50 protein-coding genes and 1 pseudogene (1 of these 51 cut by a window edge) are annotated in these 57,671 nt (G+C 51.5%); 20 read left to right on the top strand and 31 right to left on the bottom strand.

Going from position 1 to position 57,671, the window contains the following annotated elements; translation table 11 throughout:
- From A6A26_RS15210 to A6A26_RS15190, 5 genes are all read left to right on the top strand, one after another.
- A protein-coding gene (locus tag A6A26_RS15210) for an OmpG porin family protein (RefSeq protein ID WP_063879502.1) crosses the window boundary here: on the top strand, window positions 1-562 show its final stretch. It extends 725 nt beyond the left edge of the window; the window shows 562 of its 1,287 coding nt (coding positions 726-1,287); its start codon lies off the left edge, out of view; its stop codon occupies window positions 560-562.
- A 14-nt stretch (window positions 563-576) separates the two neighbouring features.
- Window positions 577-2,070, top strand: coding sequence for a glycoside hydrolase family 32 protein (locus A6A26_RS15205; protein ID WP_063879501.1), 1,494 nt, complete (start codon window positions 577-579; stop codon window positions 2,068-2,070).
- Window positions 2,071-2,082: 12 nt separating this feature from the next.
- Window positions 2,083-3,096, top strand: a complete 1,014-nt coding sequence (locus A6A26_RS15200; RefSeq protein WP_063879500.1) for an OmpG porin family protein — start codon at window positions 2,083-2,085, stop codon at window positions 3,094-3,096.
- Between the two features lie 123 nt (window positions 3,097-3,219).
- Window positions 3,220-3,825 carry a class I SAM-dependent DNA methyltransferase gene (locus A6A26_RS15195; RefSeq protein WP_063879499.1) on the top strand — a complete coding sequence of 202 codons (606 nt, stop codon included), beginning with the start codon at window positions 3,220-3,222 and terminating at the stop codon, window positions 3,823-3,825.
- Window positions 3,826-4,040: 215 nt separating this feature from the next.
- On the top strand, window positions 4,041-4,739 hold the full coding sequence (locus tag A6A26_RS15190) for an RluA family pseudouridine synthase (protein WP_063879498.1): 699 nt from the start codon (window positions 4,041-4,043) through the stop codon (window positions 4,737-4,739).
- Between the two features lie 79 nt (window positions 4,740-4,818).
- Here the strand turns inward: A6A26_RS15190 and A6A26_RS15185 are convergent, their stop codons facing one another.
- A complete protein-coding gene (locus tag A6A26_RS15185) occupies window positions 4,819-5,754 on the bottom strand; it encodes an alpha/beta fold hydrolase (protein WP_063879497.1) in 936 nt (311 codons plus the stop codon).
- A 97-nt stretch (window positions 5,755-5,851) separates the two neighbouring features.
- Here A6A26_RS15185 and A6A26_RS15180 point away from each other — a divergent pair, with 97 nt between their 5' ends.
- Window positions 5,852-6,442, top strand: a complete 591-nt coding sequence (locus A6A26_RS15180) for a CGNR zinc finger domain-containing protein (RefSeq protein ID WP_063879496.1) — start codon at window positions 5,852-5,854, stop codon at window positions 6,440-6,442.
- 2 nt (window positions 6,443-6,444) lie between these two features.
- Window positions 6,445-6,627 carry a hypothetical protein gene (locus A6A26_RS15175; protein ID WP_063879495.1) on the top strand — a complete coding sequence of 61 codons (183 nt, stop codon included), beginning with the start codon at window positions 6,445-6,447 and terminating at the stop codon, window positions 6,625-6,627.
- Between the two features lie 9 nt (window positions 6,628-6,636).
- Here A6A26_RS15175 and A6A26_RS15170 read toward each other — a convergent pair whose 3' ends face one another.
- The 12 genes and pseudogenes from A6A26_RS15170 to A6A26_RS15115 all read right to left on the bottom strand — a co-directional run bounded on the left by A6A26_RS15170 (window position 6,637) and on the right by A6A26_RS15115 (window position 22,640).
- Complete coding sequence (locus tag A6A26_RS15170; RefSeq protein WP_063879494.1) at window positions 6,637-7,176, bottom strand: DUF2058 domain-containing protein; 540 nt, start codon at window positions 7,174-7,176, stop codon at window positions 6,637-6,639.
- A gap of 386 nt (window positions 7,177-7,562) precedes the next feature.
- Window positions 7,563-11,009: an ImcF-related family protein gene (locus A6A26_RS15165; protein WP_063879493.1), complete on the bottom strand. Its 3,447-nt coding sequence runs from the start codon at window positions 11,007-11,009 to the stop codon at window positions 7,563-7,565.
- Window positions 10,993-12,132, bottom strand: a complete 1,140-nt coding sequence (locus tag A6A26_RS15160) for a hypothetical protein (protein ID WP_063879492.1) — start codon at window positions 12,130-12,132, stop codon at window positions 10,993-10,995. Before A6A26_RS15160 ends, A6A26_RS15165 begins: the two co-directional genes overlap by 17 nt.
- A complete protein-coding gene (locus A6A26_RS15155) occupies window positions 12,129-12,386 on the bottom strand; it encodes a PAAR domain-containing protein (protein ID WP_063879491.1) in 258 nt (85 codons plus the stop codon). The genes A6A26_RS15160 and A6A26_RS15155 overlap by 4 nt, the downstream gene beginning before the upstream one ends.
- A gap of 24 nt (window positions 12,387-12,410) precedes the next feature.
- Window positions 12,411-14,846 carry a T6SS phospholipase effector Tle1-like catalytic domain-containing protein gene (locus A6A26_RS15150; protein ID WP_063879490.1) on the bottom strand — a complete coding sequence of 812 codons (2,436 nt, stop codon included), beginning with the start codon at window positions 14,844-14,846 and terminating at the stop codon, window positions 12,411-12,413.
- Window positions 14,834-15,370 carry a T6SS immunity phospholipase A1-binding lipoprotein Tli1-KP gene (gene tli1 / locus A6A26_RS15145; protein WP_063879489.1) on the bottom strand — a complete coding sequence of 179 codons (537 nt, stop codon included), beginning with the start codon at window positions 15,368-15,370 and terminating at the stop codon, window positions 14,834-14,836. The genes A6A26_RS15150 and tli1 (A6A26_RS15145) overlap by 13 nt, the downstream gene beginning before the upstream one ends.
- A gap of 68 nt (window positions 15,371-15,438) precedes the next feature.
- A complete protein-coding gene (gene tli1 / locus A6A26_RS15140; protein WP_063879488.1) occupies window positions 15,439-15,975 on the bottom strand; it encodes a T6SS immunity phospholipase A1-binding lipoprotein Tli1-KP in 537 nt (178 codons plus the stop codon).
- A gap of 68 nt (window positions 15,976-16,043) precedes the next feature.
- On the bottom strand, window positions 16,044-16,571 hold the full coding sequence (locus A6A26_RS15135; protein WP_063879487.1) for a DUF3304 domain-containing protein: 528 nt from the start codon (window positions 16,569-16,571) through the stop codon (window positions 16,044-16,046).
- A 68-nt stretch (window positions 16,572-16,639) separates the two neighbouring features.
- On the bottom strand, window positions 16,640-17,167 hold the full coding sequence (locus A6A26_RS15130; protein WP_063879486.1) for a DUF3304 domain-containing protein: 528 nt from the start codon (window positions 17,165-17,167) through the stop codon (window positions 16,640-16,642).
- A 90-nt stretch (window positions 17,168-17,257) separates the two neighbouring features.
- Window positions 17,258-18,007: a DUF4123 domain-containing protein gene (locus tag A6A26_RS15125; protein ID WP_063879485.1), complete on the bottom strand. Its 750-nt coding sequence runs from the start codon at window positions 18,005-18,007 to the stop codon at window positions 17,258-17,260.
- Window positions 18,008-20,387: pseudogene (locus A6A26_RS15120) on the bottom strand (type VI secretion system Vgr family protein).
- A gap of 1,770 nt (window positions 20,388-22,157) precedes the next feature.
- A complete protein-coding gene (locus A6A26_RS15115; protein WP_063879484.1) occupies window positions 22,158-22,640 on the bottom strand; it encodes a cold-shock protein in 483 nt (160 codons plus the stop codon).
- 293 nt (window positions 22,641-22,933) lie between these two features.
- Here A6A26_RS15115 and A6A26_RS15110 point away from each other — a divergent pair, with 293 nt between their 5' ends.
- The 5 genes from A6A26_RS15110 to A6A26_RS15090 all read left to right on the top strand — a co-directional run bounded on the left by A6A26_RS15110 (window position 22,934) and on the right by A6A26_RS15090 (window position 27,086).
- Window positions 22,934-23,599: a haloacid dehalogenase type II gene (locus A6A26_RS15110; RefSeq protein ID WP_063879483.1), complete on the top strand. Its 666-nt coding sequence runs from the start codon at window positions 22,934-22,936 to the stop codon at window positions 23,597-23,599.
- A gap of 31 nt (window positions 23,600-23,630) precedes the next feature.
- Window positions 23,631-24,680 (top strand): phosphotransferase, encoded by a 1,050-nt coding sequence (locus A6A26_RS15105; protein ID WP_244181411.1) that lies wholly within the window; start codon window positions 23,631-23,633, stop codon window positions 24,678-24,680.
- A 14-nt stretch (window positions 24,681-24,694) separates the two neighbouring features.
- Window positions 24,695-26,062, top strand: coding sequence for an aspartate aminotransferase family protein (locus tag A6A26_RS15100; RefSeq protein ID WP_063879481.1), 1,368 nt, complete (start codon window positions 24,695-24,697; stop codon window positions 26,060-26,062).
- Between the two features lie 10 nt (window positions 26,063-26,072).
- Window positions 26,073-26,582, top strand: a complete 510-nt coding sequence (locus A6A26_RS15095; protein WP_063879480.1) for an Lrp/AsnC family transcriptional regulator — start codon at window positions 26,073-26,075, stop codon at window positions 26,580-26,582.
- Window positions 26,583-26,696: 114 nt separating this feature from the next.
- Window positions 26,697-27,086, top strand: a complete 390-nt coding sequence (locus A6A26_RS15090) for a hypothetical protein (protein WP_253851892.1) — start codon at window positions 26,697-26,699, stop codon at window positions 27,084-27,086.
- A gap of 171 nt (window positions 27,087-27,257) precedes the next feature.
- Here the strand turns inward: A6A26_RS15090 and A6A26_RS15085 are convergent, their stop codons facing one another.
- Window positions 27,258-28,166, bottom strand: coding sequence for a LysR family transcriptional regulator (locus A6A26_RS15085; protein WP_063879479.1), 909 nt, complete (start codon window positions 28,164-28,166; stop codon window positions 27,258-27,260).
- Window positions 28,167-28,319: 153 nt separating this feature from the next.
- Here A6A26_RS15085 and A6A26_RS15080 point away from each other — a divergent pair, with 153 nt between their 5' ends.
- Entirely contained in the window at window positions 28,320-29,045 is a 726-nt protein-coding gene (locus tag A6A26_RS15080; RefSeq protein WP_063879478.1) for an SDR family oxidoreductase, read from the top strand.
- A 233-nt stretch (window positions 29,046-29,278) separates the two neighbouring features.
- Here A6A26_RS15080 and A6A26_RS15075 read toward each other — a convergent pair whose 3' ends face one another.
- The 4 genes from A6A26_RS15075 to A6A26_RS15060 all read right to left on the bottom strand — a co-directional run bounded on the left by A6A26_RS15075 (window position 29,279) and on the right by A6A26_RS15060 (window position 34,173).
- Window positions 29,279-30,412, bottom strand: coding sequence for a glutathione-independent formaldehyde dehydrogenase (locus tag A6A26_RS15075; protein ID WP_063879477.1), 1,134 nt, complete (start codon window positions 30,410-30,412; stop codon window positions 29,279-29,281).
- A gap of 813 nt (window positions 30,413-31,225) precedes the next feature.
- Window positions 31,226-31,933: an alpha/beta hydrolase gene (locus tag A6A26_RS15070; protein WP_063879476.1), complete on the bottom strand. Its 708-nt coding sequence runs from the start codon at window positions 31,931-31,933 to the stop codon at window positions 31,226-31,228.
- A gap of 170 nt (window positions 31,934-32,103) precedes the next feature.
- Window positions 32,104-32,931, bottom strand: coding sequence for an MBL fold metallo-hydrolase (locus A6A26_RS15065; protein ID WP_063879475.1), 828 nt, complete (start codon window positions 32,929-32,931; stop codon window positions 32,104-32,106).
- 156 nt (window positions 32,932-33,087) lie between these two features.
- Entirely contained in the window at window positions 33,088-34,173 is a 1,086-nt protein-coding gene (locus A6A26_RS15060) for a mechanosensitive ion channel family protein (protein WP_172823924.1), read from the bottom strand.
- An 897-nt stretch (window positions 34,174-35,070) separates the two neighbouring features.
- Between A6A26_RS15060 and A6A26_RS15055 the strand changes: the two genes are divergently transcribed.
- Both A6A26_RS15055 and A6A26_RS15050 read left to right on the top strand, forming a co-directional pair.
- Window positions 35,071-35,964, top strand: a complete 894-nt coding sequence (locus tag A6A26_RS15055; RefSeq protein WP_063879473.1) for a dihydrodipicolinate synthase family protein — start codon at window positions 35,071-35,073, stop codon at window positions 35,962-35,964.
- 150 nt (window positions 35,965-36,114) lie between these two features.
- Entirely contained in the window at window positions 36,115-36,444 is a 330-nt protein-coding gene (locus tag A6A26_RS15050; protein ID WP_063879472.1) for an NIPSNAP family protein, read from the top strand.
- Window positions 36,445-36,830: 386 nt separating this feature from the next.
- On the opposite strand, the gene A6A26_RS15045 is transcribed toward A6A26_RS15050, so the two are convergent.
- Window positions 36,831-37,400, bottom strand: coding sequence for a hypothetical protein (locus A6A26_RS15045; protein WP_063879471.1), 570 nt, complete (start codon window positions 37,398-37,400; stop codon window positions 36,831-36,833).
- 131 nt (window positions 37,401-37,531) lie between these two features.
- Between A6A26_RS15045 and A6A26_RS15040 the strand changes: the two genes are divergently transcribed.
- A complete protein-coding gene (locus A6A26_RS15040) occupies window positions 37,532-38,440 on the top strand; it encodes a LysR substrate-binding domain-containing protein (protein WP_063879470.1) in 909 nt (302 codons plus the stop codon).
- Window positions 38,441-38,470: 30 nt separating this feature from the next.
- On the opposite strand, the gene A6A26_RS15035 is transcribed toward A6A26_RS15040, so the two are convergent.
- The 7 genes from A6A26_RS15035 to A6A26_RS15005 all read right to left on the bottom strand — a co-directional run bounded on the left by A6A26_RS15035 (window position 38,471) and on the right by A6A26_RS15005 (window position 46,350).
- The gene (locus A6A26_RS15035) at window positions 38,471-39,901 is read right to left on the bottom strand and encodes a purine-cytosine permease family protein (protein ID WP_063879469.1); all 1,431 of its coding nucleotides are present in this window, start codon (window positions 39,899-39,901) and stop codon (window positions 38,471-38,473) included.
- 513 nt (window positions 39,902-40,414) lie between these two features.
- Entirely contained in the window at window positions 40,415-41,308 is an 894-nt protein-coding gene (locus tag A6A26_RS15030) for an N-acetylmuramoyl-L-alanine amidase (RefSeq protein ID WP_063879468.1), read from the bottom strand.
- A complete protein-coding gene (locus A6A26_RS15025; RefSeq protein ID WP_029568750.1) occupies window positions 41,309-41,584 on the bottom strand; it encodes a helix-turn-helix transcriptional regulator in 276 nt (91 codons plus the stop codon).
- Between the two features lie 686 nt (window positions 41,585-42,270).
- Window positions 42,271-42,519 carry a helix-turn-helix transcriptional regulator gene (locus A6A26_RS15020; RefSeq protein ID WP_013025676.1) on the bottom strand — a complete coding sequence of 83 codons (249 nt, stop codon included), beginning with the start codon at window positions 42,517-42,519 and terminating at the stop codon, window positions 42,271-42,273.
- 51 nt (window positions 42,520-42,570) lie between these two features.
- Window positions 42,571-43,275, bottom strand: a complete 705-nt coding sequence (locus A6A26_RS15015) for a fimbria/pilus periplasmic chaperone (protein WP_013025675.1) — start codon at window positions 43,273-43,275, stop codon at window positions 42,571-42,573.
- Window positions 43,247-45,607, bottom strand: a complete 2,361-nt coding sequence (locus A6A26_RS15010) for a fimbria/pilus outer membrane usher protein (protein ID WP_063879467.1) — start codon at window positions 45,605-45,607, stop codon at window positions 43,247-43,249. Before A6A26_RS15010 ends, A6A26_RS15015 begins: the two co-directional genes overlap by 29 nt.
- Before the next feature lie 56 nt (window positions 45,608-45,663).
- On the bottom strand, window positions 45,664-46,350 hold the full coding sequence (locus A6A26_RS15005; RefSeq protein WP_241536584.1) for a DUF1120 domain-containing protein: 687 nt from the start codon (window positions 46,348-46,350) through the stop codon (window positions 45,664-45,666).
- 1,769 nt (window positions 46,351-48,119) lie between these two features.
- Between A6A26_RS15005 and A6A26_RS15000 the strand changes: the two genes are divergently transcribed.
- A complete protein-coding gene (locus A6A26_RS15000) occupies window positions 48,120-49,025 on the top strand; it encodes a winged helix-turn-helix domain-containing protein (protein WP_370513125.1) in 906 nt (301 codons plus the stop codon).
- Window positions 49,018-49,476 (top strand): hypothetical protein, encoded by a 459-nt coding sequence (locus A6A26_RS14995; protein ID WP_063879465.1) that lies wholly within the window; start codon window positions 49,018-49,020, stop codon window positions 49,474-49,476. The genes A6A26_RS15000 and A6A26_RS14995 overlap by 8 nt, the downstream gene beginning before the upstream one ends.
- 84 nt (window positions 49,477-49,560) lie before the next feature.
- Here the strand turns inward: A6A26_RS14995 and A6A26_RS14990 are convergent, their stop codons facing one another.
- From A6A26_RS14990 to ytfQ, 5 genes are all read right to left on the bottom strand, one after another.
- The gene (locus A6A26_RS14990) at window positions 49,561-51,141 is read right to left on the bottom strand and encodes a sensor domain-containing diguanylate cyclase (protein ID WP_063879464.1); all 1,581 of its coding nucleotides are present in this window, start codon (window positions 51,139-51,141) and stop codon (window positions 49,561-49,563) included.
- A gap of 526 nt (window positions 51,142-51,667) precedes the next feature.
- The gene (yjfF, locus tag A6A26_RS14985; RefSeq protein WP_063879463.1) at window positions 51,668-52,654 is read right to left on the bottom strand and encodes a galactofuranose ABC transporter, permease protein YjfF; all 987 of its coding nucleotides are present in this window, start codon (window positions 52,652-52,654) and stop codon (window positions 51,668-51,670) included.
- Window positions 52,651-53,667, bottom strand: coding sequence for a galactofuranose ABC transporter, ATP-binding protein YtfT (gene ytfT / locus A6A26_RS14980; RefSeq protein ID WP_063879462.1), 1,017 nt, complete (start codon window positions 53,665-53,667; stop codon window positions 52,651-52,653). The genes yjfF and ytfT overlap by 4 nt, the downstream gene beginning before the upstream one ends.
- Entirely contained in the window at window positions 53,660-55,180 is a 1,521-nt protein-coding gene (locus A6A26_RS14975; RefSeq protein WP_063879461.1) for a sugar ABC transporter ATP-binding protein, read from the bottom strand. The genes ytfT and A6A26_RS14975 overlap by 8 nt, the downstream gene beginning before the upstream one ends.
- A gap of 54 nt (window positions 55,181-55,234) precedes the next feature.
- Window positions 55,235-56,191 carry a galactofuranose ABC transporter, galactofuranose-binding protein YtfQ gene (gene ytfQ / locus A6A26_RS14970; protein WP_063879460.1) on the bottom strand — a complete coding sequence of 319 codons (957 nt, stop codon included), beginning with the start codon at window positions 56,189-56,191 and terminating at the stop codon, window positions 55,235-55,237.
- Between the two features lie 666 nt (window positions 56,192-56,857).
- Here ytfQ and ydgT point away from each other — a divergent pair.
- Together ydgT and A6A26_RS14960 are read left to right on the top strand one after the other, a co-directional pair.
- On the top strand, window positions 56,858-57,073 hold the full coding sequence (gene ydgT / locus A6A26_RS14965) for a transcription modulator YdgT (RefSeq protein ID WP_063879459.1): 216 nt from the start codon (window positions 56,858-56,860) through the stop codon (window positions 57,071-57,073).
- Between the two features lie 103 nt (window positions 57,074-57,176).
- Window positions 57,177-57,620: a DUF2569 domain-containing protein gene (locus A6A26_RS14960; protein WP_063879458.1), complete on the top strand. Its 444-nt coding sequence runs from the start codon at window positions 57,177-57,179 to the stop codon at window positions 57,618-57,620.
- Window positions 57,621-57,671 lie beyond the last annotated feature (51 nt).

Genomic DNA, 57,671 nt, shown 5'->3' with positions numbered 1-57,671 from the left:
CATGATCGGTTCCGAAACAGCCACGAAACGCTGGAAGAATCGTTTTAAAGTCTGGCAGGACCTGCGACTCAGCAATAAATGGAGTCTTGCCGGTTATGCTTATGGCGAATATCAGCCCCAGGGCAATGAACCGGGAAATGGCGATCTTGAACAATATATTTTTGAAACTGAGCCGGCTATTCAATATCGCGTGAATCCGGATATGGGATTGTATTTACGGCCTTATTATTACTATAACCGTCAGGTACGTGAAAACTGGGGTGACATTGTTGAAGTGGAATGGAAAGTAACGGCCGGGCTTTGGCGAAACTGGTATCCGCTTTTAACCTCGCTGTATGTGGGCTTCGGTCAGGACAAAACCGAGAACGCCAGTAACGCCAACGAAGTTTTTTATAATGGCCGCTATAAATTTATCGGCGGCACCCTCAGCTATCCGGTGTTTGGTGAAGTCAGACTCTATGGTGAATTCAGAGCAGAATTTACGAAAGAAGACGGACTCTGGACATATAAAGGTCACTCATGGAATCCCTTTACCGTGGTTGGCGTGAATTATAACTTCTGATATTCAGGTGCAGCATGAAAAAATTAACGTTAGCGACATTCGTCGCACTGCTGACGCTTTCCGTTGGAAATACGCCAGTTTATTCACAACCCTCTAAAGAAACATTACAAAATAAAAGCATTACGCGAATTAATGGCTTTTTCCCGCGAGTGGAAGGCTCATTTATTGGCGATCCCATGCCTGTGTATAACAATGGCGAATTTGATATTTTTTATCTTAATGATGTCCGTGGCGGCAGTGACTTAGGCGTGCACGCGATTCATCTGCTGTCGAGTGCCAACTTATATGATTATCAGAACCACTCTGAAGTGATTCCCTACGTCAATAACGTTGACGACCCGGAACTGCTGTTGGGAACCGGATCGATCATTAAAGTCGGCGACACCTGGCATGCCTGGTATACCGCCCACAATGAAAACGTGTTTCCGGTGGAGTCCATTATGCACGCCACCAGTAAAGATCGTCTTCACTGGGTTAAACATCCCAATGACACCCTTCTGCCGGGCAATAAGTATCGCGGTAATGACTTCCGCGATCCTCACGTTGTCTGGATCGAAGAAAAAAAAGAATACTGGATGTTAATTACCACGCGTAGCAACGGCCGAGGGGTTATTGCCCGTTACCGTTCAACCGATTTAACAAACTGGGAAGACAGCGGTATCTTTTTCGATAATGACACTATCACCACGAACGCCAATCTCGAATGTCCGACGCTGGTGTTCTTCAACGGGCGTTGGTATCTCAGCTTTAGCGATCAGTGGCCGCTGCGTCTGACACAGTACCGTGTCGCGGATAATCCGGAAGGGCCGTGGCGAAAAACGGATAATTATGTGGTCGATGGCTCAGGTTTTTACGCGGGAAAACTGGTACGCAAAAACGACCGCTTATTCGTTTTTGGTTGGATACCCACCAAAGCAGGAAACCGTGACAGCGGCAATATTGACTGGGCAGGGAATCTGGTTGTTCACGAGTTAATCGCGGAGCCTCAGGGCCAGCTCAAGAGTGTTATTCCGCAGGAATTGCAGACCGCCATCGACGCGAATCCAGGCCCGGTTACCACGCTGACAGAAAGTAAAACGCTAAAAACGACCACACAGTTCGCATCGCTACAGTCCTCTGTGTATCCGCCCCTGCCTAAACGCGCGGTGCTGACTGCCACCGTGGATATTCCCTCTGCCGGCATGGTTATGAGCTTTGGCCTTACTGACGACAGCATCAATAAGGCCGGGCTGAACGTGGTGTTCAATAAGAGCAAAGGGAAAGTTTATTTTTTTAACTCTCCGCTGACCTCAATTCATCAGGACAATGCGGAATCCTGGGTAGATGTTCCGCTTGATGAAAAAATTGAGTTGCGCGTCCTGATACAAAACTCAATTGCTGTTTTTTACATCAACAATAAGGCGGCATTCAGTACCCGGATGTATTCCATGGAGGGGAAACCCTGGAGCATCAGCCTGCCTCAAAACGATCATTTTCACGCGACGTTGAAAATAAAAGAAATGATTTAATGGGATCGTATTATGAAAAAACATCATGCCCTGAGTATTATTTTTTCCCTGCTGTGTCCAACCCTGACCCATGCGAGCATGAGCGTCATGAAGGATTTATCAGGCACCGTTATTGCGGTCGATCCGTGGTCCTATCTGGATGAAGATATCATGTGGACCTCTGCCCGCTCATCAAACCCAGCCGGCGGTCGCGTTCATGGCCAGCTAAAAATGAAATATGCGATTGAGGATAACAACTGGCGTAACAGCCATTTTCATAACGGCAATGACTCACTCACCTTTGTGCAGGGCGTAATGCGTCATGATGCATTACCCGGCTGGTATCTGGCCTTTTCTGAAGGCCGAACCACCAATTATAACGGTACCTGGGAAGACCAGACTTACCTCAGCCAGAATCAGTGGACTCAACTTATTGTCGGCCACGAATATTTCTACAAACGTCTGCGCTACGGCTGGGATGTGATGGGTGGAAGTTCGTCTGTAGAGGACCGCTGGCAGGGGCGCGTCAAATTCTTTACCGATTTACGTTTAACAGACCGCCTCTCATTCTTTAATTATCTTTATCAGCAAATCGATCACCGCCGCAGTGGCGGTTCACAAAATGATCGTGATGTGCGTTCATTCCAGATTGAGCCGGGTGTGCAGTATATTATCAACAACACAACGGGCATCTGGTTTCGCCAGCAATTCGCCTCGGGAATTTTAGACAGAGAACAATGGGGCGATATAGACGAAAAAAGCTGGACCACATCCGTAGGCGTCTGGCATAACTGGGGAAAACTCTCTACAACCCTCAGCGGGGGATATGGACATTATAAGAAAAATAATGCCCAACCTGAGGATGGTGAAATATTCCAGAACACCCGCAGTCGTTTTCTGAAAGTGTCGATGAATTATCCGCTGACTACGCGCTTTACTGTTTCTGGCGAAGTCACGGGGGCATTGAAAAATCAGAGTGGCAGTTGGGTCACTCAAGGCGATGCGATCACTACCCGTTACACGTTGATGCTGGATTATAATTTTTAAACAGGGGCGTAAATCATTCGCGGTGTAAGGGAACGGATCGTGTTATTCGACGCTGCCGGACTTACGCCGCGAACCTGATCACGATAGTGATAATGATGATAACTCTGAGATTATGGAGAGATGATGGATAATGAGGCGTTCAGGTCAGTAATATCACTGTATGAAAGAAACGCTGCCGCATTTGCAAAACTGCGCGCCACCAACCTGTCAGAAAAACCCTGGCTGGACAGATTCCTCCATCATGTTCGTCCCAACGGACATATTCTGGATCTGGGATGTGGCAATGGAACGCCGATTGCCGGGTATCTGCTAAGCCGTGGGTTCCGTGTGACAGGCATTGACAGCTCGCCTTCAATGATTGCCCGCTGCAAAGAAACCTTTCCTGAACACACCTGGCAAGTGGCGGATATGCGGGAGCTGCAGTTGGGACATCGTTTCGATGGTATTCTTGCCTGGGACAGTTTTTTTCATCTTACCCGTGCCGATCAGCGACAGATGTTTGCCATTTTTTCTGCGCATGCCAGTAAGGGCACCGCACTGATGTTTAACGCTGGCCCGGCGGACGGCGAAGCCATAGGTGAATTTCAGGGTGAGCCGCTTTATCATTCCAGCCTGTCGCCGCTTGAATACGCGTCACTCCTGCAGCAGTACGATTTCCATATTGTGCATCATGTTGTCGAGGATCAGCAGTGCAATGGCCGGACATTATGGCTCGCGGCTAAAGATTAATCCTCCCGTTGCCACCCACAACAGTCCTTGTTCGTCGCATTCTCGCCAGCATCATGTGTGAGTTTGCGCCAGCAGGCTGATGCCGCCTTATCAGCAAGGGCCTCATTAATCGCATTGATATAAGCCTGTGGCTGTCGGGTTCTGCAATCAGCCCCATTCGCCTGACCGTTAATAATTCGCTATCATCCCTCCCTGCTCACTCCTCAGGCTTACTGATGTCTACGATCGTTGATACTTTTATTGCTCCGCCGTGCCACGAGGCGATAAGCATTCTCTATGAGGATGACCATCTGGTGCTGATCGACAAGCCCAGTGGACTACTGAGCCTGTCGGGTAAAAACCCACAAAACCTGGACTCGGTACATCATCGCCTGGTGCAACTGTTTCCTGGCTGCACACTGGTTCACCGGCTGGATTTTGGCACCTCGGGGCTGATGGTCGTGGCGCGAAATAAAACCATTAACGCCGCGCTTTGCCAGCAATTCAGCGCGCGCGCCGTCACCAAGCAATACAGTGCGCTGCTGTGCGGGCATGTAACGGATGAGCAAGGTGTGATTGATGCCCCGATTGCCAAAGATGCGGCCCGCTTTCCACGGATGTCGATTTGCCCGCGCCATGGCAAACCAGCCCGGTCTGGTTACCAGGTTACTGAACGTTTATATCAGAAACGGGATGACGCCCCGGCCCTTCCCCTGACCCGGGTGATACTGAGCCCGGAAACCGGACGCACGCATCAGCTACGTATTCACTGCCAGCTGTTGGGTTATCCGATTCTGGGCTGTGATCTCTATGGCGGTCTTGATCTGCCGGGTACGCAGCAGACGCCGCGGCTCATGCTTCATGCCAGTGAACTGCACTTTGTCCATCCCGTCAGTGGCAAGCCGTTTCACGCTCGCTGCCCCAGCGCGTTTTAACGCACATTAATCACACCGCTGTCGCCCGGCCGCCTTGCACTGCGCGGCACCGGCTCTTCGCATCGCACCAGATATCGGTTTATTTCAGCCGTAAGTTGTCCAGGAAGTCTGCGATCACGCTCGCAATCACCTGGCCGTGCGTTTCGAGCGCGAAGTGTCCGGTATCAAAGAAACGAATGTCCGCCGCAGGCAGATCCCGTTTCCACGCACGCGCGCCAGCAGGCAGGAAGAAGGGATCGTTCTTTCCCCACACTGCTAACAATGGCGGCTGAGACTGGCGGAAGTAGTTCTGGAACACCGGATACATAGCAACATTTGACGCGTAATCCAGCAGCAGATCGAGTTGAATGTCCGCGTTACCCGGCCGCAGAATTTGCAGCCCTTCAAGCGTGTAACCATCGGGTGAGACACGACTTTTATCCGGCACGCCCTCAAGATATTGCCATTTAATGGAGGCGGGCGTTGGGAAGTCTTGCAGCGCATTGCGGTTCTCCTGAGTCGGTTCCTGCCAGTAGCGCTGAATCGGTTTCCAGCCCTCTCCCAGCCCTTCCTCGTAGGCGTTACCGTTCTGAGAAATAATGGCCGTGATCCGCTCCGGATGACTGACGGCAAGCCGCCAGCCGACAGGTGCGCCGTAATCGTGCACCATCAGTGCATAGTTATTCAGCCTGAGCTGCTGTGTTAACTGTTCGATAGTCATCGCCAGTTGATCGAAGGTGTAAGCGTACGCGTCCCGCGTGGGCGCTTCGGTAAACCCGAATGCAGGCAGGTCGGGAGCGATCACGTGATAGCGCCCGGCCTGTTGTGGAATCAGGTCTCTGAACATAAATGATGACCCCGCAAAGCCATGCAGTAACAGTATTGTTGGCCTGCTGGCATCGCCCGCTTCGCGATAAAACACCTTGACGTCGCCGACCTGCTCGTAGCGGTATTTTACGCCATCCAGTTGCTGTGCATCGTTAACGTCGTGCGTACGCAAACTGTCTGTCGTCGTAATGGATTTTGAAGCCGCCATGATGTTTCCTTATGATGTAACCGTTAAAGTTGTTATTTGAAGGTTACGATCTTATTTGCTAACCTGTCAAATATGTTTTTAACAGTTACAGGCAGCTATGAATCCTGATCTCAACACCCACGACTTCCTTTTCCTGGCGGATAACCTCGCACTGGACTTTATCAATAGTGAATACGGCGTGGACGAGCAGCGACATGACGGTTTCAGCGACGATCGACGCGTGATGCGCTGGCTGGAGATGGCAGGGATCTGGCCGGATGGCGCGCCTTTGCAGGCACCTGATGGGCTGTTACATGAAGCGCGGGCGCTGCGCCATAGTGCACGTGCATTAGTCGATGCTGCGATGAATGGCTTATCTGCGGACCTGACTGTTCTTAACAGGCTCTATAAGGACGGGCGCCCGACGGAGCGACTGGCGTGGGATGATGACGCGCAGCGATACCAGATCGCGGTTAGCCACGAGGAGATAAGTACAGCCACCCTGCTTTGGCCCGTGGTCAACGCACTGGTCGAGCTTGTTGTCAGTGACAGCTTTACGTACGTGCGCCAGTGTGAAGCACATGACTGTATCCTGCTTTTCCATGACCTCAGTAAATCGCACCGCCGCCGCTGGTGCAGCATGGCGACCTGTGGCAATCGCATGAAAGTCGCGGCGTTTCGATCCCGAAAGCGATCGGATCAGGCTTGATTATGTATCCCGGCTCGCCTGAGGATGCCGGAACGATGTTATCGATGCTCAATACCGATAAATGCGCGGTCAACCTGGCCCAGGGTAATGCGCCCTGCCGCCGCCGTCCGAGCGGCAAACGGCGCGAGCCCTGCGGCGAGAGTGCACAGCACTTTGCTGCAAGGCTCAGCGGTTATCCCGCCTGATTGCAGTCATTACCACATCAGATCATCGGGTACTTTGAAATCAGCATAAGGATCGTCTTCATCCTGCGCTTCCTGACTCAGCGCACTGTTTAAGACGATACTGTTCGCATCACGTTGGGCAATTTTATCGGCAACGCTCGCGGGGATAATGGCGTAATGACTCTCTTCGCTGTTGTCTGCCTGCAAACGCGCAATCGCCAGACGGCCACTAATAAGCTGTGACTGGGTCAGCTTATCGACCATTATCTTTTTAATCAGATTATTATCGGTGAAGTTAAAACCAATATTGCCTTTAGAAATGTCGATTTTATTCATTTCGATCAGCTGCTTCACCTGCGCCTTATATTCTTTTGAAAGCGCGGCCTGCCGGTGTTGTTCATTGAGCTGTTTGTCGCGTTCAAGCTGGGCTTTTTTGTTTTCTTCCACAGCTTCGCGCGCCTCGCGGGCCTGAACACGCGATTTTTTGGCCGTTCTCTGAACCTTGTCCATTTTCTTACTGGTGACCAATCCTGCTTTTAACAGCTGCTCTTGTAAGGTGAGTTTTGCCATCTTCGTCTCTGAATCTGATAAGGAATGGGCGGGATTATACCTGAGGCGGTGTCAGATTGCAGACGCTGATGTGGTGCGCGCTTAAGATCGGAGAGTCAGTTGTACGTTGCATGAGGTGTAGCGGGTTACTGCGATTTTCCTGGTGTGAAGGTTGTCGTTGTCGATGCCACCGGCGATGTTGTGATAGCGAGCGAGGTTCCTGCAGTTCACACTATCCTGGCAACGGGTTTATCAAACAGGCTGTGGTCTTCTGCGCCCGTTGTGGTTATCCCGCCACATGTCATTTTATCGGCCTGCGTCAGGTAACGTCCTCAGTTGATACAGGATTTCTTTGTGAATGCGTTCTGCCCTGATTATCCGTAAAGCACCCGCCAGTCAGGAGCATGTTATCCCCTCCCTTCATCGTCACTGCTCTCAACGTCTGCCGTCTGCGCCATCACCGCACTGTCGACACTGAATATCTGATCCGGCAGCGTGAACCCCCGCAGTTCCAGCAGCGCCAGCGGACCTTTTCCGAGTTGTGAGCGCAGCACCCACTGCAGGGTTCGGCCATCCGGCGCGCTGAAGCTCATCATCCACTGGCTTCGGTCAAGCTGCTCGCGTTTCCCCTTCTCCAGCCAGCGAATCAGCCCCCAGGTTCCGCTGTAGTCCCCGAACAGGCGCGCTCCGGCATTGACCGTGCTCCAGGTCAGCATCGTCCCCGGCCTGTAGGTGTCGCCCGGCCAGCGAAAGCGCTGCCAGTCGGCCATCTGGTTAAAGTAGTGCAGCTTTTGTCCGTCAATGGTCAGCTGAGTTTCCACCACCTGCGGCACAGGACGCGCCTGCAGCTCAAAGCTGATGCCCTGGCTGCCATCGGTGAACAGAATGTCCGACAGCTGGCTCAGCTGATTAATCGCCCGCAGGAAGGCCGGGTTAACGCTCAGCCCCTGGCTGTTGACCCTGTCAGTTATCCACTGACTGCCCTCTTTGTGCAGCACGCCACTGAGTTCCGTGTTCAGGAAGCGCTCAATGCGCCCGCTGTCCCTGCGCACAAACTCCGCCAGCATCGGCAGAGAGGCGTCACTTTTGCTGGCGACAAACGGGAAACGTCCGTCGAAGGCGGTGTGCCAGTTCGCCACCACGGAGCGGCGCCACTTGTCATTCAGGCTGGCTGCCGACGGCTGAAGTACGGTTTCCCAGGCCCGGGTCAGCGGCTGCACAAACATCGTGTTGCCGAAGCCGCTCCACGCCTCGCCCAGGCTTGCCGACATCAGGCTGCCGTACTGCCGGGTGTCGGTGAGGTCGACGCTTTTGCCCCGGAATACGGTCTGCGCCAGGGTCTGCATCATCGCCTGCGGGTCAGAAGCACCGGCCACCTGCTGCAGGCGCAGACGCACGCGGGTGATGCGGGTCAGATACGTCTGCAGGCTCAGTGAATTGTCAGCCGACATCACATGGCTGCCTTTGTTTTTCCCCAGAAGCTGAAGCAGCGGGCCAAAGGTTTCACCGAGCGGCCCCTGTGGGCCGGAAGCGGACGGGTCAGTCGCGGGGTTGTCTTTCCCGCCTACGAGGTCTTTAGCCGATTTGATGAGGGCGTCCGGGATGCCTTCGCTTTGCTGGCCGGTCTGCCCCTGCCAGGCGAGGGTATTCATCAGGGCAATCAGCGGCGACTGACGGACATCACTCATCAGCGTCAGCTGGTCGGTAACGTCCGCAATGTTGCTGGCCGGATTCCAGTGCAGGCTGTTGAGGAAGCTCAGCCAGCTGCCGGCAAAGTCGCTGAAGTAACGCTGCGTCAGACGCGCCTTCAGGGCTTCCGGCGACAGGTCTGCGGAGACGGCACTGCGGCTGTCGCTCAGCACCCAGTCGATTTCATCCCGGCGCGAACGTGCGGCATTTTCGACAGCCTGCTGAATGCCGCCTTCCCAGGCCTGGCGGGTGAACATGCCCGGCACCACTTCCCCGGTGGTGAACAGTCGCCGCGCATCGGTACCGCCGGTCATGTCTTCCAGAGAGACATCGGCGAAGTGACGACGCACGGATTTGAGCATGTTTTCATACAGGGTGCTTTCGGCGTTACGCCGTCCGATTTGCTGTAACAGTACCTGGCGGCTCTGGCTGACCAGCTGCGCATCCGGCGTGATTTTCCACTGTGGCTGTTCAGGCAGTCCGCTGATGTGGAAGGCCCACAGGTCCGGCGACAGGCTCTGCCACAGGGCGGCTGAAATGCCCTGCCGCGCCGGCTGCACGGCCTTCATGGTCCGGGCGTAGGACGCGCCGTCGGCTTTATCCGGACGGGCCATCATCAGCCAGGCTTTCAGCTGGTCATAGCCCGGCTTCGCCAGCGCTGCCCGCTGGTCACTGTCGGGGGCGGCGTTCACCAGCGCGCTGAGCTTCTGCATCAGGGCGGCGTTTGCCGGGTCGCGTATCAGGCGGTTGTTCGCCACGCCGTACCAGGGCAGCATCGCGCTGAGCAGCTGCGTGTTGTGGTCCAGACCGAAGCGCTGATACCAGGGGGCGCCCTCCTGGATGCGGTGCTGCAGGCGGCCGGCCGCGTTACGCAGCGTGTGCAGGGCCGTCAGCTGGTCATCCGATACGGAAGGATGCTCCACCAGGGCATGCGCCTGCTGCGCAACGGAGATAATCTGCTGGCGGTTGACGGCAAACGACAGCAGCAGCCCCGCTCCCCAGGCACCCATGATGGCCATCAGCGTCCCGCCGGTCGCCTGTTCCCACGGCACAGCGACACGCCGGCCGCGTACGCGGGCACAGTCGTCCACAATGCCCTGCCAGGTCACCGGCAGGGTCAGGGCATGGCGTTGTGATTCAGGGCGGTATTTTTCTGTCATGGCAGCGTCAGGAGATTTAACTGCCCCGGACACATCAACGGGGGTATCCCGCGGCAGGCTGAACATCAGGCCGCGCAGCGGCACGCGCTGCTGAGAGGCAGCCAGCCATGGCACCAGTTGCTGAGCCCGGCGGGCGATACCGCCCTCTCTGAGGTGCCGGCCCAGGCGCAGCAGGAAGTCGTGGCTGTTGTTCTCCGCGACCTGGCTTATCCCCTGCACCCGCAGGGCCGGCAGCATCCGCTCAAGCTGGCGGACGATATCATCTTCGCTGGCGCGCAATGGGAACGTTGCCCCGACCGCCTGCTCAGGGCGCGTGGCCTGCGGCCAGTCGCTGCTGCACAACTGCCACAGCCAGACCGGAGCGGAGTAGCGCAGCCGTTCGCTGATTTTCTCCAGCGCGCGAAGGTCGTTGTCGCTGATGTGTGGCGTCAGGTTAAGCGACGCAGGCATGACGCGGACAATCCCGTCCAGCGGGCGCCCGCGACGCAGCCTGCGCAGCGCGGTGTATTTTTCCTTATCGGGTTCAGCGGTGAGGCTGCCGCCGTAGATCAGCACGGTACGGTTGCCTTCCAGCCACTGCTGCTGCTGCAGGCCGGGAACCAGCTGTTCGATTGCGGCTTCGTCGCCGGTGATTAACAGCAGGCGGACTTTATGGCGCCAGAAGAGGTTATAGCGTGTACGAAGATATGTCTTCAGCTGTCCATAAGCCCTTCCGCCACCGGTAACTTTTGCGGGTTTACGCTTGCAGGATGCTGGCGGGCGAACCTTGTCCTTAACCAGTAACCGTAAAGCCATAAACCCCAGTACCAGTAGGCTGAGCGCAATGCCCCAGACGATAAAGCCAGAAACAATAAGCGGGCGCAGCATTTCCCATTCCGTTGAACGTTCGGTCGCCCATAGCCACCATGCCAGTCCACCCAGCAGTACCAGTAGGGTGGTCATAGCAATACAGACCGTTGCCGTGGCTGCCACAGAGATGGCAGCAGGTTTATTGGTGTTGTCCATCAGGTTTTACAATTCCAGTTGCGAGGGTATTCATCGGGTCGCGGGCAATCCAGCCGCACGGCTGTTGGTGGTGGGAGGCATAGATTGCCGCCAGCGATAAAACGATCAAAGCGTCCATATCGCCGATATCCCCCCAGTTGACGTCCTGCAAATGCTGGCTGACATCCCAGCCACTGCTCGCCAGCGCCTCGGTGCCGGGCAGGGAAAACAACGTACAGGCTTCTGGAGGATCTTTCAGTTCACTTTGTTCCAGTGAACGGGCGAGAACTGTGAGCAAAACATCACCTTGCTCCGGCGAAAAAGTTTCACCACGCGTCAACTGTACCGGGCCATTACGTCCGGCCAGCCACAGTACGGCAGATTCTCCGGCGGGACGCGCTATACCTTGCTGCGCCGCGATCACCTGACACCCGGCTATAAGTATCGTGTCCTCGGGTTTGGCTTCAGCAAGATCTCTCGCTATCTCTGCAAGAGTGGCTTCCCCATGCCAGGGTTCAGGCCGCGCTGGCAGCGCGATTTCCGGGAAAGCCATCGACATCTTTTCGCGAAATGCCTGCCAGGTGATATCAGTACCCTGCCAGTAACAACGCAGCGGAGGAGAGAGTTTTTGTTCAGTTCGCTGCTTTTGCCACGCAATAACCAGCAGTTCCGCAAGCCGTTTTTCGCGCGTGACAGCATCTGTGGCCGAAATTTGTGGCAATCTCAATGCACTGCCGCCCTCCTCTTTTTTTTCCTCCGGTGGGCGTTGTTCACGATTAAGTACACGCAGCCAGTCAATTGGGCGCGTACCCGCTGGCCCCAGCAATACGACTTCTTTTAACCAGAACGGCTGACGATGCTGCGCCCACCACTGCTGCTGTTCATATTCCACCAACTGATAGTAGAGAGCAGCGTTATGCATGCTGACACGATAGTACAACAACCGCACAAGCCAGCCTGTGCCCGCCAGCAGCAGTGCCACAAGTATACTGGTGGCAACAAGCGAACTTTTGCCTTGGGCTGATGGCAATAGCGCCCCGGCGCCGCCGCAGAACAGCACCAGCAGTGCCATGGCCGACAGCCACCTGGCTGCACCGGGCGGACGTGCCGTTTTGTACGCCGGATAATCAGGTTCGGGCCTCATTGTTCAATACCGCAGTCAGGAAATGAGCTGACCAGCGTACAGCCGCAGGTACAGCGGTGGCCATGCAGCGCTACCGGCTGTCCATCAACCGTGGTCAATGCGCTACCTTCAGCAATGGTGGTCACACCGTGTTTGTTACAGCGAACCGGGTCCCCCTTACAGGCAAACCCCTTACCAAAACACTGGTAATGCCCGCCTAATACCTTGCCACCATATTCCCTCAGGCTGTCTCCTTTCCGGATGACTTTACTCATCAGTTCTCCTTTCCTTATTCTGTCTCAGGCAGTTGCCGTCAGTACCTGCTCAAGCCAGCTGGCCGGGATCGCAGCCTGCGCCCGCGCCAGCTGTTGTTCAGCCACAAGCGCTTTTCGCTGTGCAACCACTACGCCCGGCTCCCGGGTAAATGCCCGCTGCTGTTCCCCGCCCGGCAGTTCCGGCACGGGTTCACCGGTGATCTGATCCAGCACTTCAACCTGCAGCGTTCGTACGGCGCCTGTCGCGGCCAGCCCTGCCAGCTTTCCGGTCAGGGTCTTTTGTCTGAAGCTCAGCACAACTCCTGTGGTCAGGGTGGCAAATCCGATAAGATCCCCGGCGATCACCAGCGGTGACAGGGACTTATTACATTTGTCGCTGAAATAAATCATCCGGTAGCGGAAGTAGCCGCCCCACATCTCGCGAGAACCCAGCGCAGCGTGCATAAACCAGGCACGCGAGTCGTGCACCTGATCGTCGAATAAGGCCCTGACCAGCCCGGCTGGCTGTCCGGCATTACTGGCCTCACCGGCGGCAGGAAACAGGACTGACACCCGCGCGTCTCCGTCAGCCTTCATTCGCCGGTATTCCCGGGGTTCATCATCGGTATTGAGCACGAAAATCATCGGCTGGAGCACGGTATCCAGCACCGCCTGCGCCAGGTTCTCCGGGATACGGTAACCGTCGTGGTAATCCTTACCAAACTCCTTCGCCGCTTCAAACAACTGGGTCTGCGCCATATCCGGGTCAAAATCCTTGATGCCCGGATAGAGCACAAGCTCATCCATCCTGTCGGCAGACTGTTTTGCTAACTGATCCTGACGCTTTTCAAGCACCTTTCGCTGCTTTTCATCCCGTGCTTCTTCTGCCGCCTTGCGCGCGGCGGGCAGCGCTTCGGTATTGGTGGCGCGCTGGTAGAAAGGTGTTTTCAGCATCGAACCTCTGGCATAGCGCTCGATACGCCAGGCGGTGATCCACGCAATCTGGTTTTCAACGACGGTTTCCAGACTGCCGCTGGCGCGCGGTGGTTCGTATTGGGAGGCCTCTTCAGGCGTGATTTTTTCTGGTGTGGTCAGGTTCAGGGTGAGTTCGCGCCAGGCGTTGAAGCGATTGACAAGTACATCAGAAACTAAAAATTGAGAAATAAGATCAATAGGCATGATTCGCCAATTATCTGTAGATGATTCTGGTAATACATCCTGCGGTACTTTTAGGGGTGCTCCAATCCCGAAAGCAGAGGAGTATAGATCCTGCAAAATAATCTGAGATAGAAACAATCCATCGTGTTCAGCATTAGCCTTCCCCTGATCTCCTGGCGGATACCCACCACCAATATCCGAGTGCATCCCCGGGTAAACCACCTCAGTGGCACAGGAAGGATACTTGCCGTCACTCCGGCGCACCGAGTCCAGCGGAAAGCAGAGGCGCTGCTCATGCCCGGACACCAGATGCACGCATTTTTTTATCAAACCGCCATAGGTTTTATCGTCCGGCAGCTCCATCGTGTCGTCAGCCCAGGACATATGCCCCTCTGCAACCGGCACAACGTGCGCTATCCCAACGGAGGCCACGGTATCCAGCAGCCCGAGAAACTCCACGCTGACAGGCAACTGCATCTCACCAATCTGCAGGCACTGTGGGGGATTTTCGCCCTCAGCCTTGGGTGGGGGAAGCAGCTCGCTCAGCCAGCGTACAAACGTACGCGCAGCGGCGGCACCGCGGGAAAAACCGTAAACGTACAGTTTGATACCCAGCAGCTTCGGTTTGCCCGGCTCCGGCTGCGTGAGCAGTGGTTTCAGTTGCGGGGCTAACTCATTCAGTAAACGACTGAACTCTTCATAACGGTTATGGCTGCCGCCAGACCACAGACGGTTCCAGCTGGTGCCCATTTTGCTGATGGACTGTCGACTCTCTGCGGTGCTCAGCCACTCTTCAGTTGCGGTAAATTTCAGTACATCAATAATGCGCAACAGCGCCCAGTTAATGCGCTCTTCACCCTTGGTTGCGCCCACCAGTCCCATGGTGGAGTAGTCCGGGTCGTTCACTTCCGGGAACGGAGTGCCCACACCGGGAATATAAAATTTGAAGTATTTGCCGCCGCTGTCGCTTGCCGAATCCAGCGGCATCCTGCTCGTATCAGATACGCCACCTGCTGTACCATCTCCGATAGTGGCGCGAAACAACCGCGCGATATTGGTCGGATGCTTCGGGTCAGACAGCAGCAGGTCATTGTTCAGGTTATTCCCCGTACCGTCGAAAAACAGACTGATATGCAGCGTCTTGCAGCATGGCGGCTCGACACGTCGCCCGGCCGCCAGACACAGTTCCTGGCGGTAGAGCCGCTCGGCGCTGTTCTGCTGATGGCAATTCTGACCAACTTGCAGTGCCTGCGTCGGCAGGCGTCCCTGGGCCGGAAACGGCGGTGGAACCCAGGCTAAATCGGTTTCCGTTATTTCGGACATACTTTGGGCTCCTTCATCCTGAGGGGCTCTTTTATCGGGTAATTGGCATTTCTCGGTGACCAGCAACTGGTCGTCACCTTCACGTCATCGCAGGGCAAAAAATGCACCGTGATGCCGCAGACGTTCTGGCCGTTATAGTCGGGTACCGGGACGGTTTTGCTGTGCTGACGGTTCTGGGCTTTCATTTTTTTTTCCCAGTCCAGATATTTTTCAGTATCTGCAAACCCGGGAAAACCTTTTGACCCCCCCTCCCCGGTTTCCCAGTCAATACGCACCGTCATGCCCGGCGTCCAGCGGGCGGGCACACTATAGCAGCAGCCGCCACCGCCGCCCTGGAACGGACCGATAATGTCGATGCCCGACTGGTTATCGACACTGAAGTGGTTAATCGCCCATTTGGTGTGGTTGATGGCTTTAATGGTTCCGCCACCACCTCCACTGCCACCGGCCTGAGCGGCAGGCTGTGAGCAGCCGGTTAACAGCAGCAGAGCCGCCAGCAGTGGGGTTAATACTGTGTGTTTCATCTGAGGTTCCCTGAAGAGGCAAAACTGAAGAGGTAGCAGTGGCGGCACCCGGGCTGGAGCGGTTTCCTTTATTTCGGACATACTTTGGGCTCCTTCATCCTGAGGGGCTCTTTTATCGGGTAGGACGGACTGCCGTAGGTGTAACAACTCGTCGTGACCTTCACGTCATCGCAGGGCAAAAAGTGCACCGTGATACCGCAGACGTCCTGGCCGTTATAGTCGGGAACCGGGACGGTTTTGCTGTGCTGACGTTTTTGGGCTTTCATTTTTTTTTCCCAGTCCAGATATTTTTCAGTATCTGCAAACCCGGGAAAACCTTTTGACCCCCCCTCCCCGGTTTCCCAGTCAACACGCACCGTCATGCCCGGCGTCCAGCGGGCGGGCACGCTGTAGCAGCAGCCGCCACCGCCGCCCTGGAACGGACCGATAATGTCGATGCCCGACTGGTTATCGACACTGAAGTGGTTAATCGCCCATCTGGTGTGGTTGATGGCGTCAATGGTGCCGCCACCACCTCCACTGCCACCGGCCTGAGCGGCAGGCTGTGAGCAGCCGGTTAACAGCAGCAGGCCCGCCAGCAACGGGGTTAATAGTGTGTGTTTCATCTGAGGTTCCTTACAGAGGCGGGACTAAAGGGGAAATGGCGGCTGCACCCGGGCTGAAGCGGTTTCCGTTATTTCGGACATACTTTGGGCTCCTTCATCCTGAGGGGCTCTTTTATCGGGTAGGACGGACTGCCGTAGGTGTAACAACTCGTCGTGACCTTCACGTCATCGCAGGGCAGAAAGTGCACCGTGATGCCGCAGACGTCCTGGCCGTTATAGTCGGGTACCGGGACGGTTTTGCTGTGCTGCCGTTTTTGTTCGTCAACCTTTGTCTTCCAGGCTTTGTATTTAGCTCTGTCAGCGAATCCTGGAAAACCTTTAGAACCACCAACCCCGGTTTCCCAGTCAATACGCACCGTCATGCCCTGTGTCCAGCGGGCGGGCACGCTGTAGCAGCAGCCACCCCCGCCGCCCTGGAACGGGCCGATAATGTCGATGCCCGACTGGTTATCGACACTGAAGTGGTTAATCGCCCATTTAGTGTGGTTGATGGCTTTAATGGTGCCGCCGCCACCTCCGGCCTGAGCAGCAGGCTGTGAGCAGCCGGTTAACAGCAGCAGGCCCGCCAGCAGCGGGGTTAATAGTGTGTGTTTCATCTGAGGTTCCTTGCAGAGGCGGGACTAAAGGGGAAACGGCAGCGGCACCCGGGCTGACGCGGTTTCCGTTATTTCGGACATACTTCCGGCTCCTTCATCCTGAGGGGCTCTTTTATCGGGTAGGACGGACTGCCGTAGGTGTAACAACTCGTCGTGACCTTCACGTCATCGCAGGGTAAAAAATGCACCGTGATACCGCAGACGTCCTGGCCGTTATAGTCGGGTAACGGGACGGTTTTGCTGTGCTGCCGTTTTTGAGCATCAATATTTTTTTTCCAGGCGAGATATTTTTTCCTGTCTTCATAGCCAGGAAAATCCATGGAGTACCCCACACCACTTTCCCAGTCAACACGCACCGTCATGCCCGGCGTCCAGCGGGCGGGCACGCTGTAGCAGCAGCCTCCGCCACCTCCCTGGAACGGGCCAATAATGTCGATGCCCGACTGGTTATCGACACTGAAGTGGTTAATCGCCCATCTGGTGTGGTTGATGGCGTCAATGGTGCCGCCGCCACCTCCGGCCTGAGCGGCAGGCTGTGAGCAGCCGGTTAACAGCAGCAGGCCCGCCAGCAGCGGGGTTAAGAATGTATGTTTCATCTGACGTTCCCTGAAGAGGCAAAACTGAAGAGGTAGCGGTGGCGGCACCCGGGCTGAAGCGGTTTCCTTTCACTATTAGATCTTTACTTTTTAAGTAAGCCATTTTTCAATGACCCAGGCCTCGCGGGCTTCATCCAGAATAATGCCCCGGTTGGTTGCCTCCACCATGCCCTGATAACAATCAAAAAAAAGCGCTTGTTGTGATGTATACCTGGCCGCTAGTGGTGCACTGTGGGACAGGAGGATCATGACATCGCAGACACACATCAGGTGATCCAACTGGCGATCGCTGAGGTCGATTTTGGGAGGTTTTTCATTGCGATTCTGAGGCGTACTGTTACCTTTTATACCTCTTGAGTTGCCATCCATATCCTGCCAGGCCCAGAACAGGACAGGACGCAACAAAGGCTGTTGCTGTTCCTCTTTGAGAACGTGCGTAAAAAGCAGTGGGAAAATCCGCGTATCGTAAAATCGTAAAATTCCGCTCCGTCCTTCCTGCAGAATATCCATACACTGTGTGAGCCAGCCAGTCAGGGCAGAAAAAGGCCAGTGTGAACACAAGAGCAGCAAAGGAGACTGAACAGCGACCAACTGACTCATGTCCTTCAGCCACTGCATCTGTTGAGGATCATCGAGCGTAATGCGTGCAATCAGCGGCGCATCATCGACAATAAACGCTTCCGGAAGCCCATGATAAAGCGACTGCCACTCCACAGAGAGTGCGTCCAGTGCCGGTATCACGCTGAAATCCAGCCCAGCCTGATCAACAATAATATCAAGATAATCAGTCCCGGATGTCCGGCAAGTAACAGCGACTTCCTCAATCCATTGTGTGGTCATTTATGCCTCCCTGGGGACGAAGCCCTGCGCCAGCTCCCGGGCTTTTTTAAGGCACTCTTTACATATCGATGCCGGGAGTTCAGGCAGGGGGAAATTCTCGCTGTCTGGCCCCTGCAAATCGTGGAGGCCTTTGAGACTGATTAATCCCGGACCGTGAATGTGCACTTCCCCCTGTGGCGTAAGACGAATGTAAGCCCCACCGCAGCCCAGAGTGATGCCATTTTTAGCCGTTAACTGCAGGTGCCCTTGTGTTGACTGAACAGTGACATCATTAAGAGAAGTCAGCGACAGGACATCTCCATGTGACTCAATATTAAGCGGACCTTTAGCGGATACCAGCCGCATCCCTTCAAGCTGGGCAAGGATTGAGACAGAGTAGCTCGCGTTCACGGAATAGCGCTGTGCTGTGCTGACATTGACTTCGCCCAGACTCTGTAGATATAGCCCCTTCCCGCTATACATCAGACTCGTTTCCGGCGTGACGGCGGCAATACCTTTCGGTGCAGACAGCAACAAAGTAGGCTCTGTAAGCTCACTGGCACCGGAAACAAATTCGCTTAATGGCTCAGTATCAGGGGCAACGTTGTGGTGTGTCTGAGTAATCGTTCCCCATTTGGTTACCTGATTTAACGCTCCTTTCAACAGACTGATGGCCGGCTGCATCTCCAGCACCTGGCCCTGTGCTTTCGTCTGGCCATCAGCGCTGATGAACATCCCTTTGTGTGCCCGGATGGCTCCCCACTTATCCGTCCGCAGCTCAAAACCCTCACCGCGCTTCTGCTTCTCAGCATCCACTAAATGTCCGAGATTCAGCTGGCTCTTGCCGCCGTATTCGGTGGAAATCTTGATGTGCTCTTTACCGCGCTCGTCATCGAGGCGGATTTTGTTGTTCGCCGGGGTGCGCAGCACGTTACGTTTGTAGTTGCGGATGGTCACGTGGTCACCGTGGGCCGAGTCGTGCAGCACGCCCGCGATGTACGGCCGGTCCGGGTTGCCGTCCTCAAAGCCAATCGCCACCTCCGTGCCCGCCAGCAGCGGCAGGTGCAGGCCGTAAGTATCCCCGGCATACGGGCGGGACTGGCGTACCCACAGGCTCTCGAACCCGGTTTCCCAGTTATCGCGGTCGAACAGCATGTTCACCCGGTAGCGGCCGTCTTTATCGATGTGGCCATAGGTGTCGTTTTCGGTGGTGCTGGTGACGCGCGCCGGTACGGTGCCGGCCATCACCGGGCGTGAGCCCGGCTCCGGGCGGAAGCAAAAATCCGTGCTGTCCGGGATGCCCTCAAAATGCACGCGAAAGTCTTCATCCCGCCGCGCCTGGCTGTGCATCGCCGTGATGACCACGCCCTGCGCAAACACCTCCGCCACTTCATAACCGCCGGTGACTTTCAGCACCTGCCCCGGAGAGAGGGTCGGGCAGCTGGTGATGGCCCGGGTCTGCGTCTGGCCGTTCAGGTAGCGCTCATGCCGGATGCGGGCATAAAATGCACCGGACTCGGGCACCGGATTACGCTCATACGCGCTGCCCGGCATCAGATAATTGTCAGCATAGTGGTACGCTTCCCCGTAGGTGGTCGCATCCCCGCGGGTCACGTCCACCAGAGCGTTCATGTCTTCCGTGGCCTGACGGTAGTTGTAGTCCCCGGGTGCTGACCTGCTTCTGCACCACGCTGTGATGACTCTCCATCCCCCACACCGAATCCACGCCCTGCGAATGCTGCCCTGAAGGCGGCACCGACGGCAGCGTCAGGCCTTTCTCATAGCCCTGCTGACCGTCGCAGAACTCCACCACGTCGATGTTCAGGCGCGTGTCGGTGGTGAAGCGGAACCAGATACCGACCTCACCCAGCAGGCGGGTAATAAAGTGCAGGTCGTCCTCACCGTACTGCATCACCTGCTCACGGCGCGGGTACTCTTTTGACAGCGAGAACAGAAAATCCTGACCGCGCATGTTGTGGCGCCCGCGCAGGATTTTTTCCACAATCTGCGGCACCGACATGTCCTGGTAGATGGCGTTCTGGTGCGAACGGTCAAGCAACGCCAGACGCGGCCGGAGCGTCAGGGCATAGCGGGTTTCCTCTTTAGAAGCGCTGAGGCGCTCAAAGCCGGTCACCACGCCCTGAATCACCCGTAACGTCTGCTGCACTTTACTACCGAAACCCGTGTCAGCCGGGGCCTGCAGCGTCAGGGAACCGGGCTTCATCAGCATCATCTCTTTGCTGATGGCATGGTCTGTACAGGTGAATTCAATCCGGTAGCGGAACGGTCTGCTTAAGGCTTCATCGCCTTCAAAAGCCAGCACATCAAGCTCTGCGCCACATCCCTTCACCGAAAGCCGGTGGTGGTTGTGACTGAATCTTATGGGGGGATTGTTGCTCATATGTCCACTCCTTGTGTCCGGTCAATTTCCAACGAGACAGCGTCTTCCTCGCATCATTCCAGCGTCAGCGAGGTCAGCATCTGTTTTTCCGCTATATCAGTCAGCCACCTGACTCATTTCAGGCAGTATTTGCTGAGTCAACAGGCTGTTACCCGCCAGAGAAGCTAATAACCCTGCTTCCTGCACCACTTAAATGAATACTTTTCGAAAGCTACAGACGGTGTTGAGGTTTTTGTTTGCCGTGCCCGCCGCACAAATCCTGTCTGAGGACATCCCTATCCCATTCGTTGCGGCGCGCCAGTAACATCAGATGCCTTTACCCTGCTCCAGCAGTTTCAGCCGCCAGTGCTTAGGCAGCATTTCTGCGCACGCGGATTTGGCACAGGCAGACAGCGGCTTCCCTGGCATGGGCACAATAAGCATTCAAACGGTGTAACAGACTGGCTGGGTTTTCCATTTTTTGCTCTTCCGAAGGATTCCGGGCACGCTACCGCCCTTCGCTGTTTCCCGTTATGGGGAACTCACAGCGCGCGGGGTCAGGCAGACAGTTTTTTGCTCAACGTTCGAAAAGGTTCTCAGCCAAAAAGAAAGGCCGACAACTCCGGTATCTGTCTTGAAGCTTGCTCAGAAAAACCTTTCGTATTCACAACGTGAGACTGATTTTGTTTTCACCGCCTTTACCTGCACACGTATTTTTAACAGTCAGATGAGTTTTCGGTAATATTCGAAAACACCGGCGTTGAGGTTAGTTTTATTAACGATGAGTTTTTGCATATGACCAGGCGCCCGACGCCCTGGCCGTTACGGCAATCATCCCTCACCGGGCACCTCAGGGAGGGGATTTATTGCTTACCGGCTCCGGCTTTATGCAGATATTTTTTAGATGGGTACGTGCTTCTGACGCGTTATTCTGGAAATCTTTATCCATTACATTATCCTTGTATCGCTGTAAGCAGCCGGGACACCTCCGTGTCCTGCGGACAATAATAGGACAATCTTCAACCAGATATCAAATCAATAGATTATTGCGCTAATGTTATAATTTAATTGAATTTTTAATTCCAATTTTAACATTAATTTCTGTCAACTTTAAACAACCATAAAAACAAACAAAAAAATTTATTCACCAAAAATAAATGCAAATAACATCTTTATTAAAAATGTTGTAAACCTGACTGATGCGAGCGTTTTTTTAAAATCTTCTTTACCTGGCAGGAAAAGCCTCAACAGAAAACAAAGCAATGGAAATGCTGACGTATTAAATTACAGTTAAAAAACCAATTTTTTTAATTTTGATAAAAATAAATTAATTATGTACTGAAAACACAATTACACGCCTGACAGTCACATCGTCAACTACGATCACAGCATAAGCCAGTGCAGTAAAAAGCACGGCGCGCGCTGTATTACAAAACAACGAAAAGCGCATTCCAGAAGACAGCCCTGGCCTGACATTCATACATGCCAGAACCTTAATGCTGACCCATAACCGCTGGATTGCAGACGAAGGGTAACGGAACAGAAAAACGAAACCCTCGGTGAATGAGAGCCATTCATTCACCAAGGTAATCTGATATTCGGTTACAGAGAGAACTTATTAAGGAGTCTGTAAGGTGTAAAAGACAGGCACCAGAAGCATTGGCGAACACAACTATCCTGTTCGAAAGCGGCCAAAAGGACCAAAGAGACCCAGCGATGGGGTGCACCGGAATGCTTACAGGCTGCCAGTGCCTTGTTGAGAAAGGCGCTGGCAGTTCTGGCCCGAAGCTGTCAGACCTTGAGCAGTTTCACCGTGGCATCGATATCAATCTCATCCTCAGAGAAGATTAAGGTCGCCCCCTGAAAAGTGGTGATCGCCAGTTTCTTCAGCGTACGCATCTCATCGGCCTGGTCGGCTGATTTGGGTTTGATATTGTTCATCAGAATGCCCACAGACAGCACTGTATTTTCTTTATCAATGCGGCTACTGGCAGGGACTTCTTCGCTGTAAACCACAAAAGACTTAATGGCGGTAAGCTTAAGCCGCTCGCCCGCAATGAAGATGTATTTGCTTTCCGGCAGGACTTTCACCGCATACGCCGACAGCCCTTTATTGTTCGTGGTGGGCTCAAACGTGACCGACGCATCTTTCTTAATCAGATCAGGGTTGGCGACCTTAATCACGTGAAAATAGCGGTTATCGCCGTTTTCATCTTTTATAAAGCCAAAGCCTTTATCCTGAAACCAGGTTGTGATTGTTCCATTCATCGCCATTACCGCCTACCTAATCGTTAATCTACTCAATTTTTTCAGCGCGCAGTGTAAAACACAATGCAGGCGCAAACTACGCCTTTGGGCTAAGTCGGGCTGATAAATTTCTGCGCTGCCGGTGGGCGGCCCCGGGGAACGACGCTGACGAAGCCATCGGGGCATGATTAACGCTATGCGGATAATGCCGCGTGCTATGGCGAATTGAGCAAAAACCACTCCATTCAGTGGTCAATAAGAAATTATCTGTTCGCTCACCACGATATACTTCTTTTATACAAATGAAAGGGGTTAATCACATGATTTATAAACCAAAATTTATCAGCTTCGATTGCTATGGAACGCTAATTAATTTTGAAATGGGACCGACAGCAAAAACACTTTTTGCCGATCGCATCGCAGAACAGCGGATGCCCGCCTTTCTTGAAAGCTTTCGTTTCTATCGTCTTGATGAAGTGCTGGGCGACTGGAAGCCCTTTTTCCAGGTGGTGGAAAACGCCATTCAGCGGGCCTGTAAAGCTCATGATGTGGATTACCGCGATACTGACGCGCAGGCCCTCTATGACGCCGTGCCCACCTGGCAGCCGCATCCTCACGTTGTGGAAACGCTGGAACTGATATCCCAACATTTTCCTTTAGTGATCCTGTCGAATTCGATGACCGATCTTATCCCACACAGCGTCGCCCATCTTAAAGCGCCCTTTCATGCTGTCTATACGGCAGAAGAGGCGCGTGCCTATAAGCCGCGTGCGCAGATTTTTGAATACATGTTTGACCAACTGGGCTGCGGGCCAGAACACATCATGCACTGCTCCTCCAGCTTCCGTTATGACCTGATGACGGCATCTGACCTCGGCTTTATGGGCAAAGCATTTATCGATCGTGGGCATGAGCCCGCCGTCGACGGCTATGGCGTTGAACGGCTCACCAACTTCCGCCAGCTTGCCGGCCTGTTGGGCCTTTGATTTGTCTCCAAAGACGGTAAAGCGAGGGAAAATGATGCTTGATGAACACACCAACCCTGCTGTCGCATTGAGCACAGCCGCGCCGGCCCTCTCACTTCCGGCCATTCAATCTTTAGTGTCTGAAATGTATGGCATTGAGGGCAACATTCGGTCACTGGCCAGTGAGCGCGATCAGAACTGTTGCATCGAGCAGGCAGACGGCACGCGCTATGTGTTGAAGATCAGTAATCCCTCTGAAGCGCTGTCGATTGTGGATTTCCAGATTAAGGCGCTCAACCATGTCGCTGAGGTTGCACCCGACCTGCTGATTCCGCGTGTTGTGCGGACGCGCAAAGGACAAGATTGTGACAACGTCACTCTTGCTGATGGCGCAAAAACCACTGTCAGGATGCTGACCTATCTGGACGGGATGCAGGTTAAGGACACGGACCGAACGCCTGCACAACGTCGTTCCATGGGCACCTGCCTCGCCCAGCTCGATCTGGCTTTACAGGGTTTCACACATCCTGCCGCCAGCCACGATCTACTGTGGAACGTTTCTGCCGCACATCGTCTGATGGATAAGCTGGAAGAACTCGTCGACCCCACGCGCCGCAGGCTGGCGGAGAAATTTATGACGCGTTTCACCACGCACGTCCTGCCGCGCCTGTCGGCAATCAGGGCGCAGGTCATCCATAACGATTTTCACCTCTACAACGTGATGGTGGCGCCAGAGGAGCAGGACCGCATTACCGGGATTATCGATTTTGGCGACATGCTTTATGCCCCACTGGTGGGCGAAGTCGCGACCGCTGCGGCCTTTCAAATGTCAGGCCAGCCCGATCCGTTTGAAGGCGCAGCCCAGTTCGTGGGTGCCTATCACAAAACGCTCCCGCTCAACGACATGGAGCAAGACATCGTTACCGATCTGATGGCCACCCGTCATCTGATTACCGTCCTGATTACCGAATGGCGCGCGGTCCGCTATCCCCATAACCGCGCCTATATCATGCGTCATAATCCAGCCGCCTGGGAGGCGCTGTCCTTCATGGCGGATCTGTCTCGCGATGCGGCACGTGACCGATTGCTGACTGAACTCTGAAACGGGAGAAATTAATGAAAAGCACCACCGATCTTAATATGGTAAACGCCTATATCCCCGGTCAGGCCGACGTGGGACCGGAAACGGCCGCGATGATCGAAAGGCGCGATGCGCTGTTGGGTCCGGCTTATCGTCTGATGTACGAGCATCCCTTACACATCGTGCGCGGTGAAGGCGTGTGGCTTATCGATCCTGAAGGCCGTCGCTACCTGGACATTTATAACAATGTGACCTCACTTGGGCATTGTCATCCTGCCGTCACCGAGGCCATTTGTCAGCAGGTTAAAACCCTCGCGACGAATACCCGCTACCTGCACGACACCATTCTGGAACTGGCCGAACGTCTGCTGGCAACCGTGCCGGAAACGGCGCTTGCGCATCTGATGCTGACCTGCACAGGCAGTGAAGCCAACGATCTGGCCTACCGTATTGCCAAAATACGGACCGGCGGCACCGGCATCATCGTGACCGAAACTGCTTACCATGGCATCACGGACGCGGTTTCTCAGTTCTCGCCTTCGCTGGGTACCTCGGTTGACCTTGGGCCTCATGTGCGCCTGGTGCCCGCGCCCCGTCTCTACCATGCCGAGGGGGCCGATCTCGGCGAGCGCTTCACGCGTGATGTCGAAAACGCCATTGCCGATCTGCAGCGCCACGGCATTAAGCCCGCCGCGCTGATCGTCGATTCGCTGTTTACCAGCGATGGCATCCTGCCTGGCACAGCGGGTTTCCTGAAAGGCGCGGTCGATGCCATCAAACAGGCCGGAGGATTGTTTATTGCCGACGAGGTGCAGCCTGGCTTCGGACGCACGGGCGAAAACATGTGGGGCTTTCAGCGTCACAACGTCATCCCGGACATCGTTACGCTGGGCAAACCGATGGGCAACGGTCAACCGATTGCCGGGCTGCTGGCCACGGCTGACGTTCTGGCAGAGTTCGGTCAACGCGCCCGTTATTTCAATACGTTTGCGGGCAATACGGTCTCCTGTGCCGCCGCGCTGGCCGTTCTGAAAACCATTGAACAGGATGATCTGATTGCCCATGCCCGCAAGGTAGGCGCGCTTCTGCTTGAGGGCATTACCGCCCTCAGTCACAAGCATGAAGCCATCGGCGATGTGCGTGGCGCGGGCCTCTTTGTTGGCGTGGAACTGGTTTCCGATCGCCCTTCCCGTACCCCGGACCGCTGGCTAACCAGTCAGGTGGTGAACAGAATGCGCCAGAAAGGTGTCCTGCTGAGTGCATGCGCAATGGGACATAACGTGCTGAAGATTCGTCCGCCCCTGGTGTTGACGGCGGAACAGGCGCAAATGATAATCGAGGTACTCGATCAGTCGTTAACGGAAGCGACTGCAGCCAGGGCGTCACAGCCCATTCCGAGGTAATCACCTGTCTATGTCACATCCTAAGCCTCTCGATCGTACTGATATCAGAATACTTGAGCATCTTCAGCGCGAGGGGCGTTGTTCAATAGTTGAACTGGCTGAGGCGATTAGCCTCAGCCCCAGTCCCTGTTTAGCGCGTACCCGACGCCTGGAACAAAGCGGCATTATTTCGGGTTACGCCGCCAGGGTCACGCTGAACAAACTGGGCAACAATCTGGTGGTATTTTCCGAGATCACACTCAACAGTCATTACCCTGCCGATTTTATTAAATTTGAATCCGGCGCCTGTCAGTACCGGGAGATCGTGGAGTGCTATAACATCAGCGGTGGCTACGACTATCTGTTGAAAATTATCGCCCCCAATTTATACAAGTTTCAGGACCTGATGGAGCGTTTGCTGGAAGATGAGATTGGCATAGCAAAATTCGCCAGCCGCGTGGTACTTCGGCAACCCTGGCAGTGGCGCGAGGAGCCGCTAACCGAGATTGCGACCGGCCAGACAAGCTGGAAACAAGGCTAACGGCGCGCCTTCACCGCTCGCGCCTGTGCCGACAGAGACGCTTTACCTCAACGTATTACTGATGCAGCATGGAAAATGGCTATCCCGATGTATAACCTCTGAACGGTGTGGGAAATGATCATGCGACTTGAACTGGCTGTCCTGCTATTTGCAGGTTCAACCGCAGCCCTGGCAGCAGCACCTGCCGACGATGCCTGGCAAACTTACATGGCTGAACTCACCCGGCAGTGCCCGTCTAAGCACCTGGAATGGCTCGCTCCGGCTGATATTCGTGATGCGCTTGATGATTACAAATCTCATCTGAATACCGATTTACAGCTTGCGATGACGGCTTCTGAACATCACCGCTGCCAGGGCGTTTCGGCAGGTGCGACATGTGACAATAGCGGTGACCTGGATATCGCGCAGAAAAACGGTCTCATCCCCTCTGTGGCGGCCTCATTTTGTCACCGCTTTGTGAGGTGCAGCAAGCAATCGGACTGCGACAGCCAGAGCGCACCCTGACGCAGTCTTAAAATTTACTGCGCTTCCCCTGTTAACCCCGACCGTACGGTTTTGTATTAACCCAGCTGGTCGCTCAAGACATCGCCCTTAAAACGCTAAATCTGCCTGCGCCTTAGCCTGTTCGCGAGCATGGCCCGGCGCACTTGCTGCATCGCATCACGACATGAATCGTTAGCACCTGCCTTCATCCGCACATCCCTCGCGCTCCTCTTTAAGAAAATCAACAAATGCGCGCAACGGCGCAGACATAAACCGGCTGGGAAAATAGAGCCACGGCCCCTCAAAAGCAGGCCACCATGCTTCGAGTAACGGATGGAGTACGCCTGTTTCAAAGTGAGGCTGAAGCCAGTTTTCAAACGTCGCGATAATGCCCTGGCCTTTTATTGCCAGATCGATCGCCCCCGACACACCATTGACCCCGATAGTCAGACGTCCGGGCGCATCGACGCGGACAGTTTCTCCGTTATGCGCAAACTCCCATGGGATCAGCGCGCCACTGGAATATCGCAGGCGAATGCAGTCAAGTTCCGTTAACCTGGCGGGATGTGACGGCGAGCCGTGAGCGGCGAGATAAGCCGGTGACGCCGCCAGCGCTAAACGCTGTTGACGAGGGCCGATGGGAATGGCAATGGCATCCTGGGCAAGGTGCTCGCCATAACGTATTCCCGCATCGCAGCCTTCCGATGTGGCTTCGATGAGGCGATCATCGACCATGATTTCCACCTGTAAGCGCGGATGATGAGCAAGAAACCGATCGATCAGCGCGGGAAGGATATCCACCATGACGGCACCCGTGACGTTCAGTTTAAGCACCCCGCGCACCGCCTGCTGAGAGCTGGCAACGTCGTTCAGTATGCTCCGCATTTCGCTGAGGAGTGGCGACATACGTTCGGACAACATCCGGCCGGCTTCAGTCGGCGTTACGCTGCGCGTCGTGCGGATAAAAAGCGGCACGCCAAGGCTCAGCTCAAGCGCGGTCACCCTTTCACTGACGGTAGAAGGAGACAGCCCCAGCTTTTTGGCTGCCGCACGAAAGCCCTTAGCATTAAACACTGCCAGAAAAATCGATAAATCGTTCATCTACACGGCCTAAGATTGTTCGCCATTTCGATCAGGTTATTCGTATTAGCCTCTGTTATCAAACAGCATTGCCTGGGCTATAAATGCTGAACACGCCCGGTAATGCGTTTAGCGGGGCCATATCACCAGCAGAGATAACTGAGGCAGCAGAAAATGACCAACAAAAGTGTTCTTATCACCGGCGCGAACAAAAGCATTGGATTTGAGACGGCCAGGCAACTGGGCTTACTGGGTTATAAGGTCTGGTTGGCTTGTCGTGACGAGCAGCCTGGCCACGCAGCGCTGAACACCCTCACCGCAGAAGGGCTGGATGTGCATCTGACGGTGATGGATGTGACTCAGGCCGCCAGCGTTCAGGCAGCGGCTGAGCAGGTACTGAAGTCAGATGGAAAGCTGGATATTCTTATCAACAATGCTGGCATTGCCGGGATTCAACCTGTCGCCCCCAGCGAGCAGCCAGTCAGCGATATTATGGCGGTGTATAACACTAACGTTTTTGGTGCCATCAGCGTGACCCAGTGTTTTATTCCGTTACTTAAACTCGCGCCCCAAGCCAGAGTGATTATGGTGAGTAGCGGGCTGGGATCGCTGGCGTGGGTCGCCGATCGGGCACATCCCTATTCACGCGTCCAGGCAATGGGTTATACCAGTTCGAAAACGGCGATGAATGGCGTGACCGTGGCATTTGCTCATGAACTTACTGCGTTTGGCATTAGCGTAAACGCCGTCGACCCAGGCTACACCGCCACCGATTTTAATGGGCATACAGGCTACAGAACGGTTGAGGAAGCGGCCGATGGCATTGTCTGGCTTGCCGATCAGGCTCCCCAGGCGATGACTGCGGGTTTCTTTTTTGATCGAAACCGCGCGCCCTGGTAATCGCCCTTTCAGTCACCTTGTCGGTTAGAAGAATCTCACGCTTTTCGCCCTGGAAGCGATCCGCGCATCATGCTCATGGATGGGGCTTACCTTCAGCTAAGGCTTTCAATGCCAACAGGTCTGATTGACTGATAAAGAAAGGCTTTCATTTAGAGGCTGAACGCCCGCAGTCTGGTTCACACGCACTCGGGCGTACTCACCAGACTGGGGCAATCATGGTAATGACGAACGACTTAAGGTTTTAAAATCACTTTTGTCCAACCGCTGTCGCGATCGTCAAAGTGCTTATAGCCTTCTGCCGCTTCAGACAGTTTTAAGCGATGCGAGATAATCTGCCCTGGATTCGCTTTATCCTGCGAAATCAGTCGTGCAAGCTGGCGGTTATAAGCTTTAACATTCGCCTGACCGGTACGGATGGATTGTCCTTTGAACCAGAAACTACCAAAGTCAAAAGGCATTTTGCCCTCTTTCGCCAGATCAGTCGCTGCACCCGGGTCCTGTGGAACAAACACGCCCACCACCCCAATACCGCCCGTGGCTTTTGTTGAGGCAACCAGGCTGTTCATCGTGTCAGAATTGTCTTCAACACCATGTTTGTTGCAGCACTGATAGCCCACACATTCACAACCGCAATCGGTGCCGCGACCATCGGTGAGATCGAGAATCTTATTTACCGCATCAGCCCCCGTGGCATTAATGGCAATCGCACCGATTTTTTCCGCCAGTGCCAGCCTGTCGGCATGCGTATCGACAACATAGACCTCCGATGCGCCTTTGATAATGGCCGAATGCGCTGCCATGAGTCCCACCGGGCCGGCACCGTAAATAGCCACACTTTCACCAGCTTTTAAGCCCGCAAGCTCTGTGGCGTGCCAGCCGGTCGGAAAAATGTCGGACAGCATGACGTAGTCATCTTCCTTCTCAACCGCATCAGGCGGTAATACCAGGCAGTTAAAATCGGCAAAGGGGACGCGAAGCAACTCGGCCTGACCGCCTTCCCAACTGCCCATTTCGGCAAAGCCATAGGCAGCGCCAGCAGTACCAGGGTTGGCTGTCAGACAGTATCCCGTCAGGCCTTTTTCACAGTTTTCGCAGAATCCACAGCCTACGTTGAACGGCAGGCAGACATAGTCACCTACGCTGATTCGCTCTACGCCACTGCCAATTTCAACCACCTGGCCCAAATTTTCATGCCCTAAAATACGGCCCTGCTCGAAGCTGGTGCGTCCTTCATACATGTGAAGATCCGAGCCGCAGATATTGGTGGTGGTGATGCGAACCAGAACATCGGTGGGGCGGACAATTTTGGCATCGGGCACATCTTTAACTGAAACATCAAAGGGTCCGTTATAAACGACTGCTTTCATACTCTTTCCTCTCGGGTCATTGATGATTCTGCGTTAGCGTTTCCTTATTCACAGGACATGGCAATACAGAATCAGCGTTATCTGGCTTATTCATTCGGCCTTTGGCGGATAATAAAGTTACTGCGGAGATAATGCGGTTTTTCTTAAAAATGCATTTCAACCAAAACAAAAATTAATTATCGACAAAGAAGTTTATGCCCGTGAAAAAAAGGCATTTTCAGACTATTCCGGCCTGGTTTATTACAAACAATAACGTTGCCACTTAAAATGATGGTAGTGCCAGTCAATCAGGTAATTATAAATACCATTCGCCGTCTTGTTTGCTTTTAATCACCTTTCAAAGCGTAACTTATATGACGGAAATTGCAGGCAGCCAGGGGAAATAAATGAATAAAAATTTAATTATACTTATTAAACAGCAGCTTATTTCACTTCAATATTATGTGATCGGACGTTACAGAGAGGATAAGCGAAACCGTAAATGATTCATTTTTAAGCATTGATTTCAGCACCTATGGTAATGTCATGTCAGTGATAACGATATTTCCTCCTCCAGTCAGATACTCATAATTCGCTATCATGCTAAGCACGCCTCCGTTTTTATTCATTATTGACCCCATTATTTTTACTACCGCGCACCGCGAATTAAAATACGGGTTACAACAGGGCGCTATTTCATTCAATGACGTTTATCCCTGCCCTGGCTTCTGGTCATGGGTAAAATCATCGCGTTATTGATAGTCAGAGGGTGAACGCGTTTATCTCGTTAGCGCCCCTCTTAACCCGGCCGCTGTTAGGCTGTGCCCTGTGGCACTAAGCAGTAACAAAATGGGATATCTTTGCGCCCAAATCTAAAAGAAAAGTATCTCGCGAGGCAAAGGAATCGGTGACGTGCGGAGGCAATGTATTCATAAAGGTAAAATGACCGGCATCTTTCACAACATGAAGATCTGTCTGCGTGTGATGCGCTAATGCCGCGTTGAGAAAGAGGGCCTCTGAAAGTGGCGTAACGCTGTCCTTTTCACCCGCCCAAATCTGAACAGGGAGGTTGACGGATGCCAGCGACGACGGCGCGCGAAAAAAATCTGCTGGCGGTGCTAAAAGCACTAGTTGATTTAACATCTGCCTGCCGTCAAAAACGACCGACTCTCTTGCTTTGGTCCAGGCTGTGGCCCCGGCGTGCATCAATAAAATCACCGTGCCAAGTGAATGCCCAACCCCGGTTATCGAGGCATAGTGGTTGCAAAAGTTGTTCCCGGCTAAGGCGAGCCTTTGGCTACGTTCCAGCAATTCAGCCCTGGAGGGAAAGGGAGAGGTCAGGCGTTCAAAATGCGGCGCGACAACGGAAATACCCTGCCGGGTAAAGGTCTGCAGAAGCTCAAGGTGGCGCAGTGGGCTTCCCCCCAGCCCGGCGACAAACAGGATACATCGCGTCGCCTCCTTTACCTGCAACAAGGTGACTTCAACATTTTTGTCTGCGTGTTTAACGATGGAGGTTTCCACCCCAATGCGTCTAACCATGATGATGGCACCCCTAACAAGTTATCACAGGCGATGGAATGAATGTTTTATGCCCTGCCTCGCAAGCTAAAAACGACGCTCTTCACGAGGAGATGTGCCGGGCGAAAATCCTTGAGCGACCCAAAAATAAGGGCCCATGGCGTGCCTGAGCCGGAGCGACAGGGGCTTACTCAGACAAAGCGCCATTCAAACCCGTTTGCGGTTTTATTCAGATAACCCGCAGACGACTGGGCGAAGTGCGAACTGAAACATAATGCCTGATGATCGGCGGCCCATTCCATTGCCCACCGGCGTTGCACTTCCGCCTGGTCGGCATCTGCACAAAAGCGAGAGGCCAGATGGGGTTGCCTGACCTGAAGTTCGTTATGCATAAGATCGCCGGTAAATAAGGCATATTCTCCCGCGCTGTGCAGAATAATTGACGCGTGATCGTGGCTGTGACCGGGCGTGGGCACAAAGCGTAATAATTCAGCAAGGATCGGTTTTGTCGTCATATCCAGCGTTTCAAGTAAGCCAGCTTCGATAACCGGATTGATGCTGTCCTCTAACAGGGTTTGTCTTGCAGGATCGTTTTGCCAGTTTTTCAGACCGATATCGGAACAGTAATAGCGCGCATTCCTGAAAAACGGCGCCCACTTGCCTTCCACCTGGTGGGTGTTCCAGCCCACATGATCGCCGTGCAAGTGGGTGATCAAAACAAAATCCACCTCATCGGGATCAATGCCCGTCTCGCGGAAACGATGTTCATAAGGTGTATCCAGTTGATGAGAAAGCGGAGATCCGGGACGCTCACGCCCGTTGCCACTGGCTGTATCAATGACAAGGGTGGCGCCCGGTGTCCGGACAATCCAGCTATGCACCGAAAGCGAGATGTTTTCAGGGGAAAGGCTATCCAGTGGCTGGTCAGGATAGAGCATACTTACCGATAAAGAGGCCTCAAGTTCAGGCACTTTAAAAACCTCACAGTCACCCACGCGATAGATCGATTTGTGTTTCATAGGGCCCCTTAAAAACAGAATGGAATGATGCGTCCGGTTTGCATCATCGAATCATGCCATCCACTACGCATGTAAACAAACAGCAGAAGTACAGTTGTCCTGACGCTTATACGGCGAGCAGCACCTCTGTACCTTCCACTCTCCCCAAATACGCGATTAGCAGCGGGCTTCTTTGTCTACCGCATCGGCGTCGGTCAGGGTTGCCCTGACATGAGGCAAACTCTGCGGATAATTTTGCTGAATAAACTCAATCATTTTTTCCCGTACGTAACAGCGTAAATCCCAGGCTGTGGGGGAATTCTGTGCCGTCATCAATAACCTGATGGTCATGGTTCTTTCGGTCGTATCGGTCACCTGAAGCACCTGAGTCTGTTGATCCCAGAGTTTTGTTTCGCTCAGCACTTTTTCAAAATGTCTGCGGAGCGGCTCCAACGGCATGGAGTAATCCACATAAAGAAACACCGATCCTAATATTTGTGCGTTATTACGCGTCCAGTTCTGGAAGGCATTTTCTGTAAAATAGGTAATGGGCAGCACCAGTCGGCGCAGATCCCAGATACGCACAACAACATAGGTCAGATTTATCTCCTCAATCCATCCCCATTCTTTTTCAACGACCACGGCATCGTCAATTTTTATTGGTTGCGTAAAGGCGATCTGGATGCCAGCAAACAGGTTGACCAGCGACTTCTGCAGGGCAAAACCAATGATGATCCCTGCTACTCCGGCACCGGCCAGAATTGTCGTGCCGAATTTACGCACGCCTGGAAAACTGAGCAGAATCATAGACAAACAGAATGACACAAGGATGACGATTGCCACTTTTTTTACATAGATTAACTGCGTGCGAATTTTACGGGCACGAAGGTTATTTGAAAGATTAATGTCATAGCGTATAAAAAGCATATCCTGTGCGACATTCGTCAATCGAATCAAAATAGAGCAGACGGATAAAATAATAAATATATTGGCGGTAGCCGTTATGAAATTAAGGGATTGCGGGGGGATATTGATATAATTCACCCCGATATTGATTAACACTAAAGGGATAAAAAGAAACAGGGACCCACGAAGGTGCTTTTCAAGGGATTTGAATAACTTTCTGTCGCGGCTTTGCCAGTAACGGATAAACCTGAGAAGAATAAATCGAGCAAGAAACCCCACTATTAATGAGAGAATAACGAGTAATACTGCAGGTACCCAGGCTGGCGCACCCGATAACTCACCAAAAATCAAAGACATCATATTCCCTTCCATTCCACCGACAACATTCAGTTGCCAGACAAGTCACTAAAATCAGTAACCGTTGTTCTCTCGGTTATCTGAGGATTACATGATTACGTACATCAGTTTATGAAAAATTTGACCCGCTGCCGTGTCGGACAGTTAAAAACCTTCAAAAGAAACGGATATTTGACTAAGAAAATCAGAGCAACCTACTGAAATCGTTATTTATAGCTGACCTTTTCAGAGAACACGCAGAATATCGGCATTCCAACCTGGCGTGTGCGTTTTCTCGTTACAGGTGATGAATCCGTGGTCAACGGCCAGGTGTTTGTGTGTGCGACAGGTTAAAAATTGACGACCAATATGACGTGCAATGCGCTGTATGCCTTGCACTTTAGACAGACATCCACATTGTTTTATAAAAATACAGTGTAGGTGCCAGGCCGAAGCAGGCCGTGACGGAGGGAGGATACGGGTTCGTTGGCGCATTTACCTGCGTGCGCCTCGTCCTGACAGGAAAGCGCTTTCATCTTCCAACAACCCTTTGCGCGAGACGCGGATACGCAGGTTATCTTCCCGGCCGCAGTTTACACAACCACGTCCTCGAAGGCTTTGCGCAGTGCATCTTCTCCCACACGGGGATTTGTTATTGGAGCAGCACACTGAGACTCAATGCACGGAAGCCCGGCGCGAGACGTGCAACGTCAGGGCTGATTGACGGATGAGCGGGGAACATAAAATAATCCTGTAATGACCGTTTTAAATCACGATAATGACCAGTGAACAAAAAAGTTAATATGCCTGCGCAGGCGATGAAACACTGGTTTTTACCATGACGGTGAGCGCGTAGGCGCGCTGAGAAATGGGATGTCGGATAGCAGCAAACTTATCTTTATTCTGGAGGAATAACCTATGTTTCACGGTTTGAGCGCTTTTCCACTTACTCCTGTTACGCGCAATGGTTTTGACGAACGTGGATTTGTCCGCCTTCTTGAACGCATTACGTCGGCCCGCGTCGACTCGATTGGCGTTCTGGGATCAACAGGCAGTTATGCCTACCTGACGCGCCAGGCGCGTAGCCGGATAGCTGGCATTGCAAAGTCGTATGCGGGCACGATTCCGGTGATGGTTTGCGTGGGTGCCGTCAGCACCGATGAGGTAATGCGGCTGACCGATGACGCGCAGGCGGCCGGAGCAGATGCGCTGCTGCTGCCGCCAGTTTCGTACCAGACGCTGACGGACAATGAGGTTTTTGGCTTGTTTGAGACCCTGACGCAGCACACTTCAGTGCCGGTCTGCATCTATGATAATCCAAGTACAACGCGCTTTACGTTCTCTGACGAATTGCACGGACGTATCGCCAGGCTGCCTGGCATTCAATCCGTTAAAATCCCGGGCGTACCGGCCTCGCCGGAGGAGGCGCTGGCACGCGTCCAACGCCTGAAGGAAAAACTGCCTGCAGAGGTAACGGTTGGCATTAGCGGCGACGCCAGTGCGGCGGCAGGACTCAACGCAGGCTGTGACGTGTGGTACTCCGTCTGCGGCGGCCTGTTCCCGCATGCGGCAAAAGAAATCACCGACGCAGCAGCACGCGGAGAGCACGAGCGGGTTACGCAGCTCGGCGAGCGCCTTAATCCGCTATGGGCGCTGTTTCGCAAACACGGAGGCAGCATCCGTGTTATGGCAGCGGCGGCGGGCGTGCTGGGGCTGACCGAGGTTGACTGCCTGCCCCGACCTCTCCTTCCCCTGTCTGCGAGTGATATTCCTGAAGTGGCTGCTGTTATTCAATCCCTTGATCTGAAGTAAGCCAGTTGCCGTCTTCGGGCCTGGCACTGTGAATTCGTTTGGGCATTGCTAAGTAATGGCGCGATGTCAGTCTGAACATCACGTCCATTCTGTCAGGTTCCACTGCTTTACAAAGTAATCGTTCACCATGATGAAAAAAGGATATTGATGATGAAAGCAGTCGAATTTTTGCTGTACACCCTCAAACCCGGTACCGGGAAAGACTTCCACAGAATCATGACAGAAGAAAGCGCTCCACTTCACCGTTCAGCGGGTATGGATATTGTTTCTTTTGGTAACTCAGCTCATGACGACGACGCTTACTATCTAATCAGAGCTTATGATAGTCTCTCGTCTCTAAAATCTTCTCAGGAATCTTTTTATAACAGTGAAGAATGGCATCTTGGCCCACGGCAGGCCATTATTGACAGGATAAACACTAGCGTTAAATCAGTACTCAACCTAAGCGACAGTGCAATTGAGAAGTTACGATCCCATTAATTGTGCAGCAATATTAACAGTACAATTGTTTCAGCGTCGTTTTATTGCCTGACGCTAATTTTCTGTGGACTTTCCTGTACAAACAGTCGGTCTGACTGAACTCGCTCGGCGCCTGTCCTGAATAACATTTAAGTTGAACAGCCGATATGTCTGAATGCGTCATTCAGCGATCGGGGGTTGTCGCCGGCAGTTTTGAGCGAGAAGTGGAGGCGCGTTGACAAGAAGATACGCTCTTACTGGCTAATAACGTATCCATTCGTATTGGGATCTCGCGCTGACTTCCAGATACGCGGACCGCTGACTGCTCAGTTGCAGACACAAATCAGCGTAACGGCCGCCAGCGCCCTAAGCAAAAACGTGCAAACCGAGTGATAACGCTCTCGTACCTACCGCGAAATGCCGGTTTGCTGAATAATTTTACAGTACAACCCACCCAGCAATGCCAGGTCTGTTAAAAGCCCAGTCGCCCCCGTAAACCCGCCCCAGTGTCTGGCGAGAAGGATAATCACACTGCTGAAGATCATTGCCAGCACCATAACTGACACCCGTAAACCACTGGGGCGAATCTCCTTCCAGTGGCGCTTCAAGGGTTCAGCCACCCAGCCTTGTCCAAGCCCGGATAAACCCACACCAGGCAGCAGCAGGCAGGCATTGTGAGGGTTTTGAAAGGCGATTATAAGCAAGACTAAACCACAGGCAGCCAGGAGAAACCCATAGCAAAGACGAGTGACAACCTGCTGACGTTTCATGATGCCCAGCCTGGCCAGCATAGTGCCAAAGAAGAATGAAGCCAGCAGCGAGCTTAGCCCCATCCCCCCAGCAATAAAACCTTGCGTCATGGCAAAGCTGAAAATCAGTACCAGCTCAGCGACCAGGAGACTTAACAGGATACCAGACGTGATGTTTCTTCCCTCTTCAGTAACAGAATCTGATTCAGGTAAAGTGAAAATCGCCATAGCAAGCCTCGCAGTAATAACAGATGACATAAAATTAAATTCATCGTGGCTGAGTAATGAATTAAGCTTACGGTCTGTGCTGCAAGGGAATCAAAGTCATAGTTTTCAGCCATAGGTGAAAATAACTCATCATGAAGCCATCCCGTTTACCGCCGCTTGGTGCGCTGCGCGCGTTTCATTCCGTCGCGTCAGCCCTGAGCTTTAAGCAGGCCGCGATAACGCTGAACGTGAGCGCGACAGCCGTCAGCCACCAGATACGTTTGATTGAATCGACGCTTGAATGTCGGGTATTTGAACGCAATGCTCAGGGCGTTAAGCTGACGGAAGCCGGTAAGCTGCTGTATGCGGGCACTCAGTCCGCCTTTACAGCATTAGAAACCTCGGTCAGTAAGATTGACCGGGCAAGACGGCCGCCGACGTTAACCATTACCACCACATCCAATTTTCTGACCAACTGGCTGGTTCCGCGCCTGGCAGATTTCAAGGCGCAATTTCCGCACATTGACTTACATCTGCACACCAGCGTTGAAAAGGTCGATTTAACCCAGCGCACCGTGGACGTGGCGATCCGCTATCGTGAAGCCCCGGAAGATGAGCTGCACAATACTTTGCTCTACAAGGATCGGTTTGTGGCGTTAGCCAGCCCGTTGCTGGCGTTGAATGCGCCCGGCGATCTTCTCGGCGTCACGCTTTTCCACGTCGAAAACCGCCATGTTCCGACAGAATCACCGGACTGGTCGCACTGGAAACGCCGCTATGGGCCGTCCAGTTTGAACATCAGCAAAGGTCTCTATTTCAGTGATGAAACGCACGCACTGCAGGCAGCGGTTGCGGGGCAAGGCGTGGTCATTGCCAGCAAGCTGCTGGCGGAGGATCTGATTAAACGTAACATGCTGGTGACGTTATTCGGGTCATGCTTACCGGGCGCGAATTACTATCTGGTGACGATGAAAGATATGGCGGATCGACCTGACGTGGCGGCACTGCGGGAGTGGCTGGTCAGGGAAATGCAAGTCGCATTAACCCGTAGCGGTCAGTAACCGCCGCCCTGCCCGGCGGCCCTAACCCTGTTATTCAGCCGGGTAGATTGAACGCGCCAGTTTACCCCGGCGATCCCATCGGCTGGCGATCAGCCATAGCAGTGCCGTCACCAACCAGCCAATAATCCACGAGATGTCATTGCCGGCAAAAACCCAGGTAAGAGAACCATGATGTAACGGGTTATCGATAAAGGGCAACTGCACCATCACCCCCAGGCAGTAGACCGTAATACCGGACCAGTTCCAGCGGCCATAGCGTCCGTCTGGCGTTGACAGTGCCGGGACATCCACTTTGCCTTTCGTGATGAGATAGAAATCAGTCAGGCTTATCGCGCTCCAGGGGACAAAGAAGGCCAGCAGGAACAGCAGGAAATGCGTGAAGGATTTCAGGAAGGCCGGTTCACTGAGCAGTGCAATGATGCAGGCAACGGTGACCATCAGTAGCACAAACAGAACGCGTGCCCCCCGACTGAGCGAGGTTTGCTGGCGGAAGCCCGATACAATTGTCGTCAGCGACATAAAGCTGCCGTAGGCATTCAGGGTGGTAAAGGTGATTTTCCCAAAGCAGATCGCAAAATAGATCACCATCGCCATCGTTGCGGTGCTGCCTAAGCTCACAATATAGCCGACCTCATTGCCTGAAAACGCCTTCCCGGCAATCGCGGCAACAATAACTCCCAGGCTCATCGAAGCCTGTGTGCCAGACAGGCTGCCAAAGAACACCGAACTGAACAGCTTCACCGCAGAGACATTGGCGGGCAGATAGCGCGAATAGTCGGAGACGTAAGGACAAAAAGCAATTTGCCAGGAGGAGGAAAGCGACACCGCCAACAGGAAGTTAGCCAGGGTGAAATGCCGGTTCTGCCATACCGCTGTTAAGTCATGGGTCGAGAGCAGCGTAATAAACAGATAGGCAAAAGCCAAAACGCCAATCACGCTCGCCAGTTTTCCTAGCTGATGAATCACGCGATAACCCAGTACGGCAATGACCACAATGAGGGCGCTAAACACCACCATTCCGGTCGCGTTGCTGACGTGAATAAGCTTCGCCAGCGCCTGTCCCGCCAGCACCGTACCACTGGCAGAAAAGCCGACGTACATTATACAGACCAGCACCAGGGGAATGACCGCACCGAATACACCAAACTGCATGCGGCTGGTGATCATCTGCGGTAACCCCAGGCGCGGGCCCTGAATGGCATGTAACGACATGATGCCCGCCCCGATGATTTGGCCGACCAGCAGCCCAACCAGCGACCACACCACATCGCCGCCCAGAACCACAGCCAGCGCGCCCGTGACAATGGCGGTGATTTGCAGATTACCGCCAAACCAGAGGGTAAACTGGCTGAAAGGCTGCCCGTGACGTTCGCGCGGCGGGATGTAATCAATCGAACGGGTTTCTGACAGGCGCGGTTTCTCTGCGCCTGAATAATCTGCTGCAGGTGATTCAGCTGGCATAGTTTCCTCACTGGAATACAGCATACGCGGTGCGTTGAGACCTATTGTTGAACGGATGGATGCGTAAACGGTAGTACATGTATATACATGTAACGATACTGTCATGCGAGTTGAGAAGTTACAAGATGACGCGTCATTGGAAAATGTGATGGTGCAGGCAAGCCTGACAGGTGAACGCGCATCGCTTGCAAGCATGTCGGGCGTGAAAACGAACAATCGCACTGGCTCCTGCCCTCAACCCGTCAGATTGACGTATTTAAGGCAAAGCCGAGTAAAGGAGAAACGCGCCACATGCCTTACCAGGTGTTAAATCCACAACAGCCAACACGGGAAAATTGCGATATGAATCGCCGTCTGGCTCCGTTAACAAACTGACTGGAGCCCTTATAAGGAGTCAGCCTAAACATAACGTTTGCCCGTTAGCCGCCCACCCAGCAAACCGCCTCTGCGTTATTGGCATGCGTAACAGCCCGATGCTCAAAGTCGCTGCCTGGCCTTGAGTTGATGATCCCTTCAATCAATGGCCTTTGGGCGATACTGTTCGTTAAGCGCCTGAGCAATTGCCTCTGTTTCCGCATCAGGTATGCCGTTATCAAGCGCCGGTCTGAAGTGCATTTGAAACGCCTGAATGGTTTTTATAGTCTCCTCGTCCAGCACACCCGTTTGTGGAATAGCATCATATCCATAGGTTTTAAGTAGCACCTGCATTTTATGAACATTCACAGGTGCGGTTGGCAGACGACCGTTGAGATATTTTTTTATTTTCTCTGCTTCCGGCCAGGCCCCGATCCCCTGAGCAGCCAGTTGTTTCCAGGGAAACAGCTTACCGGGGTCTTGTTTTCGCAGGGGGGCGATATCACTATGACCGACTACGTTATCAGGGGTAATATTATAACGCTGGATAATGCGCCTGGACAACGCGACAAGCGCCTTGATTTGTTTTTCATCGTAGGGATACCAGGTTTTATGTCCCAACATATTTTCTGAAAAACCACGATTAACAATCTCAATACCGACAGAAGAATCATTGAGATTGACACGCCCATTCCAGTTACTGACACCGGCGTGCCAGGCGCGCTTATCTCCATGGACCAGTTGATAGATGAGGGGTTTATCTGCTGTATTGTCAGGCGACTCAGGAATAAGGTAATGGGCGCTGACATTATTACCTGTAAGAAGTTTTAACGATGTTGCGTTATCAGCGGCCGTGTAATGAAAAACCAGGAAACGAATACGTTCGTTTTGGGCGAGTGAAGAATAATCATGGCTCAGCGTATAGTCTTGCCTGTTTGCTTTTGACGAAATGCTATGGCTACAACCTGTAAGTGATAACAGTAAAAACAGGCTGGTAAGGATGCATCTTGCATTCTTTTTAATTCCCATATCAATTAAATCTTTTTGCAACATTTACTTTATCCTGATCGCTCTTTTATTCTGACGGAGGATAGAAAATTCAATCTCGCTCCTCTGATAAGAAAGCCTGTTTTCCAAAAACCACATAATGAATTCATTATCATTCTTCACGCCGATTTTTTTCATCACTCTCCGTTTATAATAACTGACTGCTTTCTCCGGCAGATTCATCCATTCGGCTATTTGCCTTACTGTCATCCCGGTCATAAAAAACCAGGTAACCGCCACTTCATTTTCAGTAAATGTCAGACAACGTTTTGCATTATCCATAAAAGTCACAACCCCTCCACTGGAGCAATAATTTTTTTATCTCTCCACAAATAACCAAAAAAATATTTAATTAACAATCAACTTCAAATCCCAACCTGTCATTCATCATCCCAACGCCATATAAAAATGCCACCTTCCCTAACCTGGTGGCATTCAGTGAACGACTAGCTAAGATAATTCCGGATTGTACGTACCGGATTAACATGCCCCCCTCAACCCGGCATCATAATTTCTAAAAACGCCGCGTCTAATTGATAGAAACCCTAAGCACGAAGCCACACAGAACAGATTTCCATTCTCAGAATATCGGATGTACTGTTTTTTATTAGCCTCTCGCTATTTTTATATTCAATAAAGCGTTCAGCTCAGAACATTGAGATAACAATTTTAGGACGTTACACAACCAGAAAGGGTATTATCTGCGCCTGTCTGTAACTCATCCCCGCCAGTTACAGAAAGGCGCAGAATCCTCCGGCAATATCTTTCCCCCCTACAGCGGCCAAAAGCCCCCTTTTCCTCGCAACGTTTTGCCAGCACCGCCTCCAACGCCATAAACCTTCCCTGCACCTGCCCACTCACATTGCGGAGAGGAAGGCATATCGCCGGCACAGTGCCGAGAGCGTTCGCCAAAATATTCAAACCACGTACACCCGTTGGTCATTAATTGGATGAATCCTCGTTTTGCACTAACCCTCCCTCTCCTCAAGACTAAAAGAGGGACGGTTGGCGATGAACCAGAGAATAAGTTCCTTATTGTTTTTCACACCTAATTTACGCATCACCCTGCGTTTGTGGTAACGAATTTTCAGCACATCCATGCCTGTCCGACACGCAATCTGCTGTAATTTCATTCCGGTCATGTAAAACCCTATTACGGCAATTTCTTTGTCCGTTAAAAAAACATTTTCTCCATGTTTCCCGATAACCCTAAGCACATGTTATCTCCATAGCGAATCAGTAAACCTCAAAGGCGCGCCTGCAATAAACTACAGGGTGACTTTATTTGTTTTTAACTGATAATTATAATCACTGACGCTGGTGATGCTCAGATGCATACCCTTTGAAAGTGGATGAGAAGGTGTAGCGCACAACGTCTCCTGCGGAAGAACATAAGGCTTCGTAAAAGTGATTTTCGATCCGCCTTCATCTGTATTAACCAAAGGTGAGAAACGGAACACTTTAGCGCTGGGATTACTTATACAGAGATCGCCGCGGACTAACTGATATTGTACGCGCTGCCACATATCTTTTTGCTCGATATCTTTTCTGACGTTAACTACGACCGGCAGATCTTGCCCAATGAGAATTTTCACCTTTCCATCGCTGACCTCGTCCTTAGGTGGTAATCCTGTAAATACGACGCGCGCGATATGCTCTTTTACATCCGGCGTATTGGTACGGTAAATTACCCGAATGCTCTGGATGTCGCCCGGACCTATTACAATAGCCTGAGGTTCAGTATACAGTGTGCCACCGGCAAGATTATCGTCTGGTAGACGCCGGATTTTGCTGTAAAGCAGCACACTTTTATCGCCATTATTCTTAATATCAATAGTCGACTCCTGCTTACCTGACTCGATCAACACCGCTGATGATGAAGGTAGAATTTCGGCACTGGCATCATGAATAAGACCTGTAAATATGAAAACACTCATAGAAACGTTACGAAGCATGGCAGTTGAAAATAACATTTTTAATACTCTCCTGTTGATTCAGACGACGAGATGAAAGTTTACATTGCATATTTAAATGCGTAGGTGACGACATACCTTCTGATTCCAGCTTTCCGATATCTTTTTCATCGATTAAAAGAATATCTTTGTCGATGAAACGGGCAATTAATTTTCCAGAACCGTCATAAAAAAGATCACTCTGATGAATGTCAGAAGGTTTGTGGCTCCATTTCAACAGCATTGAACGGTTATCCGCTATGCCAAATTTAAAGAACGGCACCGATCCGCGAACAGCTGAAAAATCTCTGACGTTGTTTTTAATGATTACACCTGATGGCAGACCTTCCGGGCTAACGCGAATAAAATCATTTCGTCCTTCAGCGACAGGCGTAATTATGGCTTTTCCATCATGATTGGTGACCGCACTACTTTGTAATGAGGCGACATCAAGATAATGATGGACGCCTGTGTCGACCACCGCCCAGGTATTGCCAATACGGTTTGGTGAGAAAATAACGCCTTCTTTACTAATGGCAACAGCACCGGATAAATATGCCGCGGTGGTCTGCGATACGCCTCCGGCATCTCGTCCCTGGGAGAGCGAGACATCCGCAGTGGTGTAAGGTGTAATGACGGCATTATCCAGCGAGTAGCTTTCTGACCGACCCGCGCCCGACGTACGCATCTGGCTGGCAGTCACGGTATAGTTTTTAGATACCGGCGCACTGAGCGAATTCGACAGGCGCGCTCTGTTACCGTACGTGTAATACTGACTTCGCCAGTTAGCGCTGTGTTTGTTGAAACTTAGTGGAAGGCTCAAGAAAAGATTGAGGCTGATCTTATCTTTTTGCGTTTGTCCGGGGCTTAAAGACATGTAGGAGACACCTACGCCCAACGAAGCTTTTCCCACAGGTAAGTTCAGACTGCCTGACAATGAATTGAAACCAGGCGCATCGTAGAAACGATAATGTGTTAACGAGATACTTCCTGTCACGCCATAGGAAAACTGCTGCGTCTGCGTTAAACCAATGCTGCTCCGCTGTGCATTGTAATTCCCGAGTCGTGCCTGGCCAATATAGCTAAAATGCCGGCTGTTACGACTAAAATTAAGGCTGGTATTTTTATAGCTGCCTGAAACATCCAAACTCAGGCCCTTCTGGTTTTTCTCATTTTGTACGCTTGTCAGGCTGGAGCGAAAGCGAAAATCTTTTTCGAAAGCCGTATTGCTGACCGTAAGCCCGCGATAGCCTGACGCAGTGACCATAGCGACCGATGGGGCGAAGATTGAATTTAGCGTTCTGGAGAAACCGGCGCCGCTTACCGTGCTTCTGCTGCCGCTAACGGTACGTCCCGTAAAAGCATAATAGCCCGCGTTACCATCCTGGTCAGAGGTGATTTGCGCGCGTGAGATGATGCGCGAGTCAACGATCTGCCCGTCTCGCTTAACCAATACCCTGACGTCATCACTAAAGCCAGCTACCGGAATATTACGCAGTTCCGCATGGCCTTTCTGAATGATTTGTTTCCAGAGAAGCAAGTTATTTTGCCAGAACTCGACAGTCAGCGTTTCTGCAGCTTCATAATTAAAGTTCACAAATGCCGTCGCGTTGCCGTTGGCGGAGGAGATGATGGCACCATCAATATAGCCAGTGCCAAACCCACCATCGCTAACGATTGTTCGTCCTGCGCGGACGCGAACATTTTGATAGTCTCGCTCAATATAGCCATCACGTATCGTGTTAACCGCCGTACGTGCGTTACGGCTGCTAAAGGAACTGTAGTAACCATGTGAGCGAATAATCGTATTGTTCATATTAATTCCGGCTTCATAATCTGTATTGATACTGTTGAGGGAGGTTTCTCCTCCTGAAAAGCGATAGGCATAGGTATTGTAATTTATAAATGCCCCGTTCCCGCCACTCAACCTTTGCTTCCCCTCTGGATTAATCAGATATTTTACAGGGACTAATAACCGTAAGGTATTATTAGCCCGATCAAATTTAGCCTGAATCTGTTTATCCAGATAAAAATATTTACTGCCATTTCTGGCTTTGTAGGGCGACCATGCTAACGCTTTTATTCCTGCTTTTGATTTTATGTCTTCCGAATAAACCGCTGCATTTTTAACCGAAAAAACCCTTCCTGATAAAATATATTTTCCATTGATGTAAATATCAGATTCCGTTTCTCGCTCTGGCATTACATGCTGATTAAGTGCATTATCAAGCTGCGCAGAAGTGATACCATTCGCAGCCATCAAATTAGAATCAAAATGTAGCGTTTCACTCCGCACTGGTGCTGTAAAAATTAAAAAGAAAATAACAGTAACAACATAATATATTTTTTGCATGTCAAAATCAGGCACCTCATAGGGAGATGCCTGCTGTCGCTCTCAAAAAAAATAAATTAAAAATAACGTACGTTAATCTGTGCAGTACCCTGCCAGTCAACCTGTTGCGCATTCGTTATCATATTTCCGGCGTTTAATTGCGGTTCGATGTCAAACACCCATGAAATATCTTTCCCTGAGGCTGGTGCACTGGTCGTTTCATCCCATGGTGTCCAGTCTTCCGTTTTCTTATAACTCCAATCGGCATTTAACACACGACCAAACGCAGTACCACTGTGCGAACCACTATTCTGGTAACCGAAAGAGGTCGTATTGGTCACGCCGTCTACCGTTGATGAAACAGGGCTGATGGTAAAATTCCCCAATTTATTTCCCGTTACCGGATCCATCCCTAAACCAAAAATACGCGTACTATCTGCATGCCCACTTCTGTTATTGGTATTCACACCCACCATAGCACTGCTTTCATTGGGGTCGGTCGCCCAGAATGCCACTTTCTGCGCTGAGGGACAACTTACCTGTAATGTCACTTGTTTCGCTGCAAAGGTATTGACCGCGGTTTGATTAAGATCTTTGTGCTGAGTAATCCCCCAGTCAAGAGCCTCACCGCCTACAACACTTGCTGTACAGGCGTTCGGCGCAATGATGCCATGAACATTAATGTCGGTTCCCGCCATGGCTGAATGGCAAAATAATACACTGGTGGTGAAACTCAACGCTAATACTGTTTTATTAAAAGACACGTTATTCTTCCTTATCTCTGTATAAAAAAAATCGACACAAGCCGCTCAGGCTTAATGCGGTGAGAAATATAACGTTAAACATTGAAATCGCCATATGAATTAATCTCTTTTTTTATAAAATAATCTTTTGTTTTTTATTGTTAAAAATCAATAAGATAGACATATACTCTATGCCACATTTAAAGCAATATTTTTTTTGATTGATTTATAAATAAATTCAGAAAAGAACATACACATCAACTCCCAATATTTACTTATCACTGAGTGAAAACTCGTCTTTTAAAGATTGCAATGGACACCTGCCGGATTAGCCTGCCCTTTCCAGTCCCTTTTCATACTTTTTTCTGTGTCGAAGCGTCAGTACACACAACGCCATGCCGTCACATCTGATTGACGCTGTTTCATTGCCCTACTAATCACGTTTAAAATAGACAAACGTTCAGCCTGACGTTGTCGTTGGTCACTCGACCTGAATGCATTACTTAAGATGTTTCATTCCTGACCATTTTCATTCCTTTAGTTCATTCCTGGTTTACATTGACTCACAGCCATATCTTTTAGTCAGATAGTCGTACCAGAAAAGCTTACCGTTTTATCCTACCTCCCCGTTAAATCAGCAATATGTTTGAAAAAGAAAGTGCTGTGCAAACCGTGACGCTCTTAGAACATTGGGCCAGAGGCTTGGGTTGCGCACTTTCGATACTTAACGTCAGGAGATCAGGAAACGACAGACATTCTGTCAGGTCGATGAGAGTGGTGTTTGTTACAGCGGGATATTGATTACATGATATCTACGATGCGTTGCTAAGCCATAATGTCGCAGGTATGGATAAATACAGAATGACACAGGTAAGTGAGGGCAGTTAAAAACATCATCAACGCCCCATTGAAATGCAATACCTTAACGTTAAACGAAGCAACGTAAGATTCTGTGATGCCCACCTGGAATTCTCGCGTGATTTACTTAAACAACGGCTGATGCGTGATCTCAGGCTGCAGTGACGATGAGTATCATTGAGGTAGAGGTTCTTTGAAAATGGAGGGTGTATTCGTTCCGCTCAGTCTGCAATCTGGGCTTAATCTGGTTGGTTTAACAACCCTGCACATTATTTTCTTGCAGATTTTATCCTCGCCCAACCCCCCTGGTCGCATGATGTCTGTCTGCGCGACCTGAGGATTGCGCGCATGCAGCTACGCCTACCTCTGATGTGGATAGCGCTGACGGCTTATTAAAAGACGTATGTATGTGCGTTTTTCATATGAGTGCGTATGCTGACAACAACGTCTATTTTGAATGATGCAGTGAACGGCAGCAAGCGCGTAAACCAATGAGAGTTCAAATGAATCTGACACCTGCCGTTGACCAGAACGCCTGACTGACAGGGCAAATGAGAATGTATATAATTACTATTAGAGAAATTTTTGAGAAGTTAATTGCGCGTTTTAACATCGTTATCTGCTGTCTTTCGCGTGCGACAGCGGGCTACATAAGAAGCCTAAACCCGCTTCAGGTTCCCTCTAAAAACATTACTATTTTTTATTAAATTAAATTTAAAATTATAAACAATAAAATCAATTACTTACAACTTAAATCATGTATTTTATATTCCACTTAAATTAAAAAAGACAAAGGCATGCAAATAAAACTCTTTTATTTAATTTGATTTGGAAATTATTCAGCACTATGCTGATGTCGATTCAGATAACAAATTTTTATCTATTAATTCCTTTCAATAGATGGGTATTCATGTCCATTTCTTTTGGTACAGATGGAGAGCACTTTGAGCCGAAAGATTACACTTAATCACTTTCTGGTTTTTGAACCCGAGAAAAAAAGAATTACTGGCAGAGGCAATCCGGCGATCATTAGTGCTTCAGCATCACTATGCTTCGAGTTGCTCATTGAAAATGTCGGTGAGTTAGTCACTCATCAACAGTTTTTTGACTATGCATGGCGTCGTTTTGGCATGGAGCCGACCTCTACGTCCCTCTATCAGAATATATCCAGCCTCAGGCGCGCACTGAGTAAAGCCGGACTGCAGGAAGACATCATTCGAACGATGCCCCGGCGTGGTTTTATCCTGTCACCACAAACCGTGGTGATGAAAGAAAATACCGTTACAGCTTCTTCAGCAGCTGTCTTGAGTGAGAAAAATTATGAACCTCTTTCGTCAGAAGAAAACACAGAATCCCACGAGGGAGCATCTCCAGCCGTGTTACAGCACGCAGATGTCGAAGATGATAAAGATCATAAGACGGTTTTACCCTCAACTCGTCAACGTGATCACTCGCCATGGTTACCCAAAACAGAAATGTTGTTAGCACGACTCTCTTTTAAAAATGTGTTTTTTACCGCCATCACTTTCGTTTCTTTTTGCTGTATTTTTATTTTTATCAAAGTCGAACCGCAATCGGCAGAGCCCGTTTTCGCTCACAGCATGGACTATAAAGGCTGCGTGATTTTTAATAACTCAGACGCCTGGCTCAATAGCGCTGAGTTAAAAAAACGCGTAGATGATTTGGATATCAATTGTAAAGACAGTCAATATATCTATATGACATCTTTTAAAAATGCTGACAGACTCTCTTACTTTCAATGCCAGCACCCCTTGCACGCTACAATTCGAGCAAACTGTCTCTCTCATTATTATGTTAAGAATTTCAATGATGAATAAAATTCTGGTTCTGACAGGGCTATGCTTTATCGCTCTTTTATTGTATCCATTTAGTGGAAACCGGGAACACCGTATATCGTGTAAAGCGGATATTTCTTATCAGTGGCAAGATAGCACGCTAAATTTATTCATTTCTCAAAACATTCAGAATGGCAAAGGGATACTGGCTCTCTCGGGTACGCTTCATGAAAAAAATAAAGGCGATGGTTATTTAAGTAAAACCATATCTTTCTCCTATCGAGAACAGGGCTATTATTATCACCTTAACTCAGATTTGGTCATCAACTCGCCACAAATGACCATGAGCGTTCAGGATCAAAGAAAATGGCTACCTGATTTCTTTATTGAAAAAGGGAAGCCTCTGCTGCTGAAAATCAGGCCTTACGGTGATAAAGCCTGGCTTTTTTACTCTGAGACTACGCCACTTTTCGTCTGTGAAAGAAGTAGTTAGCTTTTTTAACGATTTTTCACCCTTGTCCACTGCACGACGCTGAGATCTCAATGTTGATAATCTTGACGTCGTGCAGTGCATTTTTTACGACGAAATCAGTTTACTTCTGGCAGAAACAACTCTGTTTCGCCCCTCATGCTTTGCCTGGTACAACCATTGGTCAACGGAAAGCAATGTTTCCTCAATATCGTTGTTATGGTGAGCTAAACTCTCCACGCCAGCTGATATTGTCATTTTTCCTACTTCGCTAAATTGCGCACATGCGATATGTTCACGGATACGATTTGCAATAGATTCAGCCTCTGAGATTTGTGTATTCGGAAAGAAAACAACAAATTCTTCGCCACCAAACCGACAAACAATATCGTTAGTGCGGCAGCCTTTTTTTAAAAACATCGCGACGGCCACTAACGTTTTATCACCGATATCATGCCCATAGTGATCATTAATGCGCTTAAAGTAATCGATATCGAAAGAGGCAAGACTATGTTCGTTTTTAGCAGAGAGGTAAGGCGCGGTAAGTTGCTCAAATCCACGTCGGTTATACAGTTTGGTCAGATGATCGGTTATTGCATCATCACGTAATATGGCCAACGTTTTATTAATTGTGTTCGAATAAGCCAAAAAAGATTTTTTCAGCCGGTCAGATTCTTTATACCACGTTTTTATACCCTTGATTTTGGGAGGCAAATCCTTCGTTGTAGTAGACCGGGTCAGGCCAGCGAGTCTTTCGAGCGGTTTGGAAATCTGCGTGGAAACAAAGATGCTCACACCGACCAATAGCAATGCTATCACCAGTCCATAAACCAACACATCTTTAGCGATAAGCGTGAGTGTCGTGCTGACCACGTCAGGCGAAACGCATACGAATACGTGCCAGTTGGTTTTGATAACGTCTGAATAGCCTAACAGGCAGTCGCGTTGTTCTAACGTTGTCTTTAATCCACCGCTGCTGGCCTGATTCAGCCGCGTCGTCAGGCTGGTAGTCAAAGGATTGTTTTTTCCTGTAAGCATCTCATCAGGTGAATAAATGACTTCTCCAGTATCTGAAACAATGCTGATCGTTGTTTTATCAGTGTAAAAATGATGGCTCATGAGGCGGCTTAAAATACTTTTTCTTTTCAGGTAGATAGATCCTGCAATATAACCCAGATACGCCCCCGAAGAGGAATAGATCGGGTTCGACAAAAAAATGAGATAGTTACCTGTGGAAGGTGTAAAGGGTTCTGATACGAACGCCCCCTTTTTTACCGCCATCAACTGCTCAGGGGCAACATTCAAAGACGTACCAACAGGCAGTAAACCTGGTGGAGAGGATGCCGCAACGTAACCGTCTGGCGTTAGCATCACGACTGAACTGAACATATCCGATTGCAGTCTTAATCTGTCAGCTTCTTGCTGTAGTGCCTGTTTGTCTTCAAAACGTTTAATCTGAGTGGCACTGTATGCAAGCTCTTTTTGTGCCGTTCTGAATGTACTGTCGGCCATATCAGCAAGCTTACGGGCATAGGCGGTGTTAGATTCAATGATTCTTTTTTCAGTCAGAACCTTAAGAACAACGCCCACCACCAATATCAGCATGAGTGCAGTAATGACTATGCAACCAACAGAATGCAGGCACAGAAGCCCTTTTAACGAGGGTTTATAGGTTTTATTCATTCCCACAGCAGGTCTCTGTTATTTGCCATCATTATTTCAAAGATATTAGCACTGCCTGGAAAAAACAAAGCGTTTCACGGCTAAACGTCACCCTCTTACTCTCGCTAATCAGCGACATCGCGCTGATAAAGGCGTAAATCCAGCGCTTGCCAGACTGGCAATCCGGTGACGCAGTTATACCGCTGGCACCCTCTTCTCCATCATTAACCTTATTCTGCCGTGAAAAAAGAGGCGGGCCGTCGTTAACGTCTTCTGGAACAGGCCAAATACGTACAGGACAGGCATTCATTGCAAATGCGTTATGACCTGCTAGCAATAATAAACCGACATAACGCAGAAGGAATGGACATGCTTTATCCGTGATTGAGAAAGCATGCAGGCTGGCATGATGTGATACAACGCATGCACCCGCACGATGAATAATCCCTGTTGAGGCAATGCTTATTCACTCACGCTCTCTCACCTACCATTACCGATTATGGGTTGCGCCACCTGCTACTCAAAAAAGCGGCGCATCAGCGCCGCCCTTAGCTTATTGAATCAGCCGTTTCACCGGCGCGTTCCGTTGACGATCCCAAATTACCGTCAGCAGGCGCTGTAACGCGATAAACGCAAACAGCAAAATGCCAATAGCAATCTTGGTCCACCAGGAACTGAGCGTGCCGTCAAAGTTGATCCAGGTTTGAATAAGCCCCTGAATTAACACGCCGAACAAGGTACCCAGCACCGTGCCTACGCCACCCGAGAGTAAGGTTCCGCCAATCACTACAGAGGCAATCGCATCCAGTTCCACGCCCAATCCAGCCAGGGCATAGCCCGCCGAGGTATAGATGGAAAACACAATGCCGGCCAGCGTCGCCAGGGTAGTCGACAGCATGTAGATCTTAATGGTGGTGGCGCGGGTTGAAACGCCCATGAGTTGCGCGGAGGTCAGGCTGCCGCCAATCGCATAAACCTGATTACCAAAGCGAGTGCGGTGCGCCAGAATGATCCCGCCCGCCACCACCACCAGCATGATCAGCGCCAGCAAACTGAGCCGCCCGCCCCCCGGAACCTTCCATGCCATGCTGGACAGCGTGGCGTAAAGAGGATGATCGATCGGAATAGAATTCTCAGAGACCAGGTAACTGCAGCCGCGCAGAAAAAACATGCCCGCCAGGGTGATAATAAATGCGGGAATTTTCAGCGCATCGATCAGCCAGCCCATCATGGCACCAAACATCGCCCCCATACTCAGGACCAGGGCGAACGCCAGGACGGGATTGAGGTGATAATCGCCGATAACCTTTGCCAGAAACACGCCAGAAAACGCGATGACGGCCCCCACCGACAGATCGATCCCGCCCGACAGAATCACAAAGGTCATTCCAACAGCGATGATGCCGAGGAAGGCGTTATCCGTCAAAATATTACAGATCACCCGGGTTGAGGCAAAGCCGGGAAACTGGCTCAGGCAAAACAAATAGCCCATCACAAACACCAGCAGTGTGATCATTAAAGGTAGATGACGTTTAATCATGATGGACGTCTCCGTTTAAACATCGCAATAAAGCGCGGGGATTGCAGCAACAGGACGCACATCACGACTATCGCCTTCACCACCTGATTCAGCTCTGGCGGGAAGCCAGACAGTAAAATACCGGTATTCATCGACTGGATAATCAACGCGCCAATCAGTGACAGTGCGATATTGAACCGACCGCCCATCAGCGATGCCCCGCCAATCACGACGGCAAGAATCGCATCCAGTTCCAGCCACAATCCGGCATTATTGGCATCCGCACCGCGAATATCCGCCGCCACAATCAGGCCGGCTACCGCTGCGCAGAGCCCGCTGATGGCGTAGGTGGACATCACCACCAGCCAGCCATTCACCCCGGCATTACGTGCGGCGCGCAAGTTGATGCCCACGGCCTCAATAAACAGCCCCAGCGCCGTTTTGCGCGCCAGCAGCCAGACCAGCAGCGCCACCGCCACGGTAATCCACACCGGCACCGGTAATAACCAGAATGAACCATTGCCAAACCAGCCCAGGCTGTCGTTGTTAAACGTTACGATTTGCCCTTGAGTAATAAGCTGAGCAATACCGCGTCCGGCCACCATTAAAATCAGCGTGGCGACAAAAGGCTGAATACGCAGTAATGCCACCAGAATGCCGTTCCATATGCCGCACGCCAGCCCGCTGGCCAGCGTGACCATAATGATAAACGGCACGCTGTGCCCGGCGACGGTCAAGGTGGCGGCGGTCGCTCCGGCAATCGCCATTACCGCCCCCACCGACAGGTCGATGCCACCAGTGGCGATGACCAGCGTCATGCCAATAGCCAGTAACGCAACAGGCGCTGCACGGTTGATAATGTCGATCGGGCTACCAAACAGCCGACCGTCCTGTAAGTGAATGGCAAAGAAGTTGTTCGCGACCAGGCTGTCGACGATCAGCACCAGTAACAGCGCAATGATCTGTGGCATACCGGGCGGCAGCCTGAACTTGCGACGTTGAGGTTTGGACGCGGTGACCGGGGATTCAAGCATGCTGCGTACCTCCATCAGCAATAGCGTTAACGATTGCCGCCACAGAAAGCTGCTCCAGTGGAATCTCAGCCACCTGTTTCAGGTCACGCATGATCAATACGCGATCGGCGTAGCCCACCAGCTCCTCCAGCTCCGAGGAAATCACCAACAATGCCAGGCCATCGGCACATAAGGATTCTATCAAGCGGATAATTTCCGCATGGGCGCCCACGTCAATCCCGCGCGTCGGCTCATCCAGGATCAGAAACTGCGGTTTCGTCACCAGCCAGCGTGACAGCAGGACCTTTTGCTGATTACCGCCGGATAACAGCTCCACAGGCTGCTCCGCGTGCGGTGTGCGAATACCCAGACTTTTAATAAAGCGCTCGGCAATGGCCTGCTGTTCCCGCTTTTTAATGGGACGTAACCATCCGCGCTGCGCCTGTAATGCCAGAATGATATTCTCACGCACCGAGGCTGCGCCGATGATGCCGTCTGTTTTACGGTCTTCCGGGCAGAACCCCATGCCAAGGCGAGAAGCCTGCGCAGGCGTGCGAATATGTTCAACCTTCCCTTTAATTTTTGCCGTACCGCGATCGGCGCGACGAATGCCAAACAGGACTTCTGCCGTCTCCGTGCGACCGGACCCCAACAATCCGGCCAGCCCCACCACTTCACCAGGTCTGACCTGCAGGTTGAAGGGCTCGATAGTGCCCTTTTTGCCGTAGTCTTCAAACGACACCACAGGCTGATTGCTGCGCAGCGTACTGCCCTGCCGTTGCAATGCGGTGGCCATCAGCTCTCGGCCAATCATCAACTTTACCAGCTCAATCTGCGGCAGGGTTGCTGTGTCATGCGTGGCGATGAATTTACCATTGCGCAGGACGGTGATGCGGTCGGTAATGCGGTAAACCTGATCCAGAAAATGCGTCACAAATATCAGGCTCATGCCGCGATTCTTTAGCTGCGTCATGAGGGTAAAAAGCATTTCAACTTCACTGGCATCCAGACTGGCGGTGGGCTCGTCCAGAATCAGGACCTGCGCAGAGAGATCGACGGCCCGGCAGATGGCGATGATCTGCTGCATCGCGACCGAGTAGTGACCAAGAGGTCGGGTGACATCCAGGGCAAAACCGTAATTACGCATCAGGGCATCGGCATTGCGAACCATGCGCTTACGGTCAATCATGCCGAAACGGCGCGGTTCCCGACCGATATACAGGTTGTCAGCCACCGACATGTTCGGCAGCAGATTAACTTCCTGATAGACCGTCCCGATACCGATCTCCTGGGCTTCGGCGGTACTGCGCGGCGAAATCGACTGACCGTTTAACGTGATCGTGCCGCTGTCCCGGGTATATACGCCGGTCAGGACTTTAATCAGTGTGGATTTTCCTGCGCCGTTTTCACCCAGCAGCGCCATGATTTCGCCTTTGCGCAGGCTGAGTGAGACATCATCCAGCGCTTTCACGCCGGGGAAGCCTTTGCTGACGCCGCTGATGGCTAAAAGAGGGTGTTCGTCGTGTGTGGTCATGCTGTCAACTCCGCACTACATCATAGAAAGCCGCCCCGAAGGGCGGCCTGCGGCTTAGTAACCCATGTTCTTTTTCTTATCTAACTCTGCCTGCGCGTCAGCAGGTAAAAAGAGTTTTGATTCTGTTCTGATAATTTTTGGCGGTAAGGTGCCGTCTTTTTTGAATTTTTCCAGTGCATCAAATGCCGGGCCGGCCATATTTGGCGTTAACTCCACGTTGGCATTGGCTTCGCCTGCCAGCATGGCTTTATAGATGTCTGGCACACCGTCAATGGAACCGGTAAGGATATCTTTACCCGGCTTCAGACCGGCTTCTTTAATCGCCTGGATAGCACCGATGGCCATGTCATCGTTATGGGCATAAACCATGCAAATGTTTTTGCCGTTATTCTCTGCTTTGATGAAGCTTTCCATGACTTCTTTCCCTTTACTGCGGGTAAAGTCGCCAGACTGAGAACGAATGACCTTGATATTCGGATGACCGCTGATCGCTTCAGCAAAGCCTTTCTTACGATCGATGGCAACGCTGGCACCCACGGTGCCCTGCAGCTCTACGACGTTACACTTCTTGTCGCCCACGGTCTTAACCAGCCAGTCACCGATAAGCTTGCCTTCCAGCACGTTATCCGCCGTTACCACAGCCTGATACAGCGAGTTGTCTTTAACAACAATGGCGCGGTCCAGAAGGTAAACCGGAATTTTGGCGTCTTTTGCTTCTTCCAACACCGGTTCCCAGCCCGTCTGAACGACAGGTGCGATAAAGATGGCATCAACACCCTGAGCAATAAAAGAACGTACAGCTTTGATTTGGTTCTCTTGTTTCTGTTGTCCATCGGCAATTTTCAAATTAATGCCGCGTTTTTTTGCTTCGCTTTTTGCCACGTTGGTTTCAGCCGAGCGCCAGCCGGATTCTGAACCTACCTGCGAGAATCCCACCGTCATTTCCGCCGCTAACACTGAGCCACTTAATGCGGCGCTGACCAGCGTGGTCAGGAGTAAACGTTTCCACATAGTTTTTATTCCTCTGAAGGGCGTTTGCTGTATAGGGTAAAGTGCCTGTAAAGACTGACGTAAAAAACGCTGAATTAGGGCGACATGCTTCACAAAATCGAGCTATTTAAAGGAGTTACGCTCTTGGTGGCGGCAAATCTGGCGAGGCATTATGGACAAAACGCCTGTTTATTTTTTCAACATATGCTAAATAAATGTAATAAACAGAATCGCTTAAGTGTGACGCAGTTGAAAACGATTACAGGGAGGCGTACATAATGAGTTATGGCATTTATTCGCCCACAAAAAGTGTATTTTGTGATTTCCAGCACATCGCCAGGCGGGCCTGTATATCGAATGAAACGATTCCGCTATAAGCGTTTGTTGAGGGTTTAGTGTCTTTATCTTCTTCAGGTCACGCAAACCGGTATTAACAACAGCGGATTTGTGCATATAAACAGATAAAAAGTTACCTGGTCTCTTTAGCGTAACAGGCATAACATCTGTTTAACGCCTGACCCGATAACGGCAACGCCTGTTACTCAGGACTAAAGTCGTTAAAAATGTTGTTTAGCGAGCAATCTCTCACGATTGTCTGATTTTGGCTTTTTTTACGCCCTGGCGCTGGACACAGTCCGGTGTCTCCCTATACTTGGCATTCTTTCACCCTCATTCGTTATGACAAAAATGACTGCGCACGATTATCTTTTAAAATTTCGCAAAGTGAACAACCTCGATAGTCTTGAAAAACTGTATGACCATCTGAATTATTCGCTTTCTGACGATATCGACATTATCAATATGTACCGTGCCGCCGATCATCGACGTGCAGAGCTGGTGTCCGGTGGTCGTCTGTTTGATCTGGGCTGCGTGCCTAAGTCGGTATGGCGCTACGTCGTCTGATACTGCCGTGAATGACGTTTATTGATACATCGTCATATTGGTTCCCTTCGGTCTTAACATGCTATTCTGAGCCGCTTCCAACGTTGAGACAGGATTAACCGCAATGAACACACAGGATGCCGCACCACGTATTGGTGGCTGGCTTTTGCTGCCGCTGGCATGGTTATTGATGACGCTGCTGACCACGGCGCTGGTCATGGCGATGTATCTGACGCCGCTGTTTGATGCGCAATGGCGCGCCACCCTGTTTAACCACAGTTCACTTGTCACCAGCTACTGGGCCATTTCGCTGTTTACCGCGACGCTGCTGTGGGCTTACAGCATGTGGGTCGTCTGGATATTCTTCAAACGCTCTTACCGGCTGCCGCGCCACTATATCGTCTGGCTGCTGATTACCGTTCTGCTGGCCATAAAGACCTTTGCTTTTACGCCGGTGTCTGACGCCCGCGCCTTGCAGACGCTACTGCTTTCACTCGCGGCAGCGGCGATTTTTGTGCCCTATTTCAAGCGCTCGGAACGGGTTAAAGCGACGTTTATCCAGCGGTGATGCCCTGATTATCGTCAAAAGTTTAATCCTGAGTGCGGTTGCCCGCAGGCA

Source organism: Pantoea sp. OXWO6B1 (genome assembly GCF_001641135.1).
Classification (GTDB): Bacteria; Pseudomonadota; Gammaproteobacteria; order Enterobacterales; family Enterobacteriaceae; genus Pantoea; species Pantoea allii.
The sequence above is the reverse complement of the archived record's forward strand: the minus strand, read 5'-3'. Positions and strand labels throughout refer to the sequence as shown.

Coding starts and splice junctions, on each gene's coding strand:
- A6A26_RS15180 (WP_063879496.1), top strand. CDS start 5,852: ATGAATCCTGATCTCAACACCCACGACTTCCTTTTCCTGGCGGATAAC.
- A6A26_RS15085 (WP_063879479.1), bottom strand. CDS start 28,166: ATGAACGATTTATCGATTTTTCTGGCAGTGTTTAATGCTAAGGGCTTT.
- A6A26_RS15040 (WP_063879470.1), top strand. CDS start 37,532: ATGAAGCCATCCCGTTTACCGCCGCTTGGTGCGCTGCGCGCGTTTCAT.
- A6A26_RS15095 (WP_063879480.1), top strand. CDS start 26,073: ATGTCACATCCTAAGCCTCTCGATCGTACTGATATCAGAATACTTGAG.
- A6A26_RS15125 (WP_063879485.1), bottom strand. CDS start 18,007: ATGACCACACAATGGATTGAGGAAGTCGCTGTTACTTGCCGGACATCC.
- A6A26_RS15170 (WP_063879494.1), bottom strand. CDS start 7,176: ATGGCAAAACTCACCTTACAAGAGCAGCTGTTAAAAGCAGGATTGGTC.
- A6A26_RS15000 (WP_370513125.1), top strand. CDS start 48,120: ATGGAGAGCACTTTGAGCCGAAAGATTACACTTAATCACTTTCTGGTT.
- A6A26_RS15045 (WP_063879471.1), bottom strand. CDS start 37,400: ATGGCGATTTTCACTTTACCTGAATCAGATTCTGTTACTGAAGAGGGA.
- ytfT (WP_063879462.1), bottom strand. CDS start 53,667: ATGCTTGAATCCCCGGTCACCGCGTCCAAACCTCAACGTCGCAAGTTC.
- ydgT (WP_063879459.1), top strand. CDS start 56,858: ATGACTGCGCACGATTATCTTTTAAAATTTCGCAAAGTGAACAACCTC.
- A6A26_RS14960 (WP_063879458.1), top strand. CDS start 57,177: ATGAACACACAGGATGCCGCACCACGTATTGGTGGCTGGCTTTTGCTG.
- tli1 (WP_063879489.1), bottom strand. CDS start 15,370: ATGAAACACACAGTATTAACCCCACTGCTGGCGGCTCTGCTGCTGTTA.
- A6A26_RS15055 (WP_063879473.1), top strand. CDS start 35,071: ATGTTTCACGGTTTGAGCGCTTTTCCACTTACTCCTGTTACGCGCAAT.
- A6A26_RS15025 (WP_029568750.1), bottom strand. CDS start 41,584: ATGGATAATGCAAAACGTTGTCTGACATTTACTGAAAATGAAGTGGCG.
- A6A26_RS15155 (WP_063879491.1), bottom strand. CDS start 12,386: ATGAGTAAAGTCATCCGGAAAGGAGACAGCCTGAGGGAATATGGTGGC.
- A6A26_RS14995 (WP_063879465.1), top strand. CDS start 49,018: ATGAATAAAATTCTGGTTCTGACAGGGCTATGCTTTATCGCTCTTTTA.
- ytfQ (WP_063879460.1), bottom strand. CDS start 56,191: ATGTGGAAACGTTTACTCCTGACCACGCTGGTCAGCGCCGCATTAAGT.
- A6A26_RS15050 (WP_063879472.1), top strand. CDS start 36,115: ATGAAAGCAGTCGAATTTTTGCTGTACACCCTCAAACCCGGTACCGGG.
- A6A26_RS15080 (WP_063879478.1), top strand. CDS start 28,320: ATGACCAACAAAAGTGTTCTTATCACCGGCGCGAACAAAAGCATTGGA.
- A6A26_RS15090 (WP_253851892.1), top strand. CDS start 26,697: ATGATCATGCGACTTGAACTGGCTGTCCTGCTATTTGCAGGTTCAACC.
- A6A26_RS15190 (WP_063879498.1), top strand. CDS start 4,041: ATGTCTACGATCGTTGATACTTTTATTGCTCCGCCGTGCCACGAGGCG.
- A6A26_RS14975 (WP_063879461.1), bottom strand. CDS start 55,180: ATGACCACACACGACGAACACCCTCTTTTAGCCATCAGCGGCGTCAGC.
- A6A26_RS15115 (WP_063879484.1), bottom strand. CDS start 22,640: ATGGCGATGAATGGAACAATCACAACCTGGTTTCAGGATAAAGGCTTT.
- A6A26_RS15110 (WP_063879483.1), top strand. CDS start 22,934: ATGATTTATAAACCAAAATTTATCAGCTTCGATTGCTATGGAACGCTA.
- A6A26_RS15030 (WP_063879468.1), bottom strand. CDS start 41,308: ATGTTGCAAAAAGATTTAATTGATATGGGAATTAAAAAGAATGCAAGA.
- A6A26_RS15060 (WP_172823924.1), bottom strand. CDS start 34,173: ATGTCTTTGATTTTTGGTGAGTTATCGGGTGCGCCAGCCTGGGTACCT.
- A6A26_RS15150 (WP_063879490.1), bottom strand. CDS start 14,846: ATGTCCGAAATAACGGAAACCGATTTAGCCTGGGTTCCACCGCCGTTT.
- A6A26_RS15200 (WP_063879500.1), top strand. CDS start 2,083: ATGAAAAAACATCATGCCCTGAGTATTATTTTTTCCCTGCTGTGTCCA.
- A6A26_RS15010 (WP_063879467.1), bottom strand. CDS start 45,607: ATGCAAAAAATATATTATGTTGTTACTGTTATTTTCTTTTTAATTTTT.
- A6A26_RS15105 (WP_244181411.1), top strand. CDS start 23,631: ATGATGCTTGATGAACACACCAACCCTGCTGTCGCATTGAGCACAGCC.
- A6A26_RS15160 (WP_063879492.1), bottom strand. CDS start 12,132: ATGAGGCCCGAACCTGATTATCCGGCGTACAAAACGGCACGTCCGCCC.
- A6A26_RS15035 (WP_063879469.1), bottom strand. CDS start 39,901: ATGCCAGCTGAATCACCTGCAGCAGATTATTCAGGCGCAGAGAAACCG.
- A6A26_RS15205 (WP_063879501.1), top strand. CDS start 577: ATGAAAAAATTAACGTTAGCGACATTCGTCGCACTGCTGACGCTTTCC.
- tli1 (WP_063879488.1), bottom strand. CDS start 15,975: ATGAAACACACACTATTAACCCCGTTGCTGGCGGGCCTGCTGCTGTTA.
- A6A26_RS15130 (WP_063879486.1), bottom strand. CDS start 17,167: ATGAAACATACATTCTTAACCCCGCTGCTGGCGGGCCTGCTGCTGTTA.
- A6A26_RS15185 (WP_063879497.1), bottom strand. CDS start 5,754: ATGGCGGCTTCAAAATCCATTACGACGACAGACAGTTTGCGTACGCAC.
- A6A26_RS15070 (WP_063879476.1), bottom strand. CDS start 31,933: ATGGTTAGACGCATTGGGGTGGAAACCTCCATCGTTAAACACGCAGAC.
- A6A26_RS15195 (WP_063879499.1), top strand. CDS start 3,220: ATGGATAATGAGGCGTTCAGGTCAGTAATATCACTGTATGAAAGAAAC.
- yjfF (WP_063879463.1), bottom strand. CDS start 52,654: ATGATTAAACGTCATCTACCTTTAATGATCACACTGCTGGTGTTTGTG.
- A6A26_RS15175 (WP_063879495.1), top strand. CDS start 6,445: ATGTATCCCGGCTCGCCTGAGGATGCCGGAACGATGTTATCGATGCTC.
- A6A26_RS15075 (WP_063879477.1), bottom strand. CDS start 30,412: ATGAAAGCAGTCGTTTATAACGGACCCTTTGATGTTTCAGTTAAAGAT.
- A6A26_RS15065 (WP_063879475.1), bottom strand. CDS start 32,931: ATGAAACACAAATCGATCTATCGCGTGGGTGACTGTGAGGTTTTTAAA.
- A6A26_RS15165 (WP_063879493.1), bottom strand. CDS start 11,009: ATGGACAACACCAATAAACCTGCTGCCATCTCTGTGGCAGCCACGGCA.
- A6A26_RS15100 (WP_063879481.1), top strand. CDS start 24,695: ATGAAAAGCACCACCGATCTTAATATGGTAAACGCCTATATCCCCGGT.
- A6A26_RS15015 (WP_013025675.1), bottom strand. CDS start 43,275: ATGTTATTTTCAACTGCCATGCTTCGTAACGTTTCTATGAGTGTTTTC.
- A6A26_RS15135 (WP_063879487.1), bottom strand. CDS start 16,571: ATGAAACACACACTATTAACCCCGCTGCTGGCGGGCCTGCTGCTGTTA.